General features: G+C 60.1%; 54 protein-coding genes and 1 riboswitch (2 of these 55 only partly in view). Of the genes, 39 read left to right on the top strand and 15 right to left on the bottom strand.

The genetic code is table 11. The features are described 5' to 3' along the window. The 8 genes in view from LC334_RS11600 to LC334_RS11565 are tightly spaced (at most 44 nt apart) and all read left to right on the top strand, a layout consistent with a single transcriptional unit that may run on beyond the window. On the top strand, positions 1-40 hold the 3' end of the coding sequence (locus tag LC334_RS11600; RefSeq protein ID WP_085800706.1) for a MerR family transcriptional regulator. The gene continues 362 nt to the left of window position 1, outside the view; the window shows 40 of its 402 coding nt (coding positions 363-402); its start codon lies off the left edge, out of view; the stop codon is at positions 38-40. A 44-nt stretch (positions 41-84) separates the two neighbouring features. Then, positions 85-1,863 carry an acyl-CoA dehydrogenase C-terminal domain-containing protein gene (locus LC334_RS11595; protein WP_085800705.1) on the top strand — a complete coding sequence of 593 codons (1,779 nt, stop codon included), beginning with the start codon at positions 85-87 and terminating at the stop codon, positions 1,861-1,863. A gap of 42 nt (positions 1,864-1,905) precedes the next feature. After that, positions 1,906-2,118, top strand: a complete 213-nt coding sequence (locus LC334_RS11590; RefSeq protein WP_085800778.1) for a hypothetical protein — start codon at positions 1,906-1,908, stop codon at positions 2,116-2,118. A gap of 15 nt (positions 2,119-2,133) precedes the next feature. After that, positions 2,134-3,291 (top strand): acyl-CoA dehydrogenase family protein, encoded by a 1,158-nt coding sequence (locus LC334_RS11585; RefSeq protein ID WP_085800704.1) that lies wholly within the window; start codon positions 2,134-2,136, stop codon positions 3,289-3,291. Positions 3,292-3,316: 25 nt separating this feature from the next. Beyond that, positions 3,317-3,952, top strand: coding sequence for a glutathione S-transferase family protein (locus LC334_RS11580; RefSeq protein ID WP_085800703.1), 636 nt, complete (start codon positions 3,317-3,319; stop codon positions 3,950-3,952). 14 nt (positions 3,953-3,966) lie between these two features. Further along, positions 3,967-5,178: an acetyl-CoA C-acetyltransferase gene (locus LC334_RS11575; protein ID WP_085800702.1), complete on the top strand. Its 1,212-nt coding sequence runs from the start codon at positions 3,967-3,969 to the stop codon at positions 5,176-5,178. Positions 5,179-5,180: 2 nt separating this feature from the next. After that, positions 5,181-5,666, top strand: coding sequence for a cupin domain-containing protein (locus LC334_RS11570; protein WP_085800701.1), 486 nt, complete (start codon positions 5,181-5,183; stop codon positions 5,664-5,666). Beyond that, positions 5,663-7,858, top strand: coding sequence for a 3-hydroxyacyl-CoA dehydrogenase NAD-binding domain-containing protein (locus LC334_RS11565; protein WP_085800700.1), 2,196 nt, complete (start codon positions 5,663-5,665; stop codon positions 7,856-7,858). Before LC334_RS11570 ends, LC334_RS11565 begins: the two co-directional genes overlap by 4 nt. Positions 7,859-8,213: 355 nt before the next feature. Here LC334_RS11565 and LC334_RS11560 read toward each other — a convergent pair whose 3' ends face one another. Together LC334_RS11560 and LC334_RS11555 are read right to left on the bottom strand one after the other, a co-directional pair. Then, the gene (locus LC334_RS11560; protein WP_085800699.1) at positions 8,214-8,849 is read right to left on the bottom strand and encodes a response regulator transcription factor; all 636 of its coding nucleotides are present in this window, start codon (positions 8,847-8,849) and stop codon (positions 8,214-8,216) included. Beyond that, the gene (locus tag LC334_RS11555; protein ID WP_085800777.1) at positions 8,833-11,178 is read right to left on the bottom strand and encodes a sensor histidine kinase; all 2,346 of its coding nucleotides are present in this window, start codon (positions 11,176-11,178) and stop codon (positions 8,833-8,835) included. Before LC334_RS11555 ends, LC334_RS11560 begins: the two co-directional genes overlap by 17 nt. Positions 11,179-11,549: 371 nt before the next feature. Here LC334_RS11555 and LC334_RS11550 point away from each other — a divergent pair, with 371 nt between their 5' ends. Further along, positions 11,550-14,282, top strand: coding sequence for a matrixin family metalloprotease (locus LC334_RS11550; protein WP_085800698.1), 2,733 nt, complete (start codon positions 11,550-11,552; stop codon positions 14,280-14,282). Positions 14,283-14,463: 181 nt separating this feature from the next. Here the strand turns inward: LC334_RS11550 and LC334_RS11545 are convergent, their stop codons facing one another. From LC334_RS11545 to LC334_RS11530, 4 genes are read right to left on the bottom strand one after another with little or no spacing between them, the layout of a single operon-like run. After that, the gene (locus LC334_RS11545) at positions 14,464-16,512 is read right to left on the bottom strand and encodes a hypothetical protein (RefSeq protein ID WP_085800697.1); all 2,049 of its coding nucleotides are present in this window, start codon (positions 16,510-16,512) and stop codon (positions 14,464-14,466) included. Further along, on the bottom strand, positions 16,509-19,268 hold the full coding sequence (locus LC334_RS11540) for a DUF4159 domain-containing protein (protein WP_085800696.1): 2,760 nt from the start codon (positions 19,266-19,268) through the stop codon (positions 16,509-16,511). The genes LC334_RS11545 and LC334_RS11540 overlap by 4 nt, the downstream gene beginning before the upstream one ends. Continuing rightward, complete coding sequence (locus LC334_RS11535) at positions 19,265-20,143, bottom strand: DUF58 domain-containing protein (protein WP_085800695.1); 879 nt, start codon at positions 20,141-20,143, stop codon at positions 19,265-19,267. Before LC334_RS11535 ends, LC334_RS11540 begins: the two co-directional genes overlap by 4 nt. Beyond that, complete coding sequence (locus tag LC334_RS11530) at positions 20,140-21,147, bottom strand: AAA family ATPase (protein WP_085800694.1); 1,008 nt, start codon at positions 21,145-21,147, stop codon at positions 20,140-20,142. Before LC334_RS11530 ends, LC334_RS11535 begins: the two co-directional genes overlap by 4 nt. 69 nt (positions 21,148-21,216) lie before the next feature. Here LC334_RS11530 and LC334_RS11525 point away from each other — a divergent pair, with 69 nt between their 5' ends. From LC334_RS11525 to LC334_RS11505, 5 genes are all read left to right on the top strand, one after another. Then, positions 21,217-21,798, top strand: coding sequence for a DUF1285 domain-containing protein (locus tag LC334_RS11525; protein WP_085800776.1), 582 nt, complete (start codon positions 21,217-21,219; stop codon positions 21,796-21,798). Between the two features lie 6 nt (positions 21,799-21,804). Further along, complete coding sequence (locus LC334_RS11520; RefSeq protein ID WP_085800693.1) at positions 21,805-22,506, top strand: SDR family NAD(P)-dependent oxidoreductase; 702 nt, start codon at positions 21,805-21,807, stop codon at positions 22,504-22,506. A gap of 2 nt (positions 22,507-22,508) precedes the next feature. Further along, the gene (locus LC334_RS11515; protein WP_085800692.1) at positions 22,509-23,258 is read left to right on the top strand and encodes a hydroxypyruvate isomerase family protein; all 750 of its coding nucleotides are present in this window, start codon (positions 22,509-22,511) and stop codon (positions 23,256-23,258) included. A 92-nt stretch (positions 23,259-23,350) separates the two neighbouring features. Further along, the gene (locus LC334_RS11510) at positions 23,351-24,163 is read left to right on the top strand and encodes an ion transporter (protein WP_085800691.1); all 813 of its coding nucleotides are present in this window, start codon (positions 23,351-23,353) and stop codon (positions 24,161-24,163) included. 100 nt (positions 24,164-24,263) lie between these two features. Continuing rightward, a complete protein-coding gene (locus tag LC334_RS11505; protein WP_085800690.1) occupies positions 24,264-24,713 on the top strand; it encodes a DUF1203 domain-containing protein in 450 nt (149 codons plus the stop codon). A gap of 137 nt (positions 24,714-24,850) precedes the next feature. Here LC334_RS11505 and LC334_RS11500 read toward each other — a convergent pair whose 3' ends face one another. Beyond that, positions 24,851-25,780, bottom strand: coding sequence for an ABC transporter ATP-binding protein (locus tag LC334_RS11500; protein WP_085800775.1), 930 nt, complete (start codon positions 25,778-25,780; stop codon positions 24,851-24,853). A 74-nt stretch (positions 25,781-25,854) separates the two neighbouring features. Between LC334_RS11500 and LC334_RS11495 the strand changes: the two genes are divergently transcribed. The 3 genes from LC334_RS11495 (at position 25,855) to LC334_RS11485 (ending at position 27,455) form a co-directional block, all read left to right on the top strand. After that, positions 25,855-26,034: a zinc-finger domain-containing protein gene (locus tag LC334_RS11495; RefSeq protein ID WP_085800689.1), complete on the top strand. Its 180-nt coding sequence runs from the start codon at positions 25,855-25,857 to the stop codon at positions 26,032-26,034. Positions 26,035-26,038: 4 nt separating this feature from the next. Then, positions 26,039-26,794 (top strand): DsbA family protein, encoded by a 756-nt coding sequence (locus tag LC334_RS11490; RefSeq protein WP_085800688.1) that lies wholly within the window; start codon positions 26,039-26,041, stop codon positions 26,792-26,794. 104 nt (positions 26,795-26,898) lie between these two features. Then, positions 26,899-27,088: riboswitch (cobalamin riboswitch) on the top strand. A 103-nt stretch (positions 27,089-27,191) separates the two neighbouring features. Continuing rightward, positions 27,192-27,455 (top strand): hypothetical protein, encoded by a 264-nt coding sequence (locus tag LC334_RS11485; protein ID WP_223412961.1) that lies wholly within the window; start codon positions 27,192-27,194, stop codon positions 27,453-27,455. Between the two features lie 308 nt (positions 27,456-27,763). Here LC334_RS11485 and LC334_RS11480 read toward each other — a convergent pair whose 3' ends face one another. Further along, the gene (locus LC334_RS11480; RefSeq protein ID WP_085800686.1) at positions 27,764-27,985 is read right to left on the bottom strand and encodes a DUF1127 domain-containing protein; all 222 of its coding nucleotides are present in this window, start codon (positions 27,983-27,985) and stop codon (positions 27,764-27,766) included. A 248-nt stretch (positions 27,986-28,233) separates the two neighbouring features. Here LC334_RS11480 and LC334_RS11475 point away from each other — a divergent pair, with 248 nt between their 5' ends. From LC334_RS11475 to LC334_RS11460, 4 genes are all read left to right on the top strand, one after another. Beyond that, positions 28,234-29,307 (top strand): Mrp/NBP35 family ATP-binding protein, encoded by a 1,074-nt coding sequence (locus tag LC334_RS11475; protein WP_085800685.1) that lies wholly within the window; start codon positions 28,234-28,236, stop codon positions 29,305-29,307. A gap of 137 nt (positions 29,308-29,444) precedes the next feature. Continuing rightward, a complete protein-coding gene (locus tag LC334_RS11470) occupies positions 29,445-29,756 on the top strand; it encodes a hypothetical protein (protein WP_085800684.1) in 312 nt (103 codons plus the stop codon). 2 nt (positions 29,757-29,758) lie between these two features. Next, a complete protein-coding gene (locus LC334_RS11465) occupies positions 29,759-30,448 on the top strand; it encodes a response regulator transcription factor (RefSeq protein WP_085800683.1) in 690 nt (229 codons plus the stop codon). Then, positions 30,433-31,395 carry a sensor histidine kinase gene (locus LC334_RS11460; RefSeq protein ID WP_085800682.1) on the top strand — a complete coding sequence of 321 codons (963 nt, stop codon included), beginning with the start codon at positions 30,433-30,435 and terminating at the stop codon, positions 31,393-31,395. The genes LC334_RS11465 and LC334_RS11460 overlap by 16 nt, the downstream gene beginning before the upstream one ends. 7 nt (positions 31,396-31,402) lie before the next feature. Here the strand turns inward: LC334_RS11460 and LC334_RS11455 are convergent, their stop codons facing one another. After that, on the bottom strand, positions 31,403-32,137 hold the full coding sequence (locus LC334_RS11455) for a 2-dehydro-3-deoxygalactonokinase (RefSeq protein WP_085800681.1): 735 nt from the start codon (positions 32,135-32,137) through the stop codon (positions 31,403-31,405). Between the two features lie 6 nt (positions 32,138-32,143). Further along, positions 32,144-32,560 carry a TIGR01244 family sulfur transferase gene (locus LC334_RS11450; RefSeq protein WP_085800680.1) on the bottom strand — a complete coding sequence of 139 codons (417 nt, stop codon included), beginning with the start codon at positions 32,558-32,560 and terminating at the stop codon, positions 32,144-32,146. A gap of 119 nt (positions 32,561-32,679) precedes the next feature. Between LC334_RS11450 and LC334_RS11445 the strand changes: the two genes are divergently transcribed. After that, on the top strand, positions 32,680-36,261 hold the full coding sequence (locus tag LC334_RS11445; protein ID WP_085800679.1) for a hydantoinase B/oxoprolinase family protein: 3,582 nt from the start codon (positions 32,680-32,682) through the stop codon (positions 36,259-36,261). A gap of 25 nt (positions 36,262-36,286) precedes the next feature. Here LC334_RS11445 and LC334_RS11440 read toward each other — a convergent pair whose 3' ends face one another. Then, positions 36,287-37,075 (bottom strand): helix-turn-helix transcriptional regulator, encoded by a 789-nt coding sequence (locus LC334_RS11440; protein ID WP_085800678.1) that lies wholly within the window; start codon positions 37,073-37,075, stop codon positions 36,287-36,289. Positions 37,076-37,198: 123 nt separating this feature from the next. Between LC334_RS11440 and LC334_RS11435 the strand changes: the two genes are divergently transcribed. Genes LC334_RS11435 through LC334_RS11415 form a run of 5 tightly spaced genes read left to right on the top strand, consistent with a single transcriptional unit; the run spans position 37,199 to position 41,994 of the window. Then, entirely contained in the window at positions 37,199-38,320 is a 1,122-nt protein-coding gene (locus tag LC334_RS11435) for an ABC transporter ATP-binding protein (protein WP_085800677.1), read from the top strand. 33 nt (positions 38,321-38,353) lie between these two features. Further along, positions 38,354-39,514: an ABC transporter substrate-binding protein gene (locus LC334_RS11430; RefSeq protein ID WP_085800676.1), complete on the top strand. Its 1,161-nt coding sequence runs from the start codon at positions 38,354-38,356 to the stop codon at positions 39,512-39,514. Between the two features lie 51 nt (positions 39,515-39,565). Then, positions 39,566-40,384: an ABC transporter permease gene (locus tag LC334_RS11425; protein ID WP_085800774.1), complete on the top strand. Its 819-nt coding sequence runs from the start codon at positions 39,566-39,568 to the stop codon at positions 40,382-40,384. 9 nt (positions 40,385-40,393) lie between these two features. Further along, positions 40,394-41,212, top strand: coding sequence for an ABC transporter permease (locus LC334_RS11420; protein ID WP_085800675.1), 819 nt, complete (start codon positions 40,394-40,396; stop codon positions 41,210-41,212). Then, positions 41,209-41,994, top strand: a complete 786-nt coding sequence (locus LC334_RS11415; protein ID WP_085800674.1) for an SDR family NAD(P)-dependent oxidoreductase — start codon at positions 41,209-41,211, stop codon at positions 41,992-41,994. The genes LC334_RS11420 and LC334_RS11415 overlap by 4 nt, the downstream gene beginning before the upstream one ends. A 28-nt stretch (positions 41,995-42,022) precedes the next feature. On the opposite strand, the gene LC334_RS11410 is transcribed toward LC334_RS11415, so the two are convergent. Beyond that, entirely contained in the window at positions 42,023-43,621 is a 1,599-nt protein-coding gene (locus LC334_RS11410) for a phosphoenolpyruvate carboxykinase (protein ID WP_085800673.1), read from the bottom strand. 356 nt (positions 43,622-43,977) lie between these two features. On the opposite strand from LC334_RS11410, the gene LC334_RS11405 reads away from it, so the two are divergent. The 11 genes from LC334_RS11405 to LC334_RS11355 all read left to right on the top strand — a co-directional run bounded on the left by LC334_RS11405 (position 43,978) and on the right by LC334_RS11355 (position 54,153). After that, positions 43,978-44,679 (top strand): response regulator transcription factor, encoded by a 702-nt coding sequence (locus tag LC334_RS11405; protein WP_085800672.1) that lies wholly within the window; start codon positions 43,978-43,980, stop codon positions 44,677-44,679. A 2-nt stretch (positions 44,680-44,681) separates the two neighbouring features. Then, positions 44,682-46,388 carry a sensor histidine kinase gene (locus LC334_RS11400; protein ID WP_085800671.1) on the top strand — a complete coding sequence of 569 codons (1,707 nt, stop codon included), beginning with the start codon at positions 44,682-44,684 and terminating at the stop codon, positions 46,386-46,388. After that, positions 46,330-46,845: an HPr kinase/phosphorylase gene (locus tag LC334_RS11395; RefSeq protein WP_085800670.1), complete on the top strand. Its 516-nt coding sequence runs from the start codon at positions 46,330-46,332 to the stop codon at positions 46,843-46,845. The genes LC334_RS11400 and LC334_RS11395 overlap by 59 nt, the downstream gene beginning before the upstream one ends. A 12-nt stretch (positions 46,846-46,857) precedes the next feature. Next, positions 46,858-47,796 carry an RNase adapter RapZ gene (rapZ, locus tag LC334_RS11390; RefSeq protein WP_085800669.1) on the top strand — a complete coding sequence of 313 codons (939 nt, stop codon included), beginning with the start codon at positions 46,858-46,860 and terminating at the stop codon, positions 47,794-47,796. Continuing rightward, a complete protein-coding gene (locus LC334_RS11385) occupies positions 47,793-48,185 on the top strand; it encodes a PTS sugar transporter subunit IIA (RefSeq protein WP_085800668.1) in 393 nt (130 codons plus the stop codon). The genes rapZ and LC334_RS11385 overlap by 4 nt, the downstream gene beginning before the upstream one ends. Before the next feature lie 15 nt (positions 48,186-48,200). Further along, on the top strand, positions 48,201-48,470 hold the full coding sequence (locus tag LC334_RS11380) for an HPr family phosphocarrier protein (RefSeq protein WP_085800773.1): 270 nt from the start codon (positions 48,201-48,203) through the stop codon (positions 48,468-48,470). A gap of 47 nt (positions 48,471-48,517) precedes the next feature. Further along, entirely contained in the window at positions 48,518-49,393 is an 876-nt protein-coding gene (locus LC334_RS11375) for a lysophospholipid acyltransferase family protein (protein ID WP_223412960.1), read from the top strand. A gap of 182 nt (positions 49,394-49,575) precedes the next feature. Further along, on the top strand, positions 49,576-49,956 hold the full coding sequence (locus tag LC334_RS11370) for an antitoxin Xre-like helix-turn-helix domain-containing protein (RefSeq protein ID WP_085800666.1): 381 nt from the start codon (positions 49,576-49,578) through the stop codon (positions 49,954-49,956). Next, a complete protein-coding gene (locus LC334_RS11365; protein WP_139836391.1) occupies positions 49,934-50,659 on the top strand; it encodes an RES family NAD+ phosphorylase in 726 nt (241 codons plus the stop codon). Before LC334_RS11370 ends, LC334_RS11365 begins: the two co-directional genes overlap by 23 nt. Before the next feature lie 80 nt (positions 50,660-50,739). Then, positions 50,740-52,707: a sensor histidine kinase gene (locus tag LC334_RS11360; protein ID WP_085800665.1), complete on the top strand. Its 1,968-nt coding sequence runs from the start codon at positions 50,740-50,742 to the stop codon at positions 52,705-52,707. Positions 52,708-52,788: 81 nt separating this feature from the next. Continuing rightward, positions 52,789-54,153: an HD-GYP domain-containing protein gene (locus tag LC334_RS11355; RefSeq protein WP_085800664.1), complete on the top strand. Its 1,365-nt coding sequence runs from the start codon at positions 52,789-52,791 to the stop codon at positions 54,151-54,153. 63 nt (positions 54,154-54,216) lie between these two features. Here the strand turns inward: LC334_RS11355 and LC334_RS11350 are convergent, their stop codons facing one another. Then, entirely contained in the window at positions 54,217-55,293 is a 1,077-nt protein-coding gene (locus LC334_RS11350; protein ID WP_085800663.1) for a PLP-dependent cysteine synthase family protein, read from the bottom strand. Between the two features lie 84 nt (positions 55,294-55,377). Next, the gene (locus tag LC334_RS11345) at positions 55,378-56,310 is read right to left on the bottom strand and encodes a LysR family transcriptional regulator (RefSeq protein WP_176237694.1); all 933 of its coding nucleotides are present in this window, start codon (positions 56,308-56,310) and stop codon (positions 55,378-55,380) included. Between the two features lie 103 nt (positions 56,311-56,413). On the opposite strand from LC334_RS11345, the gene LC334_RS11340 reads away from it, so the two are divergent. Then, positions 56,414-57,406, top strand: a complete 993-nt coding sequence (locus LC334_RS11340) for a sterol desaturase family protein (protein ID WP_085800661.1) — start codon at positions 56,414-56,416, stop codon at positions 57,404-57,406. A gap of 30 nt (positions 57,407-57,436) precedes the next feature. Here the strand turns inward: LC334_RS11340 and LC334_RS11335 are convergent, their stop codons facing one another. Further along, on the bottom strand, positions 57,437-57,671 hold the end of the coding sequence (locus LC334_RS11335) for an inorganic phosphate transporter (protein ID WP_085800771.1). 1,247 nt of this gene lie beyond the right edge of the window; only the last 235 of its 1,482 coding nucleotides appear in the window; its start codon lies off the right edge, out of view; the stop codon is at positions 57,437-57,439.

Here is a 57,671-nt window from a genome sequence, read left to right as displayed (position 1 = left end):
GCTGACCTCGCTCAAAAACAACAAGAAAGCCGCCGAATAACCCATTTCCCCGCCAACGATCAAAATACCCAAGGGAGACATCCGATGCCCAGCTACACCGCCCCGATCAAAGACATGCAATTCGTGCTGCACGACCTGCTGAACGTCGCTGCAGACAGCACACCAGGTTACAGCGATCTGGATGCCGAATTTACCGGTGCTGTACTGGAAGAGGCGGGCAAGGTCGCGTCCGAGGTCCTGTCCCCCTTGAATGTCGTGGGCGACACCGAAGGTTGTGTTCTAGAAAACGGCGTCGTGCGCACGCCCACAGGATTCAAGGAAGCGTTCGAGGAGATCAAGCAAGGCGGCTGGCCCGGCATCGACCTGCCCGAGGAATTTGGCGGCCAGAACATGCCCTACATCATGTACACGGCGGTCGGCGAGACCGCATCAGCCGCCAACCAGGCCTTCACCATGTATCAGGGCCTGACCCACGGTGCGGCCTCGGCCATTCTGGTGCATGGCTCGGACGACCAGAAAGCCACCTACCTGCCCAAGATGACGTCCTGCGAATGGACCGGGACCATGAACCTGACCGAGCCGCATTGTGGCACAGATCTGGGGCTGATGCGTACCAAGGCAGAGCCACAGGGCGATGGCAGCTACAAGCTGACCGGCCAGAAAATCTTCATCTCGTCCGGTGAACATGACATGGCTGACAACATCATCCATCTGGTGTTGGCCAAGATCCCCGGCGGCCCCGAAGGCATCAAGGGTGTTAGCCTCTTCATCGTGCCCAAGTTCATGGTCAACGATGACGGCTCGCTGGGTGCACGCAACGGCGTGTCCTGCGGCGCCATCGAAGAAAAGATGGGCATCCACGGCAACTCGACCTGCGTGATGAACTATGAGGAGGCCACAGGGTATCTGCTGGGCGAAGAACACAAAGGCATGCGCGCCATGTTCACCATGATGAACGAGGCCCGCATCGGCGTCGGCATGCAGGGTCTGGCCCAGGCCGAGGTCGCCTATCAAAACGCGCTGATCTACGCCAAGGACCGCCTGCAGGGCCGTGCCGTGACCGGTGATGAAAACCCTGATGGCCCCGCCGATCCGCTAATCGTGCATCCGGATATCCGCCGCTCGCTGATGGATCAGAAGAGCTTTGTCGAAGGCGGTCGCGCCTTCCTGTTCTGGGGCTCGAAACTGATCGACCAATCACATCGCGGCGGAGATGAGGCGGCTGAGGGTCTGGTGTCGCTTCTGACGCCGGTGATCAAGGGCTTCCTGACCGACCAAGGCTACGACATGACCGTGCTGGCGCAGCAAATCTATGGCGGTCATGGGTATATCGAGGAATGGGGCATGTCGCAGTTCACCCGCGACGCCCGGATTGCAATGATCTACGAAGGCGCCAACGGCGTGCAGGCGCTTGACCTTGTGGGCCGCAAACTGGCCGCCGACGGCGGCAAACCGATCATGGCGTTCTTTGACATGATCAAGAGCTTCATCAAGGAAAACGAAGGGAACGAGGCGCTCAAGGCTGATTTCCTTGACCCTCTGAAAGAGGCGTCCAAACATTTGCAGGCCTCGGGCATGTATTTCATGCAAAACGGCATGAAAAACCCCAATGCGGCCTTGTCCGGTTCGTACGATTTCATGCATCTTTTCGGCCATGTCTGCCTGGGCCTGATGTGGGCACAGATGGCCAAGGCCGCGATGACCGCCCTTGAAGGCGGTGCATCGGACACCAGTTTCTACAAGACCAAGATCGCCACCGGTCGCTACTACATGGCGCGCCGCCTGCCCGCGACGGCAATGCACCTGGCGCGCATCGAAACCGGCGCGGAGACCGTCATGGCATTGGAGGCGGACCAGTTTTAAGCAATGGTGGGGGCAGACCCCACCACGCATCAGAGGACAGATATGCCAAAACGCTTTCGCCTGACCCGCCGTTTCAATGCCGCCATGACCGAAGACGGGTATCGGCGGCTCCGAAAATTCGCCCAAGAGGCAGGGTTGGACGAAGGCGAGGCATTGTCTTTCCTCTTTGAAAATTTTGACAGCGTGATCAACGAAGACACGTTTTCACACCGTTTGCGCATTTTCAATTCTGAGCTGGAAGCGCGAAAGAGATAACAGGGAGGCGCCGAGATGACATCCACCTGGATGACAGACGAGCACCAGATGCTGGCCGACATGACGGCGAAGTTCATCAATGATGAATGGGCGCCGCATTACGAGCGCTGGCGCAAACAGGGCGAGATGGACCGTAACAGCTGGAACCAGGCCGGGGAGTTGGGCCTTCTCTGCCCTTCGATCCCCGTTGAGTACGGCGGCGCGGGTGGAGATTTCGGCCACGAGGCGGTGATCTGCATGGAACAGTCCCGCGCCAACCTGGCCAGCTGGGGCAATCCGATCCATTCCGGTATAGTCGCCCACTACATCCTCGCCTATGGCAGCGAGGAACAGAAAAAACGCTGGCTACCCAAGATGGTCTCGGGCGAGATGGTCGGCGCTTTGGCGATGACCGAACCGGGCGCGGGATCAGACCTGCAGGGCATGAAGACCAAGGCCCTGCGCGACGGCAACGCCTATCGCTTGTCGGGTCAGAAAACCTTCATCACCAACGGACAACACGCCGAGCTAATCGTTGTGGCCGCCAAGACCGACCCCAAGGAAGGGGCCAAGGGCATCTCGCTTGTCGTGGTCGAAACCGAAGGTGCCGAGGGTTTCAGCCGGGGTCGCAATCTTGAAAAAGTTGGCCTGCATGCGGCGGACACCTCCGAGCTTTTCTTTGATAATGTGGAAATCCCGCCGGAAAACATCCTGGGCGGCGAAGAGGGCCGCGGCTTCTACCAGATGATGGAGCAGCTACCGCAGGAACGTCTTATCATCGCTTGTGGTGCGCAGGGTGCGATGGAAGGCGCGGTGGACCGCACCATCGCTTACGTAAACGAGCGCCAGGCCTTTGGTGCGCCACTGACGCAGTTCCAGAATACGCGCTTCAAGCTGGCCGAATGCCTGACCAAAACCAAGGTCGCCCGCGCGTTTCTGGATGAATGCGTTACGGAGCATATGCGCGGCGACCTCAGCGTCGAAAAGGCAGCGATGGCGAAATACTGGATGACCGACACCCAATGCGACGTGCTGGACGAATGTGTACAGCTTCATGGCGGCTACGGCTTCATGCAGGAATATGCGGTCGCGGAAATGTGGGCTGACGCCCGGGTCCAGCGCATCTACGGTGGCACCAACGAGATCATGAAAGAACTGATCTCGCGCGGGTTTTCCGAAACGAAACCCGCATGATGTGTACATCTAAAGGAGCAGGACAATGACGATCAAACTCTATTGCATGGGCGAAAGCGGCAACGCCTACAAGGCCGCACTTGCGCTGGAACTCAGCGGTCTTGAGTGGGAGCCGGTCTATGTCGATTTCTTCGGCGGCGAGACCCGAAGCGAGAACTTCCGCAAGATCAACGTCATGGGAGAGGTGCCGGTGCTGGTCGATGGCGACACGACACTTACACAATCCGGCGTCATGCAGATGTATATCACCGAGAAAACCGGCAAGTTCGGCGGCAAGGACGCCGCTGAGCAGCGCGAAGTCATGCGGTGGGTCTTCTGGGACAACCACAAGCTCAGCTCGCAGGCCGGTATGACCCGGTTCCTGATGAACTTTCTGCCCGAAGACAAACGCCCTATGGAGGTGATCCCCTTCATGCAGGGCCGCCTCAAGGCCGCATACGCCTCGCTCAACACCCATCTCGATGGCCGTGAGTGGATCGTCGGCGACGGCATCACCAATGCCGATATCTCGTGCTGCGGCTATCTGTTTTATCCCGAGCCCTTCGGTTTCGACCGTAAGGACTGGCCCCATATCGACCGGTGGCTTTCGAACATCGAAAACGCCCCCGGCTGGAAACACCCCTATGACCTGATGCCCGGCTCCCCCGCGGACCGGACCTGACAAGGAGAAATCAAATGACCGACGCCTTCATCTATGACGCCGTGCGCACGCCGCGTGGCAAGGGCCGCAAAGACGGCAGCCTGCATGAAGTGACCGCCGTGCGCCTCTCGTCTCAAGTGCTGAACGCGCTCAAAGATCGCAACGGGCTGGATGGCCACGCGGTCGAAGACGTCATCTGGGGCAATGTCACGCAAGTGAAGGAACAGGGCGGCTGCCTGGCGCGGACCGCCGTTCTGGCCTCGGATCTGGACGAGTCGATCCCCGGTCTGGCGATCAACCGCTTCTGCGCCTCCGGCATGGAAGCCGTCAATCTGGCCGCCAACCAGGTCAAAGGTGGCGCGGGCGACGCCTACATCGCCGGTGGCGTCGAAATGATGGGCCGCGTGCCGATGGGCAGCGATGGCGCAGCGATTGCCGTGGACCCCTCCGTCGCGATGGAAACCTATTTCGTGCCGCAAGGCATCAGTGCTGACATCATCGCCACCGAATATGGCTTTACCCGCGATCAGGCGGACCAGTTGGCAATGACCAGCCAGCAGCGCGCCGCCGCAGCGTGGGAAGACAAGCGTTTCGATAAATCGGTCATCACCGTCACGGATCAGAACGGTCTGACCATCCTCGATCATGATGAATACATGCGTCCGGGCACCGACATGCAGTCCCTCGGCGGCCTGAACCCCGCCTTCCAGCAGATGGGCGAGGTGATGCCGGGCTTCGATGCCGTGGCCAAGCTGAAATACCCGCATCTGGAAAAGATCAATCACATCCACCACGCGGGTAACTCGTCGGGCATCGTGGACGGGTCCGCCGGTGTCCTGATCGGCAATGCAGAGTTCGGCAAGAAATACGGGCTGAAACCCCGCGCCCGCATCCGCCAGACCTGCAAGATCGGCACCGATCCCACGATCATGCTTACCGGCCCCGTGCCCGCCACACAAAAGATCCTCGCGGATTCGGGCATGAAGATCAGCGATATCGACCTTTTCGAAGTCAACGAAGCCTTCGCCTCGGTCGTGCTGCGCTTCCAGCAGGCTTTCGATGTCGATCCCGAACTGGTCAACGTCAATGGCGGTTCAATCGCGATGGGTCACCCGCTGGGTGCCACCGGTGCGATCATCATCGGCACCCTGCTGGATGAGCTGGAGCGCAGCGATAAAGAAACCGGCCTTGCCACGCTGTGTATCGCGTCGGGCATGGGCGCCGCCACAATCATCGAGCGGGTCTGAGCATGCCGGTCATCGATCAATCCAAAATCGAGCCGCGCACCGGCTCGATCTACCCCGCGCCCTATGATTCCGAGATGGCGGGGCGGTCCTCGCTGCGCCTTGGCGATGCGGGCGGCCTGTCGCAGTTCGGTGCGAACCTTGTGATGCTGGAACCCGGCGCGAAATCCTCGCTCCGGCATTGGCATCAAAACGAGGATGAATTCGTGATGGTCACCCAAGGCACCTGCACTCTGATTGACGATACCGGCAAGACGGACATGCACCCCGGTGACTGCGCAGCGTTTCCGGCGAATGACGCCAACGGGCATCATTTCGTCAATCAGACAGACAGTCCGGTTGCCTTCCTGGTGATTGGCACGCGTGGCTCAAGCGAGGTCGCCACCTATTCAGACGTCGACCTGATGGTCGCCATCAAGAACGGCAGCGCCACCTTCACCCACAAGGATGGCAGCCCCTTCGAAGCACCCGAAACGGGAGAGAACACATGACTGATTTTACAATGAAAACCGACGCCGATGGCGTGGCCATCATCACCTGGGACACGGTCGGCAAGTCCATGAATGTGATGAACCAGCAGGGGTTTCTGGACCTGGACGCGCTGATTGACGAGGCGCTGGCCGACGATGCGATCAAGGGCATCATCCTGACCTCGGGCAAGGAAGGCTCCTTCGCGGGCGGCATGGACCTCAATATCATCGCCAAGATGAAGGAAAGCGCCGGCGACAACCCCGCCAAGGGGCTTTTTGACGGGCTGATGCAGACCCACGGCATGCTGCGCAAGATCGAACGCGGCGGCATGGACGATAAGAACAAGGGCGGCAAGCCGATCGCCTGCTGCCTGCCCGGCACCGCCCTTGGCATCGGCCTGGAAATCCCGCTGGCCTGCCACCGCATCTTTGCCGCCGACAATCCCAAGGCCAAAATCGGCCTGCCGGAAATCATGGTCGGCATCTTCCCCGGCATGGGCGGCACCGCACGCCTGACCCGCAAGCTGGGCGCGATGGGCGCGTCGCCCTTCCTGCTTGAAGGCAAGCTGAGCGACCCGAAGAAAGCCAAATCCGGCGGACTTATTGATGAGGTCGTCCCCGCCGCCGAACTGATCGAAAAAGCCCGCGAATGGATTCTGTCAGAGCCGAAATTCGTCAAACCCTGGGACGAGAAGGGCTATAAAATCCCCGGCGGTGAACCCTATCATCCCGCCGGCTTCATGACCTTCGTCGGCGCCTCGGCCATGGTCAACGGCAAGACCCAAGGCGCGTTCCCCGCCGCCAAGGCGCTTCTATCAGCTGTCTATGAAGGGGCGCAGGTACCCTTCGATACCGCGCTGAAAATCGAGGCGCGCTGGTTCACCAACGTGCTAATGAACCCCAGCTCTGCGGCGATGATCCGTTCGCTTTTCATCAATAAGGAAGCACTGGAAAAAGGCGCCAACCGCCCCGAGGCTCCCGATCAGACCGTCAAAAAGGTCGGTGTCATGGGCGCGGGCATGATGGGGGCGGGCATTTCGCTCGTCTCGGCCATGGCGGGCATCGAAGTGGTGCTGATCGACCAGAAACAAGAGGCCGCAGATCGCGGCAAGGACTATACCGCCACCTATCTGGACAAGGGCATCAAACGCGGCAAGGCGACAGAAGAGAAGAAAGAGAAGGTTCTTTCCCTTATCACCGCCACCACCGACTATGACGCGCTCAAGGGCTGCGACCTGATCATCGAAGCCGTGTTCGAAGATCCACGGATCAAGGCCGAGGTCACCAGGGCGGTCGAGGCCGTCACCGGTGAGGATTGCATCTTTGCCACCAACACCTCGACCCTGCCGATCAGCGAATTGGCCAAGGCGTCGACCCGGCCGGAGAAATTCATCGGTATTCATTTCTTTTCGCCGGTCGAAAAGATGCTGCTGGTCGAGATTATCAAGGGCCAGCAGACCGGCCCGGTCGCCGTTGCCAAGGCGCTGGATTACGTCCGCCAGATCAGGAAGACGCCGATCGTGGTCAACGATGCGCGCTTCTTCTATGCCAACCGCTGCATCATCCCCTACATCAACGAAGGCATCCGCATGGTCGCCGAAGGTGTCGCGCCCTCGCTGATCGACAATGCCGCGCGTCAGCTGGGCTTCCCCGTAGGGCCGCTGCAACTGGTCGATGAAACCTCTATTGATCTGGGCGCCAAGATCGCCCGCGCCACCCGCGCCGCCATGGGCAACGATTATCCGGACGAGGCCGTGGACGAGGTGATCTTCTGGATGGAAAAGGAAGGCCGCTTGGGCCGCAAATCCAACGCTGGTTTCTTCGACTACGATGAGAAAGGCAAGCGGCAGGGCTATTGGGAAGGTCTCGCGGCGCAATACTCCCGCGCCGACGACCAGCCCGATCTGATCACCGTGCAGCATCGCCTGATGTTCGCGCAGGTTCTGGAAGCGGTGCGCGCGCTGGAAGAACACGTGCTGGAAGACATCCGCGAAGGCGACGTCGGCGCGATCCTGGGCTGGGGTTTCGCGCCCTGGTCCGGCGGGCCGTTCAGTTGGCTCGACATCATCGGCACGCCCTATGCGGCCGAACGCTGCAACCAGCTGACCAATGAGTTCGGTGCGCGTTTCACCACACCCGACCTGCTGCGCGACATGGCCAAAAAGAACCAAAGCTTCTATGGCCGCTTCGGACAGCAAGCCGACGCAGCCTGATCCGGCCAAGGGACAAGTGTCGCAAGGCTCGCGTGATATCTGATCGCCCGATTACATCGGGCGATCAACTCAAGGGCTTATTTCAGAGGGAAGTAGAGTGGTGCGTTGCAGCCTGTCAGTGCGCTTCAAGCTGCAACGCGGGTCCAGTCATCCAGGCAACGGGGCCGGGACTCAAATACTGGTAGGGATGATTGGCAACACGAGGCAAGGGTAATTCCTGCACTCAGAACTCGCTACGGTTAAGCACTTAATGTGCGCACAGTTTCCACCACTCACACTGTATTTATAATGTCGTTGATTTCGCCGCGGCCGTAAATTCGTGTATTTGCCTAGGTAGATTTACCTACGTCCGCACTTATGGTTTCGAAAAGAGATTTGCGCTCAACGCAAGATCGACCAATTCAGCAACGGAATGGATATTCATCTTCTCAAGGATGCGCGCCCGGTGATGATCGACCGTGCGCGGGCTGATGCCAAGATGGCGCGCCACATCCTTGCTGGAGCTATTTGACGGGTTCGACACCAGAAACTCCGCAATCTCGCGCTCCCGCTCGGTCAATTTTTCGAACTGTGCCTTTATGGCCCGCGATTTGTCGCCTTCGCTACGCGCCTGTGCATCGAGTTTCAGCGCCTTGTCGATCCACTCGATCAGAACATCCTGTCGGAAAGGCTTTTCCAGGAAGTCCAGCGCGCCAAACTTCATCGCCTCTACCGCCTCGGGTACGCCACCGTGCCCGGTAATGAAAATGATCGGAATGGTATGCCCGCGCTGGACAAGAACCCGCTGTAGCGCCAGTCCGGACATTCCCGGCAATCCGTAATCCAGCAGCAGGCAGCCTGGCTGCTCACTATCATAGCTTTCCAGAAAGGCCTTGGCCGAGGCAAACACCTGGGTGCTATAGCCGCGCGTACGCAACGCCCTAGACAGAGACGTGCGGATGTCATCGTCATCATCCACGATAAAAATGACAGGATCAGGTACCGGGTTCATTTTGCTCAAATGTATCAGACCTTGGTGCTAACGCCGGCAGGGTAAAGCAGAATCGTGACTGTCCGTTCTCGTCCCGCTCATACCATATTTTTCCACGATGCGACTCTACTATGGTGCGACAAATTGAAAGGCCAAGACCCATCCCTTCTTTCTTTGTGGTCTTGAACTGCTCGAACGGATCGACATCCTGCGTAATTCCGGGGCCACTATCCGTCACCGATATCATCATGCCCTCATCAGTATTGCTGGTCTTCACGGTGATCAGTCTTTCGCTTGCATCGCTGCGGGCAATCGCGTCGATCGCGTTGCGTATCAGGTTCACCAGAACCTGAGCGATCTGCACCCGCGAGCCATAGATCGGTTCCAGTTCGCCAGTCGTTGTCCTGATGGCGACCTTGTTTTCGTTGGCTTCCGAGCGCAGCAGATGCAGGGTCTGCGCCAGCAGCTCGGCGAAATCGAACTCGGATTTCTCAGCTCCCTCCTTTTTTACAAAGCCGCGCAGCGCCTTGATAATATCTCCCGCGCGGTGTGCATGACGGTCGGTCTCTTGCAGGATGTCACCGAATTCAGCACTGTCACCGGATTTTTCCTTCAGCAGATAAAGCGCTGTATCCATGTTTTGCGAGATCGCCAGTAACGGCTGATTCAATTCATGCGCCAGGCCGGTCGCCATCTGCCCCATCAAGTTCACACGCGAAGAATGGGTGAGGTCGAGGTTCAGTTGCTGAATTTTACGGTCGGCCGCCTTGCGCTCGGTGATATCGTCAATCGTGACCACCGCATGAATCGAGACATCGGCATCGTCGCGAATGACGATAACATTCTCGCTGACCCAAAGCGCTTCGCCATCTTTGCGCAAATACCGCTTTTCATGGAAATATTCCGAACCGCCATTGCTGCCATCTTTGAAAAACACCGCTGCGACGGGATCGTCGGGATGCGATATATCATGCACGGTCAGCGTCAAAATCTCGTCATCGCCATAGCCCAGCATATCGGCAAACTTGGCGTTCACCCGAAGGAACCGGCCTGTTCGCGCCTGGATTTGCGCCATCCCGCGCGACGCCAGATCGAAGGTACGGCCATATTCGGTTTCGGACTGTTTTCGCTCGGCAATGGCCTGCACCAGTGTTTCATTGGCGCGCTCCAGTTCCTTATAGGTGTTGGGGAGCGGATCGGAGGCCGAAACCTCGCCCTGTGACACAAGAGAGGCGCGGACAGCAAAAGCACGTACCGGCTTGTGAATGTAGTTCGCCAACAACAGGCCGAAAATACCGGACGCGACCGCAATCGCAACAGCGATCCAGACGTTCTGGGTTCTGTTATCCGTGATCTCGCCGGTAAAATCCGACTCGGGGGCATAGACAGCGATCGTCCACGGAAGCTCTTCACTAATCATGGGCATCACGGTCGATACGTAAGTGGACCCGCCAATTTTGAACCTGGAGGTCTTTTCGGATTCGACGGACACACCCGTTCCCGCCGCCAGACCCGCAAAGGCGGCATTCGCCACCGGGTCTTCGATCTCTCGGATATTGACGAAACGAAACGTGCCGTCCTGGTTTTCCTTGCGGATCAAATCCTGATCGGGATGGGCAATCACATCGCCGTTTCGGTTCAGTATCAGCGCAGAGCCGCTGTCGCCGACATTGAGACGTGACAGAAACTGCGAAATCGCCTCGATCCCGATATCGACGCCCACGACACCGCGCAAACCACCCTCACGCCTGAACACGGGCGAGGCGGCGGTAATACCAGGCGTCTGCGAGGTGAAAAAGATGTAGGGATCTGTCCAGATGCTTGTAAGCCGGGTCTTTGCGGATTTGTACCACGGGCGCACGCGGGGGTCGTAGGTATCAGCCGGGTCAGATCTTTGTTCGATAATCGCATATCTGTCGTCACGCCATATGAGTTCGGTTTCGCGCGCCTCACCGTCCTGCCGCACGATCTTGCTACGAAACGGACCCGGGCCATCGCTTCGCATGACATAAACGAAATTTCCTGCTTCATCGCCGTAGAAAACGCCTGCAAACTGCGGTGAAATTTGCAACTGCTGGAACAGCAGTTTTTCGAGCTGTTGGAAATCATCACTGGCAATGACCTGGTTTTCGGCAAGCCGCGTTGCCAGTTCGGCGGCACCCTTTGCGGGTTTCAAAAACCCTTTGGAATGCTCGATCGTATTCGTCCCGACATCACTCAACAGCTCTCGCGCATGTTCCAGCAGAACTTTTTCCGATGTCAAAAATGACGAGAAAACCACGATGGTGATCGCAACAAACTGCAAGCCAGCCAGGCAAAGCGCCAGGATCATTCCAAGTGATAACTTCATCACCCAGTACATTCTCTCAAATTGCCGCAAATGTTAAGGCTATAACAAACGTGTCGCCGCATATCAGGCGGCTACAAGGCTTCCCGATACATGTCGGCAAGGCAGCACAAATGAAGCGCTCATTGTTTGCCGGTGGCTCAGAAGCAAGATTACCGAGCCATAGGTGCCAATATCGAAACCGTTGGGCGGCAATTTCGAAACAATTCGGCAAGAACGGGTAGCTCTTACAAGTATATGATAACAGTGCAATATTTTGTGAACGCATAGCAGCCACATAGGCCACGTTGACGTGCAGACTCGGGTTGTGTCGCGTTAATCTTTTCAGTAGTGCGCTAAACCAACACGTTTAGAACAACTTTGGCGAGTAACATATGCTTATCTCAGGCGAAAAATGGGGCAACCCGACACTTGGTACGGCCGGCGGCGTCGTCACATGGAGCATCGCAGGTTCTTTTCAAAACCTGAGTGCATTTGGGCTTACTTCACGGTCAACCCGGGGCCCGTCAGACGCGGAAGACATGTTGCGCGACGCGTTCGATACCTGGTCGATGCACGCCAATATTGATTTCGTCCAGGTCGACGACGATGACGCCCAGGTCGGCTCGAACCAGATCGATAATCACATTCGCATTCACTTCGGTTCGATCCCGGGAAGCACGATCGGATTGGCGGCATTGCCGTTCCGCTCGATCGGCGATTTGGCCGGCGATATTGTGTTTGACGATATCTTTTCGACCTTTGCGAGGGATTCTCAGGTCAACGGTCTGTTTTTGCACGAGATTGGCCACGCTATTGGCCTGGAGCACGCCAGTACAACCGACGTGTCGGTCATGACGCCTATTCTGACCTACACAGGCCTACAGACCCTGGACATCACCAGCATTCAGCAGATTTACGGTGTTCAGGACAATGCGCCCGTGACCTATACGATGGGTACGGATTTTGTTGAAAGAAACCTGACCGTTCTCGACACGCCAGACGCGTTCACAATTGACGGGTCGTCCTGGGGCAACCGCATCGAAACGAAGGGCGGCGACCAGACACTGAACGGATTGGCGGGCAATGATACACTTATCGCCGGATCCGGAGATGACAGTCTCTATGGTGGCACTGGCAGTGATCAGCTGCACGGCGACAGCGGAAATGACTTTCTGTCCGGCGAGGATGACAACGATACGCTCAATGGTGGCCTAGGAAATGACACGCTACAGGGCGATGCCGGTGACGATCACCTGGATGGCGGCAGTAACGACGACAGTCTCTTGGGAGGAGACGGTGACGACACGCTGATATCCGGCGCGGGTAATGATACGTTGGAGGGCGGCATCGGCGATGACTGGCTTTATGCCAGCAACGGTGCGAACCTGCTGATCGGCGGCGCGGGTGTTGACCGCTATTTCCTCAAGGCAAATTCCTATCAGATCAACGGGGTGCTCGATACCATCGAGGGTTTTGACCCAAATCTCGAATTTGTCGATATCAGCGACATGGTTCGGGTGCGCAACCTGCAAAATTCTGATTCACTCTATTTCAGCGATCTCGTCTTAACGCAAAATGCCAATGGCGTGCTTGTGGAATTCGATGGGCAGGCGATTTTCTTCAAGAATGCCGCCGGTCAGTCGCTGAGCGTCAGCGATTTCACCCAGAACAATTTTCAGCTGCGGGAATTTAGTGCTATCGATCTGAGCGCATCTTCGAACAAGTTTTTCGGCGCGTTCAGGGCCGATCGGATCGATGGAAAGCAGGGCAACGACTCGCTGTCCGGCGGCTATGGTGAGGACACGCTGCTGGGGGGTACTGGGCGGGATTTTCTGCGCGGCGGTAGTCAGGATGACGTTATTGACGGCCAAGAAAGCCATGACCGCCTTTACGGCGATGGCGGTGATGACAGCGTTGTCGGTGGTAGCGGCAACGATCTTGTGTCCGGTCGCAGTTCAATTTCTACGTTCGGCCAGCAGGACGGCACCGACACGCTGGAGGGCGGCGCCGGGCTGGACACGCTTTTCGGCGGCACCGGCAATGACATTCTTGACGGCGGCGCAGACAATGACCGGCTCTATGGCGAGCGCGGCGATGACAGCGCCGTGGGCGGTGAAGGTGATGACCGTCTCTTTGGTTACGGCGCCAAGTTCAAGGCATCGGTTGCGGATGGCAACGATACGCTGGAAGGCGGCGCAGGTGCAGACAAGCTTTTTGGCGGCACCGGTGATGACAATCTGGATGGTGGCACCGGCAACGACATTCTTTATGGCGAACGCGGAAACGACAGCGGCACCGGTGGCGATGGCAGAGACATTCTTTATGGCTATGGCACAAAGTTCAGTGCGACGGTTGCTGATGGTAATGACACGCTGGATGGTGGCACGGGATCGGACAAGATCTATGGCGGCACCGGTGATGACAATCTGATCGGCGGGCTGGGCAACGACAGCCTTTTCGGACAGAATGGCACAGACACGCTGGAAGGTGGCATCAACAACGACAACCTGTTCGGCGGGTCGGGTGATGACAGCTTGGATGGCGGCACCGGTAACGACAGCCTCTACGGCCAGACAGGCCATGACAGTTTGCTGGGCGGCGATGGCGATGATTTCCTTTCCGGCTATGGCAGGAAATTCAAGTCAACGGTGCAGGATGGCAATGATACGCTGGAAGGTGGCGCGGGCGCGGACACCCTGAAGGGTGGAACCGGTGATGACAGCCTCAATGGCGGCGCTGACAGTGACCGTCTGAGCGGCCAACACGGCAACGATATGCTATTGGGCGATCTGGGGAACGATCTACTAAATGGTGGACGGGGACAGGATACGCTTGACGGTGGCAGCGGGAATGACACGCTGACGGGCTCCAAAAGTGCTGACGTGTTCATCTTTGCAGACGGGCACGGCACCGATGTTGTCACCGACTTTTCGGCGACCAGCGACCTTGAAAAACTGGATCTGAGCGGGATCACCGGGATCGTCGATATCGATGATATTCTCGGCGTCGGCGGAGCGGCCCAGAAGCAGGGTCGCCATGTGCTGATCGATACCGGGAGCGGCGATTCCATCCTGTTGCAGAATGTGCGGTTGTCAGATCTCGACGATTCGGACTTCATCTTCTAGCAACAGGTATCTGTTGTGCCGGGCCGGGCTGCCGCCCACCGGCACCACTATCCTTCCCGCAGATGGCCTCACGCGAGAATGCACCAGAAACCACATTGGCCCTTTTGATCGGGCGGATCACCGCGTTCATCTAGCGCGTGTAGCGGGCACAACGCACGAACTGCCGGGCGGGAAAGACCCGTCAGCGTCTTCCTTCGCGCAGCCATCCCGCGAGGATCAGTGACAACGTCAGAAGCAGGACCAGCCAGCCTGGCATCAGGGGCAGTTGGGTGACGGAACGGGTCTCATACGCGCCGCGGGGTGTGATGCCGATCCAGCCCCGTCCGGCAGCAGGTCGACCTGCACGAACGGTACGAATGCGGGGGACACCCTCGGACAGCGCCTTGGCGCCGCCGCCTGTGGCCGTGATCAATGGCGTCAGTGCTTCTGTGCTGGCGATGGTTTCCTCGAACTCTACCGGGGCAGCGGGGCCAAGGCCGATCACGGCGGATTGATCCCCTTGCGACAAACGGTAGAGCCCGATCTCGGGCCCGTCAAACAGCGCCTCGTGGCGACCGGGTGTCATCTCTTCAAGCGGCAATTCGATGATCTCGCCCGAGGGTGTTTCGATCGTCACGTCACCCACCTCCTGCTCAAGCGAGCGGCGGATGATGCGCATGGTCTGGCCGGTCGCCTCGGCCCAGAGTGCCTCTTCCTCAAGCTCGGGTTCCTTCATCATCCAGTGGGCCAAACGGCGCAGCAATTCCAGCTGCGGCCCACCCCCTTCATAGCCGCGATGCCAGAGCCAGGCGTGATCCGAGGCCAGAAGCGCCACGCGGCCCTCTCCGACGCGGTCCAGAATCAGAAGCGGACGTTCATCGGCGCCGGACATGACAACCTGCCCGGTCTCGGCTTCAAGCTCGATCTGGCGCAGCCAGCGGCCCCATTCGCTGCCCTCGTCCGGCTCCAATCCGGCCGTGACCGGGTGGCGCAGCCCCAGTTCGGTGACTTTCGGACGATAGCGCCGTTCCAGCACACGGGCAGTCGGGCGCGCGGGCACGATGGTCTCAATGGGGGTGCGGTAGATGCTGTCGGCGCTGGCGAAATCGGGGCCTGCGGCGATCAGCATCGCGCCACCGTTTTCGACATAATTGCGCACGTTATCCAGATAGATCGACGGCAGGATACCGCGCCGCTTGTAGCGGTCAAAGATGATCAGATCGAAATCCTCGATCTTTTCGAGGAACAATTCGCGGGTCGGGAAGGCGATCAGCGACAGTTCCCGCACCGGCACGCCGTCCTGCTTCTCGGGCGGGCGGAGGATGGTGAAATGCACCAGATCGACCGAGCTGTCGGATTTCAGTAGGTTTCGCCAGGTGCGCCCGCCGGGATGCGGCTCGCCGGATACCAGCAGCACGCTCAGCCGGTCGCGCACGCCGTTGATCTGGATGAGCGCGGTATTGTTGCGGTCGGTCAATTCGCCCTCGGCGGCAGGCGTGGTGAATTGCAGCACGTTGCGCCCGCCATGGGACAGCTTGAGCGGCAGGGTGATGTCTTCGCCCAAGGGCACGCTGAAACGCTGAGCTTCGGCGCCATCGATCGAAATATCGATGGGAACCTCGGTGAGACCCTGCGGCGCGGCTCCCAGATCCTCGATCGTCAGCGTCATGCTGACTTCTTCGCCAAGAATGGCAAAGGCGGGGGCATTGCGAATGGTCAGACGGCGATCCCAGTCGGCATCGCGCCCAGTATGCAGCAGATGCAGCGGCGCCGGCATATCCGGCGCATGGTCCAGATCATGCAGGCGACCGTCGGACAGCAGGATAGCCCCGGCAATGCGGCCTTGGGGCTCTTGCGCCATCGCTTCGGCTAGCACCGTCATCAGCGTCGTGCCGGTGTTATCCTCGCCATCAGGGACCTGAAGGCGACGCACCTCGGTATTGTCGCGCTGACTGAGACGCGCAGCGATCGCATCGGCAGAGGTTTGAGTTTGTTGCGACCGGCCGGCCAGATCCTGACTGGCGCTTTGATCCTCGACCAGCAGTACGATGTCGCTGAGCGGTTCGCGGTCTTCCTGCTGATAGACCGGGCCGGCTAAGGCGGCGATTACGACGACCGCAGCCAAGCCGCGCAACGCCCAGCCCGACAACCCGCGCCAGAGCGCCAATGCGATACCGGTCAGAACCATGCCTGACAGCGCGGCGATCAGCCAGACCGGCAAAAGCGGGTCGAAGATGATGCTCGCGGTCATTGGCCCAGCCTTTGCAGCAACGCCGGCACATGCACCTGGTCGGATTTGTAATTGCCGGTCAGTACATGCATCACCAGATTGATGCCGAAGCGATAGGCCAGTTCGCGCTGCCGCTCACCGGCAAACCCCCTGCCCACCGGGTAGATCGGGTTAAGCCTTTCATCCATGGCCCAGGCCGACGCCCAGTCATTGCCGCCGATCACCACTGGCGTCACGCCGTCATTCAAGTTGCGAAACGGCATGCCCTCGATCTTTTCAGCATCGGGCGGCGCAGCCTCGACCCATACCGGGCGGCCCGAATGGCGGCCCGGGAAGTCCTGCAGCAGATAGAAGGTGCGTGTCAGGACATGGTCGTCGGGCAGTCGCTCGAGCGGTGGAATATCAAGCGATGCGGCGAGTTGCTTGAGCTTGATGCCATTGGGCGACGAGGCACCGAAGCCCGCGATATTGGCATCGCGCGTGTCAAAGAGGATCATGCCACCGGTGCGCAGATAGGTGTTAAGCTTGGTATATGCCTCGGCCGATGGGGTCGGCTGATCAGGGGTGATGGGCCAATAGAGCAGCGGGTAAAACGCCAGCTCATCGCTTTCCAAATTGATGCCAATAGGATCAACCGGTTCAACGGAGGTACGGAAGAACAGCGTCTGACCAAGGCCAAAGAGACCGGCGCGCGCGGCTTCATCAAGGGCGGCATCCCCGGTCAAGATGTGCGCGAGCACAACCTCGGATGTGGCCAGTTGCGCCTTTTCGTCCTGCGCCTTGCCGGCATCAGGCAGCAGCATCAGCCCGCCTAGTACGATGACGGCCGCGCGCGTGGCTCGGGCGGGCATCAACCGGCCGGAAAGCCCTAGCGAGGCAAGGATATCCGCCATCAGAAGCACCAGCGACAAGGCCAGCAACCAGCCGCCCAACGGCGCCTCTACGGGGCGCGTCAGGCCGGTGACGGGAAGGCGCGCGGGCCAGCTTGTGGGCGTCAGCGTGGGGTCAGCGGGGATCACGTTACGGGCAAGGCGGCGGTCGGGGCCGTCATAAATACCCGGGCGCAGATCAGGGCCAAGTGCCGCGGCAACCAGCCGGTCGCCAGAGACACCGGGCAATGTGGCGGCGTCGCTCAGTTTGCCAAAGCCGTCCAGCACCTGAACCGGTTTCCAGATCGTGCCTTCAAGGTCTTTCGCCTCAGGCGCGGTCAGGGCTGACGAGACGGCCAGCCGTTCGAGCATCTGCACAAAAAGACCCGACAGCGGCAACGAGGACCATTCGGCATTGGCGGTCACATGGAACAATACCACCTGCCCTTCGCCGATCCGCTTGCGGGTCACCAGCGGTGTGCCGTCCGATAGCTGTGCAATCACACGATCGGCCAGCGTCGGGTCGGGCTGGGCCATGACCTGCGCGCTGACGGTCACGTCGCGCGGGATCGCGAGACGATGGAACGGGCTGTCTTCGCTAAAGGGCGCCAGCGCCTTGGGTTCGCCCCAGCTCATAGCGCCACCGACCATGCGGCCACCGACACGCAACCGGACGGGCATCAGCGGTGCCTCGGTATCACGCGAAATGTCGCTGGCTGCCAGACGCGGGCCCGCGAAACGCAGCAGCATGCCGCCCTTCTGCGTCCATTCCAGCAGCGCTGACTGTTCAGCACCCGACAGCGTGGCGACATCGGCCAGCACGATCACGTCCGGATTGGCGGGCAACACGTCGATCAGCGCTCCGTCAAGAATGTCAGCGGTGGGTTGCAGGGCCTGTTCCAGATAGTGAAGCGGCGACAACAACTCGAGTCCTTCGCGATCCTCACGCCCCGCGATCAGCGCCACCTCACGCCGTTTGAGGCTGTCATCGGTCAGGCTGACGGCTCCGGCATGGCGCTGTCCGGCGATCTCGAAATGGGTTAGCCGGGCACGAAGCTCGGCGGGCAATGACAGATCGCCCTGCACCTCCAACGCGTTTTCGGCGAATTGCAACGGCAGGCTGGCCAGCACACGCGGCACGCCTGACGGATCGCGGCCATGCGCCTCGACCAGAATATCGCGGATACCTGCGGTGCGGGCGCGATGGGCGCTGAGCTGGATCAGCCCCTCGGATACTTGCGCAGGCGCCAGCGCCAGAACCGGGCGCGGACTTTCATAGATACTTACGGGGCCGCGCGCTTCGAACGCGTCCAGCAGCACGTCGCGACCATCATGTGCCAGCCCGTCCGAAAACCAGCGGGTTTCAAAGGTGTCGTCCCCAAGCCCGGAAATGGCTGTTTCGATCATGTCAGGCGCGGCGACCCATGCGTCGGGCTCCAGCCCGGTCAGGCGGCTGCGCCAGGCCTCGGCCGCCTGAAACACCGGCGTTTCCGGGTCATTCAGGCGCAGGATAGCAACCGGGCGCGATTTGCGCCCAGCCTCAGCCAGCATCCCGTCCAGCAACTCACGCTGCGCGGCCCAGTCCCGGGCGCTGGCCCAACTGGCATCCAGCGCAATCAGCAACGGGCCGCGATCGGTTCCGGCGGACTTTTCTTCAGGGTTCAAAACCGGACCGGCCAGCCCGATAATAATGGCCGCCGCCGCCAGCATCCGGAGCAGCAAAAGCCACCACGGGGTGCGGTCGGTCACGCTGTCATCATCACGAAGCCCCAGCAACAAGACCACGCCGGGGAACATGCGCCGGACCGGGGCGGGCGGCACCGCGCGCAGAATCAGCCAGAGGATCGGCAGCGCCGCGAGCGCCAAAAGCAACCAGGGCGCAGTGAACCCGATGGGACCAAGAATCATCTGAACCGCCCCCGTTCAAATGCGCCGTAAAGCCACATGAGCGCCGATTGCGCGCTTTGGGAGGTGTGGTGACAATGGTATTGCCAGCCGGTTGCCAGCGTCAGCGCAGACAATTCATCCTTGCGCGATGCCAACCGTTCCAGATAGCGGTCGCGCAGCTCGCTGGCCTTGAGCGTTTCATGTGCCAATGTGCCCCCGACACTCTCGAATATCGTGCGTCCGCGATAGGGAAACGCCTCTTCCGCCGGATCGAGGATCTGTAGCATAATGCCCTGAATGCCGCGATCCGCGGCCTCAGTCAGTGCGGTGCGGACAGGGTCGATGTCGCCCATGAAATCCGAGATGAATAGCGCACGTCCGTGCGACATCAGGCCGTTGGTGTCCGGCGCGGCATAATCATCCGCCCCGTCATGGCCCAATGCCTCGGTCAGCCGACGCAGCTGTGGCTCTCCCCGTCCGGGTGGCAGGGATTGTCCGGTCATGCCTACACGCTCGCCTCCGCGAACAAGCAGGATCGACACCGCCAGCGCCAAAAGGCGAGCCCGATCGGATTTCTGCGGCAGGTCAGGTTCCGAGGCAAATCGCATCGAGGCGGCGCTATCGACCCAGAGCATGACGCTTTGCGCGATCTGCCATTCCCGCTGGCGCACGAACTGCATGTCGCTGCGGGCGGAACGCCGCCAATCGATGGTGCGACGCGAATCCCCCGGTTGTACCGGACGGTATTGCCAGAAATCATCACCCAGCCCAGACCGCCTGCGTCCGTGTTCCCCCAGCAGCACCGTGCCGGCCAAATGCTCGGCCCGCGCCAGAAGCGACGGCAGACGCGCGGCCTCGGCCTCGGCCCGGCTCCGGAGGGGGACGGGTTGGTTCACGCGGCGGCCTCGCTCCGGGTGAGGCTGGTCACTGTCGTGGCAATCAGGTCAGTAAGCGTCTCGCCCCGCGCTCGCGCCGCAAAATTAAGCGCCATGCGATGGCTGAGCACTGGCTGCGCCATTGCGGCAACATCATCGATGTCAGGCACCAGACGACCCTGAAGCATCGCCCGCGCCCGCACCGTCAGCATCAGTGCCTGTGCCGCGCGAGGGCCGGGGCCCCAGGCGACAGCAGTGCGCACGGCCTCGGACGCGGTGGTATCTTCAGGGCGGAAGGCGCGAACCAGATCCAGAATTGCCTCCATCACCTGCTCACCCACGGGCATACGGCGCAAGAGGTTCTGCGCCGTGATCAGCTCCGCTGCGGTAAAGACCTGATGCGCCTCTTCCTCGGCAGCACCGGTGGTGGCGATCAGAATCTCACGTTCGGTATCGCGATCCGGGTGCGGCACGTCGATCTGCACCAGAAAACGGTCAAGCTGGGCTTCGGGCAGCGGATAGGTGCCTTCCTGCTCGATCGGGTTCTGCGTGGCCAAAACGTGAAACGGAGCTGTCAGCGGGCGGTCCTGCCCGGCGACGGTCACCTGCCGCTCCTGCATCGCCTGCAATAACGCCGATTGGGTCCGCGGGCTGGCACGGTTGATCTCATCCGCCATCAGTAGCTGACAGAAGATCGGGCCAGAGATGAATTTGAACGCACGACTGCCGTCATTGCCGGTTTCCAGCACCTCCGAACCCAGAATATCGGCGGGCATCAGATCGGGGGTGAACTGGATGCGGTTGCCGTGCAGGCCCATGACGGTGCTAAGTGTTTCAACCAGCCGGGTTTTTCCCAGTCCCGGCAGGCCAATCAGCAACCCGTGACCGCCACAAAGAAGCGCCGAGAGCGACAGATCGACAACCCGTTCCTGGCCGATGAAACGCTTGGTAATCGACGCGCGAGCCTGCGCCAGCTTGTCTTCCAGCGCCTCGATACCAGCCAGCAGATCGGCGTCATCACTCATGGCAAAACTCCTTATGCACCTTTATCATTCCGCTAGAGTGTATAGCTATGGACGGAAATGGCAAAAACAATGAGCAAAGAATACGTAACAACCTCGTCAGCAGAAGGCATTGCTGCCACGGTCCGGGCCGCCAAAACCAAAGGGTTGCCACCGGTGCACCTTTGGAATCCCGAGTTCAGCGGCAATCTGGACATGCGCATCGCGCGTGACGGAACCTGGTATTATCAGGGAACGTCGATTAACCGACCTGAGCTGGCGCGGCTGTTTTCGACCATCCTGAAACGCGAAGGCGAAGATTATTTCCTGGTCACGCCGGTGGAAAAGGTCGGAATCACAGTCGACGACGCACCCTTTGTCGCGGTTGATTTCGACACCAGAGGCGAGGCGAACGCTCAGGAGCTTACGTTCCAGACCAACATGGGCGATGCAGTCATCGCGGGCCCCGACAATCCGATCCGGGTGGAACGGCGCCCTCAAACCGGCGAGCCATCACCCTATTTGATGGTTCGCGCGGGGCTTGAGGCACTGGTGGATCGCAAGAGCTTCTATCGTCTGGTCGATATCGGAGTGCATCATCAGAACTGGTTTGGCGTCTGGTCTGGTGGTGCGTTTTTCCGCATGATCCCCTCTGACGAGCTGAAGGAAGGATAAAAAGCCGTGAGCAAACCACTAGCAGTTATCGTCGGCGTTGGCAGCGGATTGTCAGCGTCGTTGTCAAGGGTACTGGCCGGGGCCGGGTATGACTTGGTACTAACCGCACGGGATATTAATAAAATCAATACCTTATCCGAAGAGATCGGCGCGAGAACCGTGGCGGCGGATGCGACTGATCCGGCAGCGATATCCTCGCTATTTGACGGGTTGCCCACCTCTCCCCGTGTTGTCATCTACAACCCGTCCGCACGGGTGCGCGGCCCGGTGGCAGAGCTTGACGCCGAGGAAGTTAGGCGCGCCATCGATGTCACCGCCTTTGGCGCCTTCCTGACCGGTCAGGCTGCAGCGCGGCAAATGCTGGAAAACACGGGGGACGTGCGCGGAACCATCCTATTCACCGGCGCGTCAGCTGGGTTCAAGGGCTTTGCCAATTCCGCGCCATTTGCAATGGGGAAGTTCGCCCAGCGAGGCCTGGCGCAAGCGATGGCGCGCGAGTTGCACCCCAAGGGCATTCATGTGGCCTGGATCAATATTGACGGTGGCATCCGCAATCCGAAACGGCCAGAGCGCGTGGACGCCGCAGACAGGCCCGACAGCATGTTGTGCCCGGACGCCATTGCCCGTGCGTATCTCGGGCTAATCGAGCAAGACCGCTCTGCCTGGAGCGATGAGCTGACCTTACGGCCCTGGGTTGAAAGTTACTGAGAATGCCGCGTTTTGCTGCCAACCTATCCATGCTTTTCAAGGAATTGTCCTTTATCGAACGCATCGCGGCGGCGAAAGATGCCGGGTTCGACGCGGTTGAAGTGCTCTTTCCTTATGACGAACCCCGCCATGAAATCGCCAAAGCACTGAAATTAAGAAATTTACCCCTGATCCTGATCAACACCCCACCCCCTAACTGGACGGGTGGCGAACGTGGCTTTGCCGCGATACCGGGCGGCGAAGATCGCTTCAGGCACGATTTCAAACGCGCAATGAGATATGCCGGCGCCTTGAAGTCCAACTTTATTCACATCATGTCCGGCGCCGCAGAGGGCCCCGCCGCGCGCAGCACCTTTGTCGCAAACCTGAGATGGGCCGCCGCGCATGCGCCTCAGCAACAACTGACCATCGAGCCGATAAATACGGTCGATATGCCGGGGTATTTTCTCAATGATTTCGACATGGCGCTGGATATTCTGTCCGAGGTGGCTGCTCCCAACCTGGGGCTGCAATTCGACGCCTATCATGCCCATAAGATCATCGGCAACATGCTGGCAACATGGGATAAATGCCGCGATCACACCGTGCATATTCAGGTATCCGACCCCGAGGGGCGGCACGAACCATCAAGCCGAATTATCGACTACCCGGCGTTTTTTGCCCACCTGGATGCCGAGGGCTATCGCGGATATGTCAGCGGTGAATATCATCCCAGAGGCCGGACAGAAGACGGGCTGGACTGGATTCGCTGAGACAGCGACCGACATGGCAGCCCGGCAACAATCGGCCATGACGGGGCCAAACCATCTTGCCGCCACGCGGCCTTCTCCCCATATGCGCGGGTATGACTGAACGCGCCTCTCCCCCGCCCTCCCTTCGTGCCCGCATAACTGCCTTTGTTGACCGGCCCGCGGTGCAGAATTTCATCCTTGGTGTGATCCTTTTTAATGCGGTCATTCTGGGGCTTGAGACCTCGGATATCGTGATGGAACGTGCCGGGCCACTGATCCTGCTGCTGGACACCATCTGTCTGGGTGTTTTCGTGGTCGAGATCGCGCTGAAGCTCGTTGCCCGGGGTTTGAACTTTTTTCGCCGCGGCTGGAACATCTTCGACTTCGTGATTGTCGCCATCTCATTGGTGCCCGCCGCACAGGGGCTGAGCGTGCTGCGCGCCCTGCGCATTCTGCGTCTGTTGCGCGTCGTCTCGGTCGCGCCTTCGCTTAGGCGGGTGGTCGAGGGGTTGGTCAACGCCCTGCCCGGCATGGGGTCGGTGTTTCTGCTGATGGGGCTGATTTTCTATATAGGCGCGGTGATGGCGACCAAGCTTTTCGGCGCGGCCTTCCCGGACTGGTTCGGCACGCTGGGGCGGTCGGGCTATTCGCTGTTCCAGATCATGACTCTAGAAAGCTGGTCGATGGGTATCGTGCGCCCCGTGATGGAGGTCTATCCACATGCTTGGATGTTCTTTGTCCCCTTCATCATGATCACGACCTTCGCGGTGGTGAACCTTCTGGTGGGTCTGATCGTAAACTCGATGCAGGATGCGCATCACGAAGAAGACAGCGAAAAGACTGATACCTACCGGGACGAGGTGTTCAAACGGCTCTCGGATATCGAGGCGCTGATCAAGGCGCAAGGCAAGGCCGGCAAACGTTGAACATTGCGCAACTTCCGGGTCGCGTGAGCACGCCTACTTTGGCCATATCGGGCAACATCCATCAACAAGGAGTGACCCGGTGCAGATCAGATATACAGCCATGCCTACGGACATAGCCCGCGCCTATCAAAGTGGCGCGCCGGATGCCTATGGAAACCCGCCGGAACGCCAGACTGCCGATGACGGTGGCTATCAATGCCGCCATTGCCTGACGATCATCCCCCCGGGGTCGGATATGCTGCTGGTGGCCCATCGTCCGTTCGACGCGCTCGACGCCTATGCCGAAACCGGGCCGATCTTTGTCTGCGCCGATTCCTGCAACGGCTACGGATCGCAACCGGAGGTGCCCCCGACGCTGAGGGCCAGCCCGGATTTCCTGATCAAGGCCTATGGTCGTGACGACCGGATCATCTATGGCACCGGCGCGATCACCCCGGCAACGCAAATAGAAACCCGCGCCGCAGAGCTTTTTGCCAACCCGGATGTTGCCTATCTGCATGTGCGGTCTTCGCGGAACAACTGTTATCAGGCGCGGATCGACCGGGACTGAGACGCCGCAGATCAATGCAACGCCAAGATGCGCGATGGCCGGGGAGTTTGAGGGGCTTGCCCCTCAAGGCCTGCGTGGCCTGAACGCGAACTGGCGTTTTGCGCCGCAGGCGCGCCGGTAGGAAACAGCCCGCCCGATCAGCGACTGCGGGTCAGGTCCAGAAACACGTCCTGCAGATCCGCCTGTTCGGTCTTGACGTCGCGGATGCGGATTCCGGCACTGCGCACCGCCTCAAGCACCACCTCGGCGGAGGTCTGTTGCGATTGGTAGGTAATCGCCAGCGCGCCATCAGGACGGGTCGTAACATCCAGCCCAGCACCTTCGGGCAGAATTTCCACTGCAGCATCGGGCTGGATCAGCATAGTGCGGGTATCAAGCCGCCCCAGCAAATTGGCGGTGCTGTCGCGGGCAACAAGGCTGCCGTGATTGATAATGGCGATTTCGTCGCACATCTCCTCAGCCTCTTCCAGATAATGCGTGGTCAGGATGATCGTCATGCCCTGCGCGTTCAGCTTGCGGATATTTTCCCATAGCATCTGCCTGAGTTCTATATCGACGCCCGCCGTGGGTTCATCCAGCACCAGAATATGCGGCATGTGCACCAACGCCTTACCCAGCAAAAGCCGCCGCCGCATGCCACCCGAAAGGGTGCGGGCATAGGCCTGCGCCTTGTCCTCAAGTCCGACCATACGCAAAATTTCGTCGCTGCGGCGCTGTGATTTTGGCACGCCATAAAGTCCCGCCTGCACCTCCAGCGCCCCGCGCGGGGTAAAGAACGGATCCAGGTTCAGCTCCTGCGGCATCACTCCGATCGAGGCCCGCGACTGGCGCGGGTTCACATCCTGATCGAACCCCCAGATTGTCACGTGCCCGGCGGTCTTGATCACCAGCCCGGCCAGGATGTTGATCAGGGTAGATTTCCCCGCCCCATTTGGCCCCAGAAGTCCGAACACGGCTCCCTTGGGGATATCCAGGTCAATCCCCTTCAGCGCCTGCTTTTCCGGGCTGCCTTTGCGGCCGCCATAGGTTTTCACCAGCCCACGGATTTGAATGGCGTCCAAGCCCATGCTCCTCTTGCCCCCGCCCTGCGGATCGCTCATAGTCGCACCTAGTTCAATTGCAGCCAAAAGGAAACGCCCCGATGACGACCGAGGCCCCCGAAATCAGGATTGTGGACACCTATCGCATCAGCTGTGACGGCGGCGAGGGCGCCTTGGGCCATCCGCGTGTCTGGCTGCAGATCCCCGAGGACAGCGGATGGGTCGAATGCCCCTATTGCGATTGCAAAATGGTGCATAAGGAATTTGAGGGCAAAGTCTGAACTGGTGACAGCGCGCCGTGCGCTCCTGCGGCTGGCAGGGCTCACAGCCGTTGCAGGTGCGGCCTATGGCGGTGCTGCGCTGCTCAGATGGGTCAGTGAACCGGGTTTGGTGTTTGAACCGGTTGCGGGTATGCTAGGCTTCCGGCGGATTGCCGACGGGCCAGTTTCGGGTGGCGCTATCGCGCTTCTGGGTATTGATGCGCAAATTACACCACAAACCGATGATCTGATGATCCGCGACGGTGCGCTTTGCGCCGCGCTTTTTGGCCCGGCACCCGATCCTGCGCGGATTCAGATTGCCTATTTCACTGATTATCGCTGCATGTACTGCCGCAAGACCAGCCCAATGCTGGCAAAGATGGCGTCCGGTGGCGACGTTCAGCTCACCTGGCATGAGCTGCCACTTTTGGGCCAGATCTCATCCATCGCCGCGCGGGCGGCCGTGGCAGCACGGGCTCAGGGCGCTTATGACACTTTTCACCATCGCTTGATGGGGACACCGGTCGTACCGACCCCGGCCTATCTTGGGCAACTGGCCGACGAGGCCAGCATCGACCCGGAAAAGCTGCTGCTCGATATGACCGCACCCGAAACCGAACGTCAGTTGCGGATATCCGCCGCCCTGGCCCGCCGGTTTGGTTTTATCGGTACACCCGCGCTGGTCGTGGGTCGCACCGCGGTACTGGGTGGTGTAGACCGGCGACTGGTCGAACGGTTGATCGCGGCTGAAAGAAACGCGCAGCAACCGGGCATCTGTTGACGCCATCGTCCAGCCCTCGGCGCTAACGGGCGGCACCGGGCACAGCATGTCTTACACCCTCACCACCCCCGCCTAAATTTCGCTTGCGAGGTTGGTCTTCTTCGGACAAGGTCAAATTCCGAGGTGCCGCTTGTCAGAGCGGAGAATTGGGAAGCCGGTGCAATTCCGGCGCTGCCCCCGCAACGGTAAGGATGGGGGATGCCGCAAGAGACCACTGGGCCGTGATAGCCTGGGAAGGCGCTGCATCCAAAAAACCCGCCAAGTCCGGAAACCAGCCTTGGAGAAACGTCAAACCGCGGTGGGCGGTGGGGACGGTTGCCACGGCCCAGGACGCCTGCAATCCCCCCGTCTCCTTCCGCCCCATCCGGCCCGGGGTGTGGCCGGGGAGAAGAAGAACATGACCGTAAGCCATATTCTGAACGGGTTGGAGAGCGTCGACCTGACCGGCGCAGATGCGGCACAAGCCGCCCGCATGGGGTTTCTGGAATGGGCGTTTTGCGCCCGGGGCGGTGGCACGCCCGAAGCCGCCCGCGCAGCGCTGACCAGCCCCGAGGCGTTGAGCGCTCGCAGTGACGCGGCATTGGTCTTTGTGGACTATCTGCGCAATGCCACGCGGTGCATGTCCCAGCCCGTACGCCGCCGCTCGCGTCCGGTGCACTAGTTAGCGGATAACTCGCGTGAGAGAAGAAAACGACAGGACGGCGGCGCCCGAGGGGGGTCGGGATAGGTGCCACCGTCCTGTCTACGTCTGATCGCAGGAAGGGCGCGACCATTCGTGCTTTCATCCGGGCCTCAAGCCCGGCATCTTATCAGTGATATTGTCGACGGCGGCACCCAAGGGAGGAGAAGGTGCCGCCGCCGCTGCCAGATGCCCCCAGGGAGGAGAAGATAGGGCATCCGATGCTATGTGACCCGTGGCGCGAGAACCCGTAGGTTTGTCTCGCGGGTATCGCATCAGCTAGGTTTGCCTCAGGCGCGGGTGCCGTACACGGCCGAATAGGCTGTGGAATGGATCGACGCGCGGCTTAAGCCCAGATCGGCCAACTCGCGGCTGCCTAAATCCGAAAGCGCCGACACGGTGCGACGGTAGCTGCGATAATCCGTGACACGGGCCATCAGCCGGTAGATCGCGGCGCTCAGTTCAATTTTCAGTCCGCCGGTGGCGGTGCGGGTATCGGTTGCAAATGCCATCTTTCGGCTCCTTGCGTCTGGTTGGTGACACGGCATCCAATTGGCTTGCCGCGCGCTGTTGGGGTATAGATACGCCGATGCTGCAGGTGCACAACCCCCGAGTCAAACAATGCTGCTATGCAGCATTTGCATGGGTGAGATTGACCTAACATCATATTTTAAATAGGTTTTATAGTTAACTCCGCGCAGCCCCTTGTCCTTTGTAGAAAAACCATGACCTATGGCGAAAGGTGTGACGGAGGCGAAAGATGACAGTTTCGAAAAGCGATATTGAAGCCCGGCTGGCAGAGCTGCAACTGCCCGACGGCGGCAACCTGATGTCACGCGATATGATCCGTGCGCTCAGCATTGAAGGCGACAGGGTGCGCTTCGTGATCGAGGCCTCGAACCCCGAGGTCGCCCGGCAGATGGAGCCGCTGCGCGCCGCCGCAGAACGTGCCGTGGCGGCACTGGAGGGGGTCGGGCAGGTCTCGGTCGCGCTGACGGCACATAGCCCCGCCGCCAAACCCGCCGAACCGCCCAGCCTCAAGATCGGCGGCCATCCCAAACCGCAGTCAACGCCGCTGAAACCGGCCAGCGTGAAAACCATTCTGGCGGTGGCCTCGGGCAAGGGCGGCGTCGGCAAATCCACCGTATCGTCCAATCTTGCGGTGGCTTTGGCGCGGGCCGGGCAGCGCGTGGGATTGCTGGACGCGGATATCTACGGGCCGTCACAGCCCCGGATGATGGGGGTCAGCCAGCGCCCGGCCAGCCCGGATGGCAAGATTATCGAGCCGCTCCGCGCGCACGGCGTCACCATGATGTCGATCGGGCTGATGCTTGACCCGGACAAGGCGGTGGTCTGGCGCGGCCCGATGCTGATGGGCGCGCTGCAGCAGATGATTTCTCAGGTGAACTGGGGCGAACTGGACGTGCTGATCGTCGACCTGCCCCCGGGCACCGGCGATGTGCAACTGACGCTCTGCCAGAAAGCCGAACCCTCGGGTGCGATCATTGTCTCGACCCCGCAGGACGTGGCGCTATTGGACGCCCGCAAGGCAATAGACATGTTCAACACGCTGAAGACACCGGTGCTGGGGCTGATCGAAAACATGTCGACCTTTCACTGCCCCAACTGCGGGCATGAAGCGCATATTTTCGGGCATGGCGGCGTCGCGGTCGAGGCCGAGCGGCTGGGCCTGCCCTTCCTCGGTGCTCTGCCGATTGATCTGGACACGCGCCTTGCCGGAGACAGCGGCACACCGATTGCCATGGGTGACGGCCCAATGGCTCAGGCTTATGCAGCGCTTGCCGACAGGCTGATCCGGGGTGGGATCGTGTAAGGCCGCAATCAAGACTTCGGGCTGGAATGCCCACCACCGTGTAATCTGCGCAAAAACTGCACAAATACCCGGCCTTCACTGCACGCTGGCCCTTTAGTTCTTGTCCAAACGGAGAGGCAAGAACGAGGACCAAAACGATGAAAACCTGTATTCGACGTGGTGTGCCACGATGCCTTCGACAGGATGGCTGGTGGCTGGACCCGATCACATTCGCGGGCCCGACGCCAGATCGGTTGCAGGCTGTGCCAACGCCCCGGCGCTATGCCTTGCATGCGTTGGTGCTGGCAGGCCTTATCGCCATTGCACAGGTACCGGGCCTGTCAGACGCAACCGAGATGCATCCCGCCACCAGCGAGGTCTCCTGCGCGGACGAAGATTTTTTGCACTTTCACGCAGCCGGTGCTTTTCGTAGCCTTGCACCATTACCGCAGCAAGGCACGCCGCTCTGACCATGACACATATTCTGATCATCGACGACGATCCGCAGATCCGCGATGTGCTGCGCATCGCGTTGAAACAGGTGGGTTATGAAGTGAGCGAGGCCGGCGACGGAGCCGAAGGGCTGGCCAAGGCCAGACGCGGCAAGGCCGATCTGATCGTGCTCGATATCGGCCTGCCCGAGATGGACGGGCTGGCGCTGTGCCGGGAACTCAGGGCCGAGCATGAGACACCAATCCTCTTTCTCACCGCCCGCGACGATGAGATCGACCGCGTGCTGGGGCTGGAACTGGGCGGCGATGACTACGTTACCAAACCGTTTTCCCCGCGCGAGTTGATTGCGCGCATCCGCGCAATCCTGAAACGCGCAACGCCGGGTGCCGCCAACGGCGCGCAGCCGTTTAGCAGGGGCGTGCTGCGGCTCGACCCGGAGCGTCACCACTGCACGGTCGCCGGGCAGCAGGTGACCCTGACAAGCCGGGAAATGGCCCTGCTGAGCCATCTGATGGCGCGCCCCGATCACGTCGCCACCAAGGCGCAGCTTGTGGATGCGGTCTATGGCCCGTCGATCCATGTCTCGGACCGGACGCTGGACAGCCACCTGCGCAACCTGCGGGCCAAGCTGACGCAGGCAGGGTGCGACGGTGCCATCGAAACCGTGCACGGGGTCGGCATAAGGATGGGTCCATGTCAGGACCGATAAGACGCAAATGGCGCCCGCCCCTGGCGCTGGTCATTGGCGGCGCGCTGGCCGCTGTCCTGTGCCTGCCGCTTGTCGGGATCGGCTATTTCAAACTGGCCGGCAATATTCTGGGCTGGGGGGAAACCGTCTGGCTGATCTTCTGGATGGCGGTGATTGCCACGGCAATCCTGGGGTATTTGCTGTGGCGGCTGGTGTTGCGCCCGGTCTATGCGCTGACGGCGCATGCCAACGCGGTGCGCGAAGGGCGCGACGATACCCCCCTGCCCCCGCATTTCGGCACGCCCGAGATCACCGCCCTTGGGCAGGCGGTGCTTGAGATGGGTGCGACGCTTAACAACCGCGAGGCCGGGTTGCGCGCCTTTTCCAACCACGTGACCCACGAGCTGAAATCGCCCCTGACCAGCATCAAGGGCGCGGCTGAACTGTTAGATGGAGAGATAGAGCCGGAAGACCACCAACGCCTGACCCGGACGATCCTGACTGCCACGACACAAATGCAGGAACAGCTTGAAGCATTGCGAAAGCTGTCTAAGGCGCGCGAGCCGGTGGGCCCGGGGCCGTCGCGACTGTCCGAATTGCTGCCCGAGATCGATCCGAGCGTCAGATTGCCGGTCACACTGGAGGGCGATGTAGTGCTGCCGATGGATAAACCGGCGCTGCTGGTGATCCTCGAACATCTTTCAGCCAACGCACTGGCGCATGGCGCAGACCGGCTGGAGATCCGGGCGCAGCCGCTTGGATTTCAGGTGCGCGACAATGGCAAGGGGATCGCAGCGGGCAACCGGTCGCGCATTTTCGATCCGTTTTTCACAACGCGGCGCGAGGGCGGCGGCACCGGCATGGGGCTGGCGATCGTGCAGACCATGTTGCAGGCACGGGGTGGCTCAATCCGGCTGATCCCCTGTCAGGCGGGCGCTGGCTTTGAGGTCAGCTTTCCTGCAGGCTGACACGCTCCTATCCGGCCAGGCCCAGTTTGCGGCCTAGGGCAATCAGCCCCTCCGGGATCAGGTCTTCTGGTGTATGGATCGTCAGCGGCACATTCTGGACCGCAAGAGCGCTGGCGTGGGGTGATCCGTCGCCCTCGGGCGCGATCACCCCGACCTGTTGCCCCAGCCAATACACCCGTGATGCCGCCAGTTCGGCTCCGATCAGGTGTCCGGTCAGGGCCCGGCGATCGCCCGCCACCTCGGCCTGACGCAGATACTGTGCCAGACGTTCCGGACGGCTCTGGCTGTCGGCCATCGCCTGCGGGTCGGGGCTGGCGGCGCCGTCGAGGAAAGATATCAGCCGTAAGGTAAGAAACGAGGCGAAGCTGACGACCTCGCCCGCGCTGAGATGCACCCAATGGCTGATATCACCATCGGCGACACAAAGCACCCCGTCCCAATCCTGATACCGCGCCAGATAACCCGCGATCCAAAGCCGGGCCCAACCGCCCATGACATCCGCAGGCTGGGTCTGGGTGATGACCGGCAGGCCGCGCCCGGCCTCGGGCAGCACCGCACATGGTACGATCGAGGCCGGGCCATCGCCTATGCGAATCAAGGGTGCGCCGTTAGCTCCAAGCTTCTCAAGCAGGTGTGTCTCATTCGCGGCGTGCGCCTCACCTGTGAGCGTGTCACCAGCAAAGGAAAAGCCCCGGGCCCCGCTGCCATCGCGGCCAATGGCTATCCACGTGGGAGGTTCCACCCCGGATCAGCTTTGCGACAGCTGGCGCAGGATTCCGGACATGTCATAGCCCGCCTGACCAGTCAGGGTCAGGATTTCTTCCGGCTCAACCTGACCATACTGCGCGATGGTCCATAGCATGGTGCAGCGCGTACCAGACCGGCAATAGGCCAGCACCGGGCGCGGCATTTCATCGAGGGCTGCGTTGAATGCCTTCAGATCATCAGGCGTCACTACACCTGACGTGATCGGGACCGACCGCACCTCGAGACCGGCATTTGCCGCAGCCTCGGATACATCGTCAAAACAGCACTGGGTCACCTCTTCCCCATCAGGCCGGTTACACAGGATCGAGCGGAAGCCCGCCGCAACGATGGCCGGTATGTCGCTCGCTTCAATCTGCGGCGACACGGTGAAATCATCGGTGATTTTGCGCAGATCCATAGCGTGCTCCTTTGGCTGTCGCACATATGCGCAAAATCGGGGGCCAAGATCAATCCACTGGCGTTGACATTCGTGCATCCGGTGCCAAACGTGGCGGGACGTATTCAAGGGGGGCGACGATGAGCGGGCAATGGGAATTCTGGATCGACCGGGGCGGGACATTCACCGATATCGTGGCACTCGATCCGGATGGCGTGGTGCATACCCACAAGCTGTTGTCGGAAAACCCCGAACGCTACCGCGATGCCGCCGTGCAGGGCATTCGCGAGGTGATGGGGGTTGGCGGCAGCTTCCCCGATGCGTCGATCCGCGCGGTCAAGATGGGCACGACTGTCGCAACCAACGCTTTGCTGGAGCGCAAGGGCGAGCGGGTGCTGTTGCTGATCACCAAGGGGTTTCGCGATCTGCTGCTGATCGGCTATCAGACCCGGCCTCGGCTTTTCGACCTGGAAATCAAACGGCCCGATCTGCTTTATGAGGACGTCGCCGAAATCGACGAACGGCTGGATGCCGAGGGCGCGGTGGTGCAGCCGCTGGACGAAGATGCCGCGCGCGCCACGCTGCAGGCGGGTTTCGACAAGGGCATTCGCGCCGTGGCCATTGCCGGGCTGCACGCCTACCTGAACCCCGATCACGAACGCCGCGTGGCCGGGATGGCGGCCGAGATCGGCTTTACCCAGATCACCACCAGCCACCAGGTGTCGCGCCTGGCCAAGCTGGTCGGGCGCGGCGATACCACGGTGGTCGACGCTTACCTCTCGCCGATCCTGCGGCGCTATGTGGATCAGGTGGCCAGTGCGCTGGATATGGGGCGGGCCTGCGATGCGCTTTTGTTCATGCAAAGCTCGGGCGGGCTGACCGATGCGACGCTGTTTCAGGGCAAGGACGCGATCCTCAGCGGTCCGGCTGGCGGCATCGTCGGCATGGTCAAAACCGGCGAAGCGGCGGGGCATGACCGGCTGATCGGCTTCGACATGGGCGGGACATCGACTGATGTCAGCCATTACGCGGGCGATTTCGAACGCAGTTTCGAAACCGAGGTGGCGGGGGTGCGGATGCGCGCCCCGATGATGGATATTCATACGGTCGCGGCGGGCGGCGGCAGCATCTGCAAGTTCGAGGATGGCCGGTTTCAGGTTGGTCCCGAAAGTGCGGGGGCCGATCCGGGCCCGGCCTGTTATCGGCGCGGCGGACCGCTGGCGGTGACTGATTGCAACGTGATGCTGGGCAAGCTCAACCCCGATCATTTCCCGCATGTCTTTGGGCCTGAGGGCGACCAGCCGCTGGACGTCGACGTGGTGCGCGAAAAATTCGCGGCCCTTTCACGGGATGTGGCCGCCGAGACCGGCGAAGAGGAACGCTCGCCCGAGGATATGGCCGAGGGGTTTCTGCGCATCGCCGTCGACAACATGGCCAATGCGATCAAGAAGATCAGTGTGCAACGGGGCCATGACGTGACCGGCTATACGCTGCAATGTTTCGGCGGCGCGGGCGGGCAGCATGCCTGCCTGGTGGCCGACGCGCTTGGCATGACCAAGGTTCTGATCCATCCTCATGCGGGGGTTCTCAGCGCCTATGGCATGGGACTGGCCGAAATCCGTGCCTTGCGCGAGGTCCAGATGGATGCGCCACTGGACGTCGTCGATCAGGCTGAACGCGCGCTGGACAGGATTGCTGATGAAGCCCGCGCAGAAGTTGCCGGACAAGGCATTGAGAACATCACCATCCTGCGCCGGGCGCATCTGCGTTATGATGGCTCGCACCAGCCGCTGGATGTCGGTTTTGGCGCGCCGGATCAGATGCAGGCGGATTTCGAGGCCGCGCACAAGCAGCGCTTCGGGTTCCATTCGCCCGAGCGCGCGATCCTTTTTGACATGCTGAGCGTCGAGGCGATCGGCCAGACCGGCCAGGCCCCCAGCCCCGCCCTGCCGTCGGGCGATGGTCAGCCGGTGGCGCATATTGCGATGCATGCCGATGGCGCGTGGCGGGACGTGCCGCTTTACGACCGCGACGGGCTGGACCCGGCGGCACGCATCAGCGGCCCGGCGGTCATCACCGAACCCACCGGCACCAATGTGATTGAACCGGGCTGGGCCGCGCATGTGGATGCGATGGGCAATCTGATCCTGGAACGCGCGACCGAAAAGGCGCGCGACCGCGCAGCGGGCACACAGGCCGATCCGGTGCTGCTGGAAGTGTTCAACAACCTCTTCATGTCCGTGGCCGACCAGATGGGCGCGACGCTGGCCAATACTTCGTGGTCGGTCAACATCAAGGAACGTTACGATTTCTCCTGCGCGATCTTTGACGATCAGGGCGATCTTGTCGCCAATGCACCCCATGTGCCGGTGCATCTGGGCTCGATGTCCGATGCGGTCAAGACGATCATGCGGCTCAATCCCGATGCCGCGCCGGGCGATGCCTACATGCTGAACTCGCCCTATAACGGCGGCACGCATCTGCCCGATGTCACCGTCATCACGCCGGTTTTCGTGGAGGGCAAAGCCGCCTTCTGGCTGGGCTCGCGCGGGCATCACGCCGATATCGGCGGACGCACGCCGGGCAGCGCCCCGCCCGACAGCAGCCATATCGACGAAGAGGGCGTGCTGATCGACAACGTCAAGCTAGTCGATCGCGGCACGCTTCTGGAGGCCGAGGCCGAGGCGCTGTTGGGCAGTTGCAGATATCCCTGCCGCAACATCAGCCAGAACATGGCAGACCTGAAGGCGCAGGTGGCGGCCAACGAGACCGGGCGACAGGAATTGCTGAAAGTCGTCGACAATTACGGCATCGACGTGGTGACCGCTTATATGGGCCATGTTCAGGACAATGCCGAGGAAAGCGTGCGCCGTGTCATAGACCGGCTGCGTGACGGACAGTTCACCTATCCGATGGACCACGGCGCGGTGATCGAGGTGAAGGTTACCGTTGATCGCGCCGCGCGCGAAGCCACGATTGATTTCACCGGCACCTCGGCGCAGCATTCGGGCAATTACAACGCGCCGAAATCCATCGCCTATGCAGTCGTGCTCTATGTGTTCCGCACCATGGTCGGCGCGGAAATCCCGCTTAATCAGGGCTGCCTGACGCCGCTCAAGGTGATCGTGCCCGATGGCTCGATGCTCAACCCGGTCTATCCGGCGGCGGTCATCTCGGGCAACACCGAGGTCAGCCAGGCAACCTGCAACGCGCTTTACGGGGCACTTGGTGTGATTGCCGGATCACAGGCGACTATGAATAATTTCGTCTGGGGGAATGATGACTTCCAGAACTACGAGACGATCGCCGGAGGCACCGGTGCGGGCCCCGGATTTCAGGGGTGCGACGCAATCCAGAGCCACATGACCAATACCCGCATGACTGATCCTGAAATTCTGGAAAAACGCTTTCCGGTCCGGCTGGAGGAATTCACCGTCCGCCCCGGATCTGGTGGCGCTGGAAAATGGCGTGGCGGGCACGGGTTGATCCGCCGACTCAGGTTCCTGGCCCCGGTCACGGTTACAACATTGAGCAATCACCGGATCATCCCGCCCTTTGGCGGCGATGGCGGCGCACCGGGCATGGTCGGGCGCAACTGGGCCGAACTACCGGATGGAGAGGTCCGCGAAATGCCCGGCAATGGCGAGATCGACCTGCCCGCAGGCGCGGCCTTTGGCATGGAAACGCCGGGCGGCGGCGGCTGGGGTAAGAGCGATCAGTAAGGAAATATCGAAATTTCGACCAATCTCAAGGCTCGACGACAAGCGTGTCGATGAATTTCGAAAACAGCTCTCCCTGTGATCTTATGCGCAGTTTCGCATAGACGTTTCGCCGGTGGATGCGCACTGTCCCCGGCGAGATTTCCAGCAAGCGCCCAACCGCATCCGCAGAATGTCCTTTGAGAGTGAATTCCACCACCTGGCGCTCCCTCGGGGTAAGGATACCTTCGCCAAGGTTCTGAAAGGCCCGTTCCACACTTTGGTCCAACCGCGTCCCTTCTGACGTTTGCCCACCTTCGCCAAACCGCGCTGACAACCCTTGCCAATGACGCCAGCAGGCCGACTGCACGATGGGCCAGATCATGCGAAGCTGACGCATTTCCTTGGCAGAAAATGCTTTCTCTTCGCGCATAAGGGAGACGACGACAATGGCATTATCGGGCATCTCGATGAAAAATCCGATTTCTTCGGCCAACCCGGTGCGGACATAGTAGCTGCGAAAATACTCGCCCTGGAAAAACCTGTCTGGCGCCAGGTCGCGGATGCGATACAGCCCCGATGCCACCTCGTTTTCGCAGGCGAGGTAAAACGGGTCGAGCAGATACGGCCCCTCCTGATAATCCTCGACAAAGATCTTGCGTTTCTGTTTCGGGAAATCGTCAAACAGGTCCATTGGCCGGGCCGCGCCGTGATAGCCAAAGATGACGGTGTAATCATAGGGCGCGATTTCCTTGAGCAGATGAGACAGGCATTCGGGAAATCGGTCGGTGCCGATGGTTTCGATCACCGGGGCGGTCGCGTCGATCCAGTTTTCCATCTTGTCCGGCCCCAGTTACCCAATTTGATCTACTAAATTCGTGGTATATACAGCGAAAACGGATTTTCTTATAGTTTTTCCAAAACAGATAGTACTAACCCGATGGGAAAAAGATAACCATAAATGGATCAGACGGGATATGGCGGGGCGCTGTCCGAGGCAGTCCGGACGCCAGTTGCAGAATTCAGGGCCGTGTCGAAACGGTTTGGCGATGTGGTCGCGGCCAGTGACCTGAACCTTGCCATTGCCGAGGGGGAATTCCTGTCGTTCCTGGGGCCGTCGGGCTGCGGCAAGACCACCGCGCTGCGCATGCTGGCGGGGTTCGAGGCGCCGTCAAGCGGGCAGATTCTGCTGGACGGCGAGGTGGTCAACGACATCGAGGCGCATCAGCGCCCGGTCAACATGGTGTTCCAGCATTACGCGCTTTTCCCGCATATGACCGTGGCGCAGAATATCGGCTACGGGCTGCGTCAGCGCCGGCCCCGGCTGTCCAAGGCGGAGATCGCCCAGAAGGTCGGCAAGGCGCTGGACATCGTCCGGCTGGGCGGGTTTGCCGACCGCCGCATCTGGGAGATGTCGGGCGGGCAGCAGCAGCGCGTTGCCCTGGCCCGCGCGATCGTCAATGAGCCCAAGCTCTTGTTGCTGGACGAGCCGATGGCGGCGCTGGACCGCAAGCTGCGCAAGGAAATGCAGATCGAGTTGCAGAACCTTCAGCGGCAGCTGGGCATCACCTTTGTACTGGTGACCCACGATCAGGAAGAGGCCCTGTCGATGAGCGACCGCATCTGCATCATGCGCGATGGCCGGATCGTTCAGATCGGCAGCCCGCGCGAACTTTATGACCATCCGCAAAGCCGCTACGTGGCAGGCTTTGTCGGGTCGTCGAATTTCTTTGACGGCACGCTGGTGACGGCCAATGGCGTGTCGGCCTCGGTCCGGCTGGCGAATGGCGATGTGCTGGAGGGCAGCATGGCCACCGACCTGCCCGTGGGGCATGCGGTCTGCATCAGTGTGCGGCCGGAACAGGTGGCGCTGACCCGCGAGGGCGAGGGGTTGCCGGTGATCGTGCAGAACCGAATTTTTCTGGGCGAGCACACCGAATATCTGGTGAAACATCAGGAGCTTGGCGAGTTCCTGGCGCTATCCCCGCGACAAAGTGAATTAGCCGATGGCCCGTTTGAGACGGGCGACACCCTGCTGGCGTCCTGGGATGCCAGCGCCGCCCTTGTTCTTGAGCGGAATTGATAATGAAGGACCAAACCAACTGGGAGGAAAGTTATGACCAAGACACCTGACAACATCTCGAAAAAGAAATTCATGGAGGAATTCCGGCGCTACCACAAAGGCTCGGTCACGCGGCGGCATTTCCTGAATGTCACCGGTCTTGGCGCGGCCAGTGTCGTGTTGGCCGGCGCGGTGCCCGGGTTGCGCCCGCGCCCGGCCTTTGCGGCCGGCGATATTGGCGACCGGGTCATTCTGGCGACCTGGCCCAACTATCACGACCCGGATAATTTCGATGCCTTCACCGAGGCGACCGGCGCGCATGTGCAGGTCAATGTCTTTGGCTCGAACGAGGAGATGCTGGCCAAGTTGCAGGCCGGGGGCAGCGGCTGGGACGTCTATGTGCCCACCAACTACACCATCACCACCTATGTCAGCGAAGACCTGATCGAGCCGCTGGATACCGCGCGGCTGCCGAATTACGACCCGTCCGCCTTTGACCCGCGCTATGCCGAGGCGGGCAGTGTTGACGGCACGCTTTATGCGGTGCCCAAGAACTGGGGCACCACCGGTTACGCGGTCAATACCAGCCATACGGACGGCAAGGCGATGACCTCGTGGAAGGATTTCTTCGACACCACGATGGACAGTTTTTCGGGCCGAACCATGGTGCATGACTATCAGCTGACCACCATCGGCAATGCATTGAAATATTTCGGTTATTCATTCAATTCGGTGGCCGAGAATGAACTGGCTGATGCGGAAAAACTGCTGATCGACGCCAAGCCGCATCTCTTTGCCATCTCGTCGGATTACCAGCCGTCGATGCGCAATGGTGATGCCTGGATGACGATGTGCTGGACCGGGGATGGCAAGCAGCTGAATACCGACATACCCGAGATCGCCTATGTGCTGGGGGTCGAGGGCGGCGAGCTTTGGTCGGACTATTACGCCATTCCCAAGGGGGCACCACATATGGATGCCGCCTATGCGCTGATCAACTTCCTGCTGGACCCAGAGGTGAATGCCAAGGAGGTGCTGGCGCATGGCTATCCGTCGGCGGATGCGCATACCAACAAGCTGCTGCCCGAGACGTTGCTGAACGATCCAATCCTCTATCCGGCGGCGGATCTGCTGAACGCACTGGAATTCGGTGCTGCCGTGACCTTGACCGACCCAAACCGTGCCGAGCTGATGGCGCGTTTCAAGTCGGCCTGATCGTTTGGCGAGAACACCGTGACGCGACGCACCCGCACCTGGCTTTTGCTGATGCCCGCCGGAACCTGGTTTCTGGTGATGCTGCTGTTGCCGCTGACAGTCGTTCTTGTCTTCAGCTTTGGAGAGCGGGCGCCCGCCGGGGGTGTGGTGCCCGCTTTCACCTTTGAACAATATGCCAATCTGCCGGCGCGCTGGACGGCGTTCAAAAACACGTTGACGCTGGCCCCGGTGGGCACGCTGGCAGCGCTGCTGATCGCCTATCCGCTGGCCTATTTCCTGGCGGTGAAGGTCGACCCGAAATGGAAGACAATCCTGTTGGTGCTGGTGATCGTGCCGTTCTGGACCTCGATCCTGATCCGCAGCTATGCGTGGATCTTCCTGCTGGGCGGGCGCGGATTGCCCGCGCTGTTGGATTGGATCGGGATCGAGGGCGTGCGCCTGATCAACACCCCCTTCGCGGTGCTGGTGGGCATCATATACGGCTACCTGCCGCTGATGGTGTTCCCGATCTTCGTCAGCCTTGACCGGCTGGACAAGCGCCTGCTGGAGGCCGCATCGGACCTCGGGGCGACCCGGTGGAACACCTTCCGGCAGATCACCCTGCCGCTGTCGATCCCGGGCATTGCGACCGGTTGCATGCTGGTCTTCATCCTGCTGATGGGCGAATTCCTGATCCCCGCATTGCTGGGGGGCGGCAAGGTGTTCTTTGTCGGCAACGCGCTGGTCGATCTTTTCCTGCAATCGCGCAACTGGGCCTATGGTTCGGCCGTGGCGGTGACGCTTGTGATCGTCATGCTGATCACCGTCACCATCTATATGCGCCTCATCAACCGTCTTGGCGCATCGCGCGAAGACGTGTCGATCATGTGAGGGCGCGCGATGCGGATCTATGCCACCTGCGTCTATCTCTTCCTCTACATCCCGATCGGGGTGATCGCACTCTTCAGTTTCAACGCCGGGCGTCACGCCAGCCAGCTCCAGGGGTTTTCGGCTAAGTGGTATGGCAAAGCGCTGGCCAACCCTTTCGTCATGGATGCGTTGCAGACCAGCCTGCTGGTCGCCTTTACCTCGGCCCTGCTGGCCAGTCTTTTCGGCACAATGGCAGCGCTGGCACTGCAGGACGTCAAGGGGCCGGTGCGCATGGCGTTCGACATGCTGATCTATGTGGCGGTGATGATCCCCGGTATCGTCATCGGTATCGCCACGCTCATCGGGCTGGTCACGCTTTTTGATCAGCTTAACCCGATGCTGGCCGCGCTCTGGCCCGAGGGTGCGCGGCCACCAAAGCTGAGCATGGGGCTGGGGTCGCTGATCGCGGCGCATACGATGTTCCTGATGGCGCTGGTGATCATCATCGTGCGCGCCCGGCTGGCGGGGATGGATCGGGCGCTGACCGAGGCGTCCTCGGACCTATACGCCACGCCCTTCGGTACGTTCCGGCAGGTCACGCTGCCGATGATTTTTCCCGCCGTGCTGGCGGGGTTCCTGCTGAGTTTCACCTTCAGCTTTGACGACTTCATCATCGCCTTCTTTGTCGCCGGGTCTGAAACCACGCTGCCGATCTATGTATTCTCGTCGATCCGCCGCGGGGTCACGCCCGAGATCAACGCCATTGGCACCATGGTTCTGGCTATCTCGCTGATTCTGCTGATCGCAGCACAGGTATTGCTGCGTCGCGGGGAAAGGAAGGGGACATGAGCCCTGACACTGTGGCACCCTCAGCGCTACTCGCGGGCAAGGTAGCGCTGGTCACCGGCGCGGGGTCAGGTATTGGCCGCGCCGGGGCCGAGGCGATGGCCCGGCAGGGCGCGCATGTCATTGTTACCGATCTGGTTGCCGACAAGGCCATTGAGGTGGCAGACGCATTGACCACCAGCGGCGCAGAGGCCACCGCCCTGCCGCTGGATGTGTTGGACGACGGCGCGTTGACAGCCGCAATTTCCGATACGGCCGCCACCTTCGGGCGGCTGGATATTCTGCACTCGCACGCTGGGTATCAGGCTGAAGGCGATCTGGAACAGGTTGACGTTGACGACATGGATCTGTCGTGGCGGTTGAATGTGCGGTCGCATTTTATTGCCGCGCGCGCCGCCGTTGGCCCGATGAGGGCCCAAGGTGGGGGCAGTATCATCATCACCTCTTCAAATTCAGGTGTACAGTTCGATCGCGGGATGATCGCCTATGCAACGACGAAACACGCGATCGTCGCCATGACCCGGCAGATGGCTGCAGATTATGCAGGGCACAACATACGCTTCAACGCGCTCTGCCCCGGGTTTATCGACACGCCTTTTAACGCAGGATTCGAGGCGCAGATGGGCGGCCGGGCAGCGTTGGAAACCTATATCGATCAGTCCATCCCGATGGGCCGCTGGGGCACCACCGATGAAATTGCCGAAGCCATCCTCTTTCTGGCCTCTGACATGTCTACTTTCATGACCGGCCACGCGCTGGTGATTGATGGTGGCGAATCTATCTGACACGCCACCGGGTGCATCCTCTGCCAGTTCAACCGATGGCGGCTGCTTTCACATCTTCGTCGATGTAAGGCAAATACTGCTCGAAATTATCCGCGAACATCTGCACCAGTTTCGCGGCCTGACGGTCATAGCTGTCGGTCTTGTCCCAGGTACGACGCGGGTTCAGCAGGACCGTGGGCACGCCGGGTGCGTCCACGGGTACTTCAAAGCCGAAGTTTTCGTCCTTGCGGAACTCGACCTTGCTGAGCGATCCGTTCAGCGCGGCGGTCAGCAGCGCCCGGGTGGCCTTGATTGGCATGCGCGAGCCGGTGCCATAAGCGCCACCGGTCCAGCCGGTATTGACCAGCCAGCAGGTGGCGCCATGCTTGGCGATCTTTTCGCGCAGAAGGTTGCCGTAGACCTCGGGGCGGCGCGGCATGAAGGGAGCCCCGAAACAGGTCGAGAAGGTGGGTTCCGGCTCTGTCACGCCACGCTCGGTCCCGGCTACTTTCGACGTGAAGCCCGAGAGGAAGTGATACATCGCCTGCGCCGGGGTCAGCCGTGAAATGGGCGGCAGGACACCAAAGGCATCACAGGTCAGCATGATGATGTTCTTCGGATGGCCCCCGATGGCCGATTGCGAGGCGTTCGAGATGTAGTGCAGCGGATACGCGCAGCGCATGTTCGCGGTGAGTGAATCGTCCTCGAAATCCAGCTCCAGCGTTTCCTCATCATAGACCATGTTCTCGATCACAGTACCGAACTTGGTCGTGGTGGCGTAGATCTCGGGCTCGGCCTCGGGGTTGAGGTTGATGGTCTTGGCATAGCACCCCCCCTCGAAGTTGAAGGTGCCACGATCGGACCAGCCGTGTTCGTCGTCGCCGATAAGCGTGCGCGCCGGATCGGCGCTGAGCGTCGTCTTCCCGGTGCCAGAAAGGCCAAAGAAAATGGCCGTGTCGACCGCATTGCCATTGGCGTGGTTGGCCGAGCAATGCATCGGCATGATGCCTTTGTCCGGCAGCAAGTAGTTCAGCAGAGTAAAGACCGATTTCTTGTTCTCACCCGCGTACTCCGTTCCACCGATCAGGATCAGCTTGCGGTCGAAATTCATCGCGATCACGGTTTCCGAACGGCAATCGTGCTTCTTGGGGCTCGCCTGGAAGCTGGGGCAGTTGATGACGGTGAAATCGGCGGTGAAATCATCCAGATCCTCGCGATCCGGACGGCGCAACATAGTGCGGATGAAAAGCCCATGCCATGCCAGTTCAGTTACCATACGCACATTGATCGAATGGGCCGGGTCCGCCCCGCCGACCAAATCCTGCACATGAAAGTCGCGACCCTTCATATGGGCGAGCATATCGTCATAGAGCGCATCGAAACCCTTTGCTGACATCGCAGCGTTGTTGTCCCACCAGATCGTGTCGGCAACGCTGTCGGTCTTTACGACATGTTTGTCCTTCGGAGAACGCCCGGTAAATTTTCCGGTGGTCACTAGGAACGAGCCACCGATACCCAGTTTCCCTTCGCCGTTCTTCAGCGCAATCTCGATCAGCGCCGGTTCGATCAGGTTATACGTGACATTACCCAAACCATCGATCCCCTGATCTTCAAGCCGGAATTGCGGGTTTACCCGTCCGAATGTCATATGGTGTTGCTCCTGTATCGTGCCCGCCCAAACCGCGGGATCGCAAGGTTGTAGGTGCCGAAAATGGCGCTGGTGTGGCGATGCGTACCGCCATTTGCGGGCCTATTAACATGACGGTTTCGGTATTGAACAGGACGGTTTGGCAAAGTTAGCGCAATCAAACGAAAGTTAGCGCAACCAGAGCTGCGGCATCGTAAACGAAAGTGAGCCAATTTAGTCATTCCTAAAACATTTGTGTCCCAATTGAGACAGTGAAACAGGGCGATTCGCACTTTGGGATTGATTGCAAAGTGTAAAAAAGCGCATAATGCCGAAAAAAATAAGCAGGTAACAAAAGCAGTAAAAGGAAAGCTCCCATGTCGAAAATCGCCCTTGTGGACGATGACAGGAATATTCTGACATCGGTTTCGATGACCCTAGAGGCCGAAGGTTTCGAGGTGGAAACCTATAATGACGGCCAGCAGGCGTTTGATGCATTCAGCAAGAAACTGCCCGATATGGCGGTGCTTGATATAAAGATGCCCCGGATGGACGGAATGGATCTGTTGCAGCGGCTGCGGCAGAAATCCTCGATGCCGGTCATTTTCTTGACCTCGAAGGATGACGAGATTGACGAGGTCCTTGGCCTGCGCATGGGCGCAGATGATTACGTCAAGAAACCCTTCTCGCAACGGCTGCTGGTGGAACGTATTCGCGCATTGTTGCGCCGCCAGGATGCGGTGGCAGGAGATGTCGTCGGTGACACTGAAGAAACCAAGGTGATCGAACGCGGTGATCTGCGGATGGATCCATTGCGGCACGCGGTCGCCTGGAAAGGTCAGGATGTCTCGCTGACGGTTACGGAATTCCTGCTGCTGCAGGCACTGGCACAGCGTCCCGGCTTTGTGAAGTCCCGCGATCAGCTAATGGACGTCGCTTATGACGATCAGGTCTATGTCGACGACCGCACGATTGACAGTCATATCAAGCGGCTGCGCAAGAAACTGCGGATGGTCGATGACGAATTTTCGGCGATCGAAACGCTCTATGGTATCGGGTACCGGTATAACGAAGAGTAGGTGTGACCCTGACCGAGAGGACGAACGTGCGCGATCTGACCCCCCATCGGGACGGTGATGTTGTTCTGGGCGACGATTTCGTGGCCCCCAAGAATGTCGAGGACGAACTGCGCTACCGCCGCGAGCGCCGGCGCAAGTTTTCACTCAGGGAATCGTCACTGACGCGCAAGATCGTCACCTTCAACCTTATCGCCCTCAATGTCCTGGTCGCGGGCATTCTCTATCTGAATTCGTCTCGTGACAGCCTCGCACTGCAACGCGCCAACAGCCTTGTGGGTGAGGTGGAACTGATCGCCGATGTATTCGAGGCCCAGTTGCCAGCGGATGCACCCGTCAATTTGGGCACCGGCGACGGCGTGGATGTTGGTGAGACACTGCAGGGGCTTGATATCCGGTCGGGCGTCGAAGTGTATGTATTTGACCCCGGAGGCCGCGTTTCCGGCCACATCGTCGGTCAGTCGCAACGCAGCGACGAACCCGAAGAGCGGCCCACCGTCATCACCGACGCGTTGTCACAGCTCTGGGGTATGGTGTCGGCACCCTTCTCATCTTTCTCCAGAAACCAGACACCGCCCTCGATCGAAGAGCAAGCGCGCGCCTTGGTCGAAAAAACGTTGTCCGAGGGCACGCAGGTCTCCTCAGGCGATATTCTTCTGGGCACGGTGTTTTCCGTTTCCACCCCGGTAATGCAAGGGGATAAGCCGGTGGCCGTGGTGGCGCTGGTCAGTGCATCGGGTGAGATCGATAACCTCGTATCGTCGGAGCGTGAACGCGTGTTACAGATGTTCGTGATCGCCACGCTTGTCAGTGTCGGGCTTAGCCTGATCCTGGCCTCGACCATTGCCAACCCGCTGGCTGATCTGGCCTCTGCGGCGGAAATCGGTGGCGACCGCAAGCATTCCAACGGCAATGCCGGGCGTATCCGCATACCTGATCTGACCGCCAGGCCCGACGAAATCGGACGTCTGAGCGGGGCGTTACGCGGCATGGTTTCGGCACTGTACCACCGAATTGACAGCAACGAACAGTTCGCCGCTGACGTGGCCCATGAAATCAAAAACCCACTGGCCAGCCTACGCAGTGCGGTGGGCACTATGCGGGTGGCCAAACGCGATGATCAGCGAGAAAAATTGCTGGAAGTGATCGAGCACGACGTGCGGCGACTGGATCGTCTGGTCAGCGACATCTCGAACGCCTCGCGACTGGACAGCGAACTGGTCAAGGAAGAGCAGGAAGCCTTTGATCTTATCGGCATGCTGAGCAATCTGGGACATTACCTGGGTGAAGAAGCCAGTAAGAAGGGCATCGATTTCATCACCGACTTTCCCGATCAGCCGATCGTGATCACCGGGCTGGAAGGACGGCTGGCGCAGGTTTTCGTCAACCTGATCACCAATGCGATCAGTTTCTGCGAAGATGGAGATGCAATCCGCCTCTGGGCCCGCAAACGCGAAAACCGCGTGCTGGTCGTGGTTGAAGATACCGGACCCGGCATTCCGGATCAGGCCCTCACAAAGGTGTTCCAGCGTTTTTATTCGGAGCGACTCGAAGGCGATTTCGGCAACAACTCCGGGCTGGGCCTGGCGATTTCGAAGCAGATTGTCGAGGCGCATGACGGCGTGATCTGGGCGGAAAACATCCGCCCGACCGATGCTGACATCACCTCGGACCCTCTGGGCGCGCGTTTTGTCGTGGGCCTGCCGGTCTGAGCCCGTGATCGCCACGGCACCTGATCCCCATACCCCACGCACACTCTCGCCGCTGCATGCCACCACTATTGCCTATCGCTCGCGCGCGGCGCTGATCCGCGGCGCATCGGGCAGTGGCAAATCCACCCTGGCACTGCAACTGATTGCTCTGGGGGCGCAACTGGTGGCGGATGACCGCACGACGATCAGGCGCACGGGCGACATACTCATCGCCGACGTTCCCCAAAGCATTCGCGGCAAGATCGAGGCGCGGGGCGTAGGCATTCTCGCCGCGGCCCCGGCGGGGCCGACTCCCCTAGCTCTGATCATCGACATGGACACCGAGGAGACCGAGCGCTTACCCCCCCAGCGGGAAGAAGCACTATTGGGGGTCACGCTTCCGCTGCTAAGAAAAGTCGCCATGCCCCATTTCCCTGCGGCCATCCTGTCATATCTTGAACATGGACGCATCTCCTGAAGGACACCCGCCATGACGCAGGCACACGCCGCAAACCGCCTCGTTCTTGTGACCGGTCCTTCCGGGGCCGGACGCAGTTCGGCCATTCGGGCGCTTGAGGATATGGGTTATGAGGCAATCGACAACCTGCCCCTGTCGCTGCTGCCCCGCTTGCTGGACGGGCCGGTGCCGGACAAACCTATGGCGCTTGGCGTCGACACCCGAAACAGGGATTTTTCGACCAATGCACTGATCGAAGTGATCGACAGCATGGGCGGGCTGAGCCCGGTGCCGATGCAGGTGCTCTACCTGGATTGCAGCGCCGATGTGCTGCTCAGACGGTTTTCCGAGACACGGCGCCGTCACCCGCTGGCTCCGGCGGAAACGCCCGATATCGGGATTGCACGAGAATTTGACTTGTTGGTGCCGATCCGAGCGCGCGCCGACCATCTGATCGACACATCCGAGATGTCACCACACGACCTGCGAACCGAGTTGGAATTGTGGTTCAGCGCCAGAAAAGGCAGCGATCTGTCAGTTTCAGTGCAGTCGTTTTCCTACAAGCGCGGTCTGCCCCGGGGGTTGGACATGGTGCTGGACTGCCGGTTTCTGCGCAATCCCTATTGGGAGGAAAGTCTACGCAGCCTTGATGGCCGGGTGGACGCGGTTGCCTCGTATATTCGGGAGGATGAACGGTTCGAGCCATTTCGTGCCAAGGTGCTGGATCTGGCGGGATTGCTGCTGCCCGCCTACAAGGCAGAAGGCAAGGCTTACCTCTCGATCGGATTTGGCTGCACCGGCGGGCAGCATCGCAGCGTCGCAATGGCAGAAACATTGGCCAAAGCCCTTGCAGAGAGCGGCTGGCAGGTGTCAATTAGGCATCGCGAACTGGAGCGGCGGGCAACGGAACCCGCCAGGCAGGTCGCGGGCGGTGACGCCCTGGGGGACGACCAAGGAGTGATTAAGCGGTGATCGGTATTGTGATCGTGGCACATGGCGGGCTCGCGCCGGAGTATCTGCGGGCCATCGAACATGTAGTTGGTGCCCAACAGGGCGTACGGGCAATTATCATAGAGGGTGAGCATGATCGCGCGGCAAAAGAGGCCGAGATCTGCATCGCGGCGAATGAGGTGGATACCGGTGAGGGGGTCGTGATCGTGGTTGATCTGTTTGGCGGCTCGCCATCTAACCTGTCACTTCGGGCCTGCGCGCCGGAAAACCGCCGTATTCTCTATGGCGCCAATCTGCCGATGTTGATCAAGTTGGCCAAGAGCCGCCACCTGACGGTCCCCGAGGCCGTGCGTGCCGCATTGGATGCGGGGCGCAAATATATAGACAGCCATAATGTAACGGCGGAATAACGATCCATGTCAGAAATGATTACACGGCAGCTGAAAATCGTGAATGAAAAGGGGCTGCATGCCCGCGCCGCCGCCAAGCTGGTGGAAGTGGCGGAAGGGTTTGACGCTACGGCGGAAGTGTCACAGAATGGCTTGTCCACCGGTGCCGATAGTATCATGGGGCTTTTGATGTTGGCAGCATCGAAAGGAACCACTATTGACGTGCAAATCTCCGGGCCCGATGCAGAGGCGATGGCCAATGCCGTCGAAGCCCTTATCGCCGACCGGTTTGGCGAAGACATGTAACGGCGCGCCTGAGCGCGGCAGGCGGGGAAACAGGGGCAGACCTTTTGGTGCAAAAGCAGCAGGACAGCGGGTTTGATGCATCCGGCGAAGAGGTGAATTTCACCACCTATGACCGCCGCAGCCTGACTTACGCCAATTCCTTTGACACTCCGGTCACGTCGCTGATCATTCGCACGATTGAATGGATGACCGGCAAGATCACGATCATCCGGATGATCCGCAAATTTGAAAAGCGTGGCGCCCCAACAGGCCAGGCGTTCTGGCGGGCGGCCCTGGGCACGATGGGCATTGATCTGGAAACGCCTGATGCTGAGGTGAAAAACATTCCGCCAACCGGCCCGGTGGTGGCGGTGTCGAACCATCCGCACGGGCTGGTAGACGGGATGATCCTCGCCGATCTGATTGGCCAGCGACGCAATGACTACAAGATCCTGACCCGTGCGCTTCTGACCGGCATTGATGAGGTAGCGGCCTCGTATATGATTTCTGTTCCCTTCCCGCATGAACCGGACGCGCAGCGTAAATCCGTTGAGATGCGCGCCAAGGCGATGGCACACCTTAAAGAAGGCGGGTTGATCAGTGTTTTCCCCTCCGGCGTGGTCGCGTCATCAGACACTTTGTTCGGCCCCGCGATCGAGCGGGAGTGGAATGTGTTTACCGCACAGATGATCCGCCGGTCGGGCGCCAAGGTCGTGCCGATCTATTTTCCGGGCGCCAATTCGCGCTGGTACCAGATGGCCAACCGGATTTCCGCCACGTTACGACAGGGTTTGCTGCTGCATGAGGTCGTTCACAGCTGCAACAAACCGCAAAAACCCGTGGTCGGCGAGCCTGTCAGTGACGAGCGCATGAAGATGCTGGAAACCGATCCGCGTGGTTTCATGACTTGGCTGCGCGAACACACTTTATCGCTGGCTGACTGAACTTCCATTAACAGATTGAGTGCGCTGCGCGCGCACCGGATATCTCGTCGTTGGCCTCCGGCCGCCTCCTCGGGCAGTGAGACGTAAATGTAATTCCCATACTTGATATGCCGGGGTAACGAGGCAAATATTGAATTCCTTGGAAATATATGCTATATAAATTTCTGTAGAAAGGTTTTTGAATGAACGCGCTTGCTGAACGTATAGACAACATAAATCCTGAACCAGGTCGTGTCGTTGCCAAAGCTGCCTTCAACGCGGCTCAGGAATTGGGCTTGTCCCAACGCGATCTGGCGCAGGCCATCGGCGTGAGTGAGGCCACGGTTTCACGCATGAAGGGCGGTGGATATGCCCTGCAGGGCAAGCCCTTTGAGCTGGCGACCTGTATTATCCGCATTTTCCGCTCTCTCGACACCATTGCCGGTGCAGACCCGGATACGATCCGTGGCTGGATGGGAAACGGCAATGACGATCTGAACGGCGTTCCACGCAAAATGCTGGCACAGGCCACCGGGCTGGTGACGGTGATGAATTACCTCGATGCCGCCCGTGCGCCTACCTGACAGCTTCCCGCCCTATCGCGCCAATCTCTGGCGTGTGATCGAAGGGCAATACCGCGCCTCGACCATGCGGATTGTCGATACCGACGAGGAACAATCCGTGCTGGAAGAGGTGCTGGAAGCAGCCAAACCACCGGTTCCCACCCCCTGTCAGCATCTGGATTATCAATTCTGGTCACCCTTCCGCTATGGCCGCTATCCGAGGGCCTCTCGGTTTCGCCGGGCAGGGACGACCCCCGGCGTCTGGTATGGCTCGGAAAAGGTAATGACCGCCGTGGCTGAAAGCATCTGGGGTAATCTGCGCTTTTTCGCGGCCTCCGCCGACACGCCCCTGCCGCGCTGGCCGGTGGAGCATACGGCAGTTATGGCAGATATCAGGACGACCGCCGCGCTTGACCTGATAGCCCCGGAGATGGCGGATCAGGGACGGTGGGACGACCCGCATGATTACGGCGACTGTTTGGATCTGGCAGATCAAGCGCGCGCGACAGGCTGCCAGGCGATCCGCTACAGCTCTGTCCGGCATCCGGATCACGGCGCCAACGTGGCGGTGCTGGATTGCGCCGGTTTCGCGCAACCTGCCCCGATTGCCAGCCAGACCTGGCACCTGATGCTGACACCCAAACTGGTGCGGGCGCATTGTGAGACCCTGCGTCAACGACATCAGTTTGTCGTTGGCGATACGCAGCTGCATCACCCCGGCTGACACGACACCTGCGCATGTGATTTGCCCGGCGCGCGGCTTGGCGATAAGCTTGGGGCAATGACAGTCGAGTCCCCTGCCCGATGAATTCCGTTCGCCTCAGATTACTTATATTGGCGCTGCTGCCCCTTGTGGTGTTGATGCCGCTCTTGCTTGTGCTTGCAATCAGCCGCTGGTCGGCAAACTATGACGACGTGTTGATCGCCAACGTGGCAAGCGATCTGCGCATCGCCGAGCAATACATGCAGCAGATCCTCGTGACCACCGGCGGTGATGTGGAAAGCCTGGCCAGATCCGTTGATTTCCAATCGGCGGCCGCGCTGCCCAATGAGGGGTTTACCGCGTATCTTGAAAAACAGCGCGAGATTTTACAGCTGGACTTCCTCTATTACCTGCCGCTTGGAAAGGCGCGGGAGGTCGCAGCCACCTGGCCGGTCATCAGGGCTGCAGCAGGGGGCAAAAGCGGCAGTGAAATCGACATCTTCTCAGGCGAAGATCTGGCCGCACTTGCGCCGGACCTAGCCAAAAAGGCACGCCTGCCCCTGATCGAAACCGAAGCCGCAGTGCCCACCGACCGCACAGTTGAGGACCGAGGCATGGTGGTGCACACCGCCACGGATGTGCGTGTTCCGGGGCGGTTAGGCGTGCTGGTGGGCGGTGTTCTTCTCAACCGCAATCTTGATTTCATCGATACCATCAACGCGCTGGTCTACCATTCCGACGGCGCAGAAGGTGACCGGCTGGGCACGGCGACGCTGTTTCTTGAAGATGTGCGGGTGTCGACCAATGTCCGGCTGTTCGAGGGCTCACGCGCATTGGGTACCCGTGTATCGGCCGCAGTGCGCGGCAAGGTGCTGGACGAGGGGCTGACCTGGCTCGATAGCGCTTTCGTGGTCAATGAATGGTATATCTCGGGTTATCTGCCGTTGATCGACAGCTTCGGGGATCGGGTGGGAATGCTCTATGTGGGTTTTCTGGAGGCCCCGTTCACCGCCGCCAAACGCAGCGCCTATATCCTGATATTTGCCGCCTTTGCCTTGATCCTGGCATTGACGGTCCCGCTTTTTCTGCGACTGGCAGGAGGGATATTTTCGCCGCTGGAACGCATGACCAAAACCATGGAAAAGGTCGAAACCGGCGAGTTGGGGGCCCGCATCGGACCCGTGGCATCAAAGGATGAGATCGGCACCGTTGCGGCGCACCTCGATACGCTTCTGGATCAGGTACAGGAGCGCGACCGCAAGCTGCGCGACTGGGCGGATGAACTGAATGTACGTGTCAATGAACGCACCGCAGAGTTGCGTGAGGCCAATGAAAAACTCGAAGCCACCTATCAGCAACTGGTGATGAGCGAAAAGCTGGCCTCGATCGGGGAAATCACCGCCGGGGTCGCACACGAGATCAACAACCCGGTCGCGGTCATCCAGGGTAATGTCGATGTGATCCGCCAGACGTTAGGCGACGGGGCACAGCCGGTAATGACAGAACTGGCGCTGATTGATCAGCAGGTGGGCAGGATCAATGCCATTGTCGGCAAGCTGCTACAATTTGCCCGCCCTACGGAATTTGGCACGTTTGAGGAAAGCGTCGATATCGCCGGAGTGCTGGACGATTGTCTGGTGCTGGTGGATCACGTGATCACCAAGGGCGATGTCGAGGTATCGATCAGCCGAGCCGAAGCTCCGCCGGTGCGGATTAATCCTGGTGAGTTACAGCAGGTGATCATCAACCTCATCGTCAACGCGGTTCAGGCGATGCAGGGCAGCGGCGCTCTGGAAATTGGTATCTCAACCACCGCGCGCGACGGGCTGTCGGGCGCTCAGCTCGTCATAGCGGACACCGGGCCTGGCATTGCCGAGGAAAAGCTGAAAACCGTGTTCGATCCGTTTTTTACCACCAAGCTGGGCGAGGGCACGGGATTGGGCCTTTCGGTCAGTCAGACGCTTATCCAGAACGCCAACGGTCTGATCTCGGTCGCCAACAGGCCGGAGGGCGGCGCCGTCTTTACGGTCTGGCTACCAGGTGAAGCGGTGGACGAAGCTGCCGCTTGAACCCCGGGTAACCGAAATTTAGCCCGTATGGATTAGTTTGGCGGACAGTTATCAGTTTCAATTCCGGTTCAGTCTCCGCCCATGCAATCTCATCACCAGTTCAGCATTGCATCTGCCACCACTGTGGTCCGCCTCGGCGAAATCCTCGGGGCGCTCAGCCATGCGCTGGATCTGACCGAGGGCCAGCCCAACGGGCATTGCGTGCGGTGCTGCTGGCTCGGCATGCAGGTAGCCCAGGTACTTGATCTGACACCAACCCAGCTTTCCGATCTCTATTTCACCCTGCTACTCAAGGATCTGGGATGTAGCTCGAACGCCGCTCGGATTTGCGCACTCTATCTGACTGATGACATAAGGTTCAAAAGGGATTTCAAACTGGTCGACAGCTCTGCCCGGCAGGGGCTGGAGTTTCTGCTCAACCATACGGCGTCGCAATCCGGGCTGGTACAGCGTCTCAGGGCGGTGTCCAATGTGTTGAAGAATTCCGACGATATCGTCGGCGAGGTGATGCAGGTCCGTTGTGACCGCGGGGCCGAGATTGCCCGTATGATGCGGTTTTCCGAGGATGTGGCCGAGGCCATCGCCGGGCTTGATGAACATTGGGATGGTGGCGGGCGTCCGGCTGGTCTGCGTGGCGTGGAGATCCCGCTTTATTCCCGGATCGCACTTCTGGCGCAGGTCGTTGATGTCTTCATGGCCGAGCTGGGCGTGGATGCGGCCATCGCCGAACTTAAAACCCGGTCAGGACACTGGTTCGATCCTGATCTGGTCCCTGTCTTCATAGAGCTGCTTCTTCGTCCTGATTTTGAAGCAGAGTTCAACGATCCAGAGCTTGAGGCGCTCGTTTTTGCCAGCGAACCCGCGCATACCGGCCGCGTCGTGGATGAGGATTACCTTGACGAGATCGCGTCTGCCTTCGCGCAGGTGATCGACGCGAAAAGCCCGTTCACCCACGGACATTCCGAACGAGTGGCCCAATACACCGATTCGATCTGCGCCGAGATGGGATATTCAACCGAACGGCGCCGCTGGATGGCGCGGGCGGCGCTACTGCATGATATCGGCAAGCTGGGCATCTCGAACACCATTCTCGACAAGCCCGGCAGCCTGACGGATACCGAGTTCGATCTGATCAAGCTGCATCCCGTCATGAGCAAGGAAATCCTGAGCCGTGTATCGGTGTTTCAGGACATGGCCGTCACCGCCGCGGCCCACCATGAACGACTTGATGGCAAGGGTTATCCCGACGGGATGTCTGCCGAAGATCTGACGCGTGACATGCGTATCCTGACGGTTGCCGATATCTTCGACGCGCTCACCGCCGATCGTCCCTATCGTCCGGCAATGCCGCTGGAAAAGGCCCTTAGCATTATGGATGATATGGTCGGTTGCGCCATCGACATTGACTGCTATGCCGCCCTTCAGGATGCCATCGCCAAAAGTTGATCACCAAATCAACCATCAAGCGCGGCGCAGCCGCTCATTTTGGGAACAACTGCGCCGGATATCTTACATCTGAAATCCAGGAGTAGAGCGCGAGATTTCAGCCTCTTCATCTGACATATCCTCGGGGATACCCTCGAAAAGTGGCGTCGTCATGTAACGCTCGCCGGTATCAGGCAACATCGCCAGAATAACCGAGCCGGGCGCCGCCTTTTCCGCCACTCCCATGGCGACGGCGAAGGTCGACCCGCCGGAAATGCCGGTAAAAATCCCCTCTTTGCTCGCCAGTTCGCGGGCCCATTTGATGCCTTCGGGCCCCGGCACCGGGATCAGATCATCGTAAAGCCCGCCATCTATCGCCTCCTGCAGCACCAGCGGAATGAAATCAGGGGTCCAGCCCTGTATCGGGTGCGGTTCGAACTCCGGATGACTGACTGCGGGCGCTCCGTCAGGAAGCCGCTCCTGAGCATGGCCGCTGCTGACGATCGCCGCATTGGCAGGTTCGGTCAGGATGATCTTGGTGTCGGGCCGTTCCTTGCGCAGCACCCGACCGATGCCGGTAACGGTGCCGCCTGTGCCGTAGCCGGTCACCAGATAATCCAGTCGCTCACCGTCGAAATCCGCCATGATTTCACGCGCGGTCGTGACCTCGTGAATATCGGCATTGGCCTCGGTTTCAAACTGATGCGCCAGGAACCAGCCATGCGCCTCGGACAGTTCAACCGCCTTTTTGTACATCCCAAGACCCTTTTCGGCGCGCGGTGTCAGCACCACCTTGGCGCCCAGAATGCGCATCAGGCGCCGACGCTCGATCGAGAAACTGTCGGCCATGGTCACCACCAGCGGATAACCCTTTTGCGCGCAGACCATCGCCAGTCCGATCCCGGTATTACCGCTCGTGGCCTCGACCACGGTCTGACCGGGTTTCAGGGCGCCGCTCCGCTCGGCCGCCTCGATGATGTTGACCGCCAACCGGTCCTTGACCGATGCGGCCGGGTTGAACGCCTCGGCCTTCACATACATCCGCACCCCCTCAGGTGCCAGATTGTTGACCCGAATGACCGGCGTATCGCCGATTGTGTCCAGAACGCTATCAAAAAGCCTGCCGCGCCCTTCAGTGCGGCGAATTTCATTCTCTGCCATTCTAAAAACCCCCGTTTGGTTGCAATTTCTTGACGCTAGCGGATCAAAACGAACGCGGCCAGCAACTTGCGTGTATCAATCCTTTCAATTGCAAATCAGCCGCCGGGCTTCTGGGGTCGCGGCAAAATCGACCAGCGCTTCCAGCACGACCTGCACCGGCTTGCGCGGACGGCCTTTTACATGACCCGCAAACAGCTGGAGCTTAGGCAGCGCCGGGTCCAGTGGCAGCGCGCGGATCTTGTCTCCACCATAGCTAATATCGATCAGGGGCCGCATCGCCAGTATGGAAATCCCGGCGCCGACCCCCACCAGGCTGCGCACCATTTCGGTGCTGTCAACCCGGGCCACGATGTCAGGTTTCAATCCTTGCTGCCGAAACAATCGTTCCTGATAGGGCCGTGCCAGCGGGCGATCCAGCTGGATGATGGGATATTGCGCGACATCCGATAAAGAGAGAGGCGTGGCACCGTCCAGCGGGTGCCCGGCTGGTGCCAAAACATAAGGTGGCAGATCAAGCAGCACTCTGGTTTCAATGCCGCTGCGCAGATCCTGCCCGGCAAAGAGAATCAGATCCAACTGCCCGCTCAGCAGTCCGTCCTGCACAGTATCGTTATCGTGCTCGTGCAGCGCCAGCCTGAGTGCCGGATTGTCCCGCAATATCGGGTGTAGCACCCCCGGTAGAAACGCCGGGGCAACCGGGGCATAGTAGCCTATGCGTAACACGCCACTCAGCGATTGGGCCAGCGCCCGCCCATGATCCATCACATCGGCATAGTCTTCAAGCAACGCACGAAACCGCGCGGCAATATCGCGCCCCTCGGCCGTGGCGGCGATGCCACGAGCCCGCGTCCGGATCAGCAGGTCAGCGCCAAACTCGGCCTCGACCTGATCCACCCCGGCAGCAACAGCCGATGCGGCGACATTCATTTCTTTCGCCGCGCCCGTGATCGTGCCGTGATCAACAACCGCAACGTAGGCCCGGATTGCACGCAAGGACAGGCGCAAATCTTGTACCATGCATCTATTCCTCTGATTTTTAGATTTACTATCGTTTTTAATTCTATTTTTCCAATTAATTTCAGCGTGACATAGTATGCGCACCAGCAACCGGAGCGCCGCCATGCAAGACAGCCCAGAACCGACCGTCCCAACCCTGCCCGGCTGGCATCATGTGCCGCAGGTGCCGATCAAAGCATCGCCGTTTTTCAGCTGGCCCCCAGACCCGAAACGGATGGTGAGTTGGGTCGCCACGCGCTGGCTGGGCATTGCAGAGAACGTGGTCATTCTTGGCATTGCGCTGATCTGCTGGACCTGGCTTTCGCCCTCGCTTGAGACCGCAGCGACGCTCTCACCCGGTTGGATCATCGGTATCTGGCTGCGCAACATGGTGCTGATGCTCATGGTGGCCGGTGGGCTGCATTGGTTCTTCTACAAGCGCAAGGGCCAGGGGATGCGCCTGAAATATGACAAGCGTGACCTGATGCTCAAAGGCAGACAGTTCAGCTTTGGTGGGCAGGTGCGCGACAATATGTTCTGGTCCTTGACCAGCGGCGTGGGTTTCTGGACGGCCTACGAAGTGTTGCTGTTATGGGCGATCGGCAATGGATGGGCACCAGTGCTGGACTTTGCCGCGCATCCGGTCTGGTTCATCGCTATCTTCCTGCTGACGCCGGTGTGGATATCCTTCCACTTCTACTGGGTGCACCGGGCGCTGCATTGGGGGCCGCTCTACCGGCTGGCCCATGCGCTGCATCATCGCAATGTCAATGTCGGGCCGTGGTCGGGCCTGTCGATGCATCCCGTCGAGCACCTGATCTTCTTCAGTTCGATCCTCATCCACTTCCTCGTGCCCGCGCACCCGCTGCATATCCTGTTTCATATGCAGCACCAGTCGCTGACGGCGGCAACCTCGCATACCGGCTTTGAGAACCTTCTTGTACGGGACCGTAAACAGCTTGCATTGGGCACCTTTCACCACCAGATGCATCACCGCTATTTCGAGGTCAATTACGGCAACCTTGAAATGCCCTGGGACAAATGGTTCGGCTCGTTCCACGACGGTACGCCCGAGGCCCATGAACGGCTCAAGGAACGGAGGCAGCGACGGAGTTAGATCCGCGACCCGCCCACGCGCGGATCGGGTTCAGCCCGTGACTGCGTTCAGGAAGAAAAAGATCACTGCCGACATGAGCGCTGCGGCAGGCACGGTGACGACCCAGGCCGCAACGATGGTCATGAAATGACTGCGACGTACCAGCTTGCGGCGGCGGCGCTCCTCCGGGGCGATGGTCAGCTTTGCTGGCCGGGCGATATTGGCGTTGCGGCGGCGACGCTCCATATGCCATTCGCGGAAAAATCCGACACCAAACACTCCGCCC

The organism is Roseovarius aestuarii, from assembly GCF_019966515.1.
Taxonomy (GTDB): domain Bacteria; phylum Pseudomonadota; class Alphaproteobacteria; order Rhodobacterales; family Rhodobacteraceae; genus Roseovarius; species Roseovarius aestuarii.
Note: the sequence above shows the minus strand (reverse complement) of the source record. Positions and strands in the feature narration are given on the sequence as shown.

What these genes read in the sequence shown, in the direction of transcription:
- LC334_RS11595 (WP_085800705.1), top strand. Translation starts at nt 85, where the DNA reads ATGCCCAGCTACACCGCCCCGATCAAAGACATGCAATTCGTGCTGCAC.
- LC334_RS11590 (WP_085800778.1), top strand. Translation starts at nt 1,906, where the DNA reads ATGCCAAAACGCTTTCGCCTGACCCGCCGTTTCAATGCCGCCATGACC.
- LC334_RS11585 (WP_085800704.1), top strand. Translation starts at nt 2,134, where the DNA reads ATGACATCCACCTGGATGACAGACGAGCACCAGATGCTGGCCGACATG.
- LC334_RS11580 (WP_085800703.1), top strand. Translation starts at nt 3,317, where the DNA reads ATGACGATCAAACTCTATTGCATGGGCGAAAGCGGCAACGCCTACAAG.
- LC334_RS11575 (WP_085800702.1), top strand. Translation starts at nt 3,967, where the DNA reads ATGACCGACGCCTTCATCTATGACGCCGTGCGCACGCCGCGTGGCAAG.
- LC334_RS11570 (WP_085800701.1), top strand. Translation starts at nt 5,181, where the DNA reads ATGCCGGTCATCGATCAATCCAAAATCGAGCCGCGCACCGGCTCGATC.
- LC334_RS11565 (WP_085800700.1), top strand. Translation starts at nt 5,663, where the DNA reads ATGACTGATTTTACAATGAAAACCGACGCCGATGGCGTGGCCATCATC.
- LC334_RS11560 (WP_085800699.1), bottom strand. Translation starts at nt 8,849, where the DNA reads ATGAACCCGGTACCTGATCCTGTCATTTTTATCGTGGATGATGACGAT.
- LC334_RS11555 (WP_085800777.1), bottom strand. Translation starts at nt 11,178, where the DNA reads ATGAAGTTATCACTTGGAATGATCCTGGCGCTTTGCCTGGCTGGCTTG.
- LC334_RS11550 (WP_085800698.1), top strand. Translation starts at nt 11,550, where the DNA reads ATGCTTATCTCAGGCGAAAAATGGGGCAACCCGACACTTGGTACGGCC.
- LC334_RS11545 (WP_085800697.1), bottom strand. Translation starts at nt 16,512, where the DNA reads ATGACCGCGAGCATCATCTTCGACCCGCTTTTGCCGGTCTGGCTGATC.
- LC334_RS11540 (WP_085800696.1), bottom strand. Translation starts at nt 19,268, where the DNA reads ATGATTCTTGGTCCCATCGGGTTCACTGCGCCCTGGTTGCTTTTGGCG.
- LC334_RS11530 (WP_085800694.1), bottom strand. Translation starts at nt 21,147, where the DNA reads ATGAGTGATGACGCCGATCTGCTGGCTGGTATCGAGGCGCTGGAAGAC.
- LC334_RS11525 (WP_085800776.1), top strand. Translation starts at nt 21,217, where the DNA reads ATGAGCAAAGAATACGTAACAACCTCGTCAGCAGAAGGCATTGCTGCC.
- LC334_RS11515 (WP_085800692.1), top strand. Translation starts at nt 22,509, where the DNA reads ATGCCGCGTTTTGCTGCCAACCTATCCATGCTTTTCAAGGAATTGTCC.
- LC334_RS11510 (WP_085800691.1), top strand. Translation starts at nt 23,351, where the DNA reads ATGACTGAACGCGCCTCTCCCCCGCCCTCCCTTCGTGCCCGCATAACT.
- LC334_RS11505 (WP_085800690.1), top strand. Translation starts at nt 24,264, where the DNA reads ATGCCTACGGACATAGCCCGCGCCTATCAAAGTGGCGCGCCGGATGCC.
- LC334_RS11500 (WP_085800775.1), bottom strand. Translation starts at nt 25,780, where the DNA reads ATGGGCTTGGACGCCATTCAAATCCGTGGGCTGGTGAAAACCTATGGC.
- LC334_RS11495 (WP_085800689.1), top strand. Translation starts at nt 25,855, where the DNA reads ATGACGACCGAGGCCCCCGAAATCAGGATTGTGGACACCTATCGCATC.
- LC334_RS11485 (WP_223412961.1), top strand. Translation starts at nt 27,192, where the DNA reads ATGACCGTAAGCCATATTCTGAACGGGTTGGAGAGCGTCGACCTGACC.
- LC334_RS11480 (WP_085800686.1), bottom strand. Translation starts at nt 27,985, where the DNA reads ATGGCATTTGCAACCGATACCCGCACCGCCACCGGCGGACTGAAAATT.
- LC334_RS11475 (WP_085800685.1), top strand. Translation starts at nt 28,234, where the DNA reads ATGACAGTTTCGAAAAGCGATATTGAAGCCCGGCTGGCAGAGCTGCAA.
- LC334_RS11470 (WP_085800684.1), top strand. Translation starts at nt 29,445, where the DNA reads ATGAAAACCTGTATTCGACGTGGTGTGCCACGATGCCTTCGACAGGAT.
- LC334_RS11465 (WP_085800683.1), top strand. Translation starts at nt 29,759, where the DNA reads ATGACACATATTCTGATCATCGACGACGATCCGCAGATCCGCGATGTG.
- LC334_RS11460 (WP_085800682.1), top strand. Translation starts at nt 30,433, where the DNA reads ATGTCAGGACCGATAAGACGCAAATGGCGCCCGCCCCTGGCGCTGGTC.
- LC334_RS11450 (WP_085800680.1), bottom strand. Translation starts at nt 32,560, where the DNA reads ATGGATCTGCGCAAAATCACCGATGATTTCACCGTGTCGCCGCAGATT.
- LC334_RS11445 (WP_085800679.1), top strand. Translation starts at nt 32,680, where the DNA reads ATGAGCGGGCAATGGGAATTCTGGATCGACCGGGGCGGGACATTCACC.
- LC334_RS11440 (WP_085800678.1), bottom strand. Translation starts at nt 37,075, where the DNA reads ATGGAAAACTGGATCGACGCGACCGCCCCGGTGATCGAAACCATCGGC.
- LC334_RS11435 (WP_085800677.1), top strand. Translation starts at nt 37,199, where the DNA reads ATGGATCAGACGGGATATGGCGGGGCGCTGTCCGAGGCAGTCCGGACG.
- LC334_RS11430 (WP_085800676.1), top strand. Translation starts at nt 38,354, where the DNA reads ATGACCAAGACACCTGACAACATCTCGAAAAAGAAATTCATGGAGGAA.
- LC334_RS11425 (WP_085800774.1), top strand. Translation starts at nt 39,566, where the DNA reads ATGCCCGCCGGAACCTGGTTTCTGGTGATGCTGCTGTTGCCGCTGACA.
- LC334_RS11420 (WP_085800675.1), top strand. Translation starts at nt 40,394, where the DNA reads ATGCGGATCTATGCCACCTGCGTCTATCTCTTCCTCTACATCCCGATC.
- LC334_RS11415 (WP_085800674.1), top strand. Translation starts at nt 41,209, where the DNA reads ATGAGCCCTGACACTGTGGCACCCTCAGCGCTACTCGCGGGCAAGGTA.
- LC334_RS11410 (WP_085800673.1), bottom strand. Translation starts at nt 43,621, where the DNA reads ATGACATTCGGACGGGTAAACCCGCAATTCCGGCTTGAAGATCAGGGG.
- LC334_RS11405 (WP_085800672.1), top strand. Translation starts at nt 43,978, where the DNA reads ATGTCGAAAATCGCCCTTGTGGACGATGACAGGAATATTCTGACATCG.
- LC334_RS11395 (WP_085800670.1), top strand. Translation starts at nt 46,330, where the DNA reads ATGCTGACATCACCTCGGACCCTCTGGGCGCGCGTTTTGTCGTGGGCC.
- rapZ (WP_085800669.1), top strand. Translation starts at nt 46,858, where the DNA reads ATGACGCAGGCACACGCCGCAAACCGCCTCGTTCTTGTGACCGGTCCT.
- LC334_RS11380 (WP_085800773.1), top strand. Translation starts at nt 48,201, where the DNA reads ATGATTACACGGCAGCTGAAAATCGTGAATGAAAAGGGGCTGCATGCC.
- LC334_RS11370 (WP_085800666.1), top strand. Translation starts at nt 49,576, where the DNA reads ATGAACGCGCTTGCTGAACGTATAGACAACATAAATCCTGAACCAGGT.
- LC334_RS11365 (WP_139836391.1), top strand. Translation starts at nt 49,934, where the DNA reads ATGCCGCCCGTGCGCCTACCTGACAGCTTCCCGCCCTATCGCGCCAAT.
- LC334_RS11360 (WP_085800665.1), top strand. Translation starts at nt 50,740, where the DNA reads ATGAATTCCGTTCGCCTCAGATTACTTATATTGGCGCTGCTGCCCCTT.
- LC334_RS11355 (WP_085800664.1), top strand. Translation starts at nt 52,789, where the DNA reads ATGCAATCTCATCACCAGTTCAGCATTGCATCTGCCACCACTGTGGTC.
- LC334_RS11350 (WP_085800663.1), bottom strand. Translation starts at nt 55,293, where the DNA reads ATGGCAGAGAATGAAATTCGCCGCACTGAAGGGCGCGGCAGGCTTTTT.
- LC334_RS11345 (WP_176237694.1), bottom strand. Translation starts at nt 56,310, where the DNA reads ATGGTACAAGATTTGCGCCTGTCCTTGCGTGCAATCCGGGCCTACGTT.
- LC334_RS11340 (WP_085800661.1), top strand. Translation starts at nt 56,414, where the DNA reads ATGCAAGACAGCCCAGAACCGACCGTCCCAACCCTGCCCGGCTGGCAT.